General features: G+C 61.4%; 50 protein-coding genes and 4 tRNA genes (2 of these 54 only partly in view). 10 read left to right on the top strand and 44 right to left on the bottom strand.

All coding sequences use genetic code 11. The annotated features are described in order from the left end of the window. From IPI56_05815 to IPI56_05795, 5 genes are all read left to right on the top strand, one after another. On the top strand, positions 1-903 hold the 3' portion of the coding sequence (locus tag IPI56_05815) for a protein BatD (protein ID MBK7545250.1). 891 nt of this gene lie to the left of the window's left edge; only the last 903 of its 1,794 coding nucleotides appear in the window; the start codon falls outside the window, past its left edge; the stop codon is at positions 901-903. Continuing rightward, positions 900-1,646, top strand: a complete 747-nt coding sequence (locus tag IPI56_05810; GenBank protein ID MBK7545249.1) for a tetratricopeptide repeat protein — start codon at positions 900-902, stop codon at positions 1,644-1,646. The genes IPI56_05815 and IPI56_05810 overlap by 4 nt, the downstream gene beginning before the upstream one ends. Before the next feature lie 113 nt (positions 1,647-1,759). Beyond that, positions 1,760-3,787: a hypothetical protein gene (locus IPI56_05805; GenBank protein ID MBK7545248.1), complete on the top strand. Its 2,028-nt coding sequence runs from the start codon at positions 1,760-1,762 to the stop codon at positions 3,785-3,787. A gap of 2 nt (positions 3,788-3,789) precedes the next feature. Further along, positions 3,790-4,692 carry a prepilin-type N-terminal cleavage/methylation domain-containing protein gene (locus tag IPI56_05800; protein MBK7545247.1) on the top strand — a complete coding sequence of 301 codons (903 nt, stop codon included), beginning with the start codon at positions 3,790-3,792 and terminating at the stop codon, positions 4,690-4,692. Then, positions 4,689-6,065, top strand: coding sequence for a hypothetical protein (locus tag IPI56_05795; GenBank protein ID MBK7545246.1), 1,377 nt, complete (start codon positions 4,689-4,691; stop codon positions 6,063-6,065). The genes IPI56_05800 and IPI56_05795 overlap by 4 nt, the downstream gene beginning before the upstream one ends. 4 nt (positions 6,066-6,069) lie before the next feature. Here IPI56_05795 and IPI56_05790 read toward each other — a convergent pair. From IPI56_05790 to IPI56_05575, 44 genes are all read right to left on the bottom strand, one after another. After that, positions 6,070-6,143 (bottom strand) — tRNA-Met (locus IPI56_05790). Between the two features lie 22 nt (positions 6,144-6,165). Further along, positions 6,166-6,771 carry a thioredoxin family protein gene (locus tag IPI56_05785; protein MBK7545245.1) on the bottom strand — a complete coding sequence of 202 codons (606 nt, stop codon included), beginning with the start codon at positions 6,769-6,771 and terminating at the stop codon, positions 6,166-6,168. Beyond that, complete coding sequence (locus IPI56_05780) at positions 6,768-8,513, bottom strand: thioredoxin family protein (protein ID MBK7545244.1); 1,746 nt, start codon at positions 8,511-8,513, stop codon at positions 6,768-6,770. The genes IPI56_05785 and IPI56_05780 overlap by 4 nt, the downstream gene beginning before the upstream one ends. A 9-nt stretch (positions 8,514-8,522) precedes the next feature. Continuing rightward, on the bottom strand, positions 8,523-9,299 hold the full coding sequence (locus IPI56_05775) for a dienelactone hydrolase family protein (GenBank protein MBK7545243.1): 777 nt from the start codon (positions 9,297-9,299) through the stop codon (positions 8,523-8,525). 14 nt (positions 9,300-9,313) lie between these two features. After that, complete coding sequence (locus IPI56_05770; GenBank protein MBK7545242.1) at positions 9,314-10,102, bottom strand: ABC transporter permease; 789 nt, start codon at positions 10,100-10,102, stop codon at positions 9,314-9,316. Next, positions 10,099-10,905 (bottom strand): ABC transporter ATP-binding protein, encoded by an 807-nt coding sequence (locus IPI56_05765; GenBank protein ID MBK7545241.1) that lies wholly within the window; start codon positions 10,903-10,905, stop codon positions 10,099-10,101. Before IPI56_05765 ends, IPI56_05770 begins: the two co-directional genes overlap by 4 nt. Further along, on the bottom strand, positions 10,851-12,668 hold the full coding sequence (gene malQ / locus IPI56_05760) for a 4-alpha-glucanotransferase (GenBank protein ID MBK7545240.1): 1,818 nt from the start codon (positions 12,666-12,668) through the stop codon (positions 10,851-10,853). The genes IPI56_05765 and malQ overlap by 55 nt, the downstream gene beginning before the upstream one ends. Then, a complete protein-coding gene (gene hemG, locus IPI56_05755) occupies positions 12,665-15,016 on the bottom strand; it encodes a protoporphyrinogen oxidase (GenBank protein ID MBK7545239.1) in 2,352 nt (783 codons plus the stop codon). The genes malQ and hemG overlap by 4 nt, the downstream gene beginning before the upstream one ends. Beyond that, complete coding sequence (hemE, locus tag IPI56_05750) at positions 15,013-16,014, bottom strand: uroporphyrinogen decarboxylase (GenBank protein MBK7545238.1); 1,002 nt, start codon at positions 16,012-16,014, stop codon at positions 15,013-15,015. Before hemE ends, hemG begins: the two co-directional genes overlap by 4 nt. A 26-nt stretch (positions 16,015-16,040) precedes the next feature. Further along, complete coding sequence (locus tag IPI56_05745; GenBank protein MBK7545237.1) at positions 16,041-16,415, bottom strand: response regulator; 375 nt, start codon at positions 16,413-16,415, stop codon at positions 16,041-16,043. A gap of 18 nt (positions 16,416-16,433) precedes the next feature. Then, positions 16,434-16,814, bottom strand: coding sequence for a hypothetical protein (locus IPI56_05740; protein MBK7545236.1), 381 nt, complete (start codon positions 16,812-16,814; stop codon positions 16,434-16,436). A gap of 40 nt (positions 16,815-16,854) precedes the next feature. Then, the gene (cadA, locus tag IPI56_05735; GenBank protein MBK7545235.1) at positions 16,855-19,005 is read right to left on the bottom strand and encodes a cadmium-translocating P-type ATPase; all 2,151 of its coding nucleotides are present in this window, start codon (positions 19,003-19,005) and stop codon (positions 16,855-16,857) included. Then, on the bottom strand, positions 19,002-19,775 hold the full coding sequence (locus IPI56_05730) for a hypothetical protein (GenBank protein MBK7545234.1): 774 nt from the start codon (positions 19,773-19,775) through the stop codon (positions 19,002-19,004). The genes cadA and IPI56_05730 overlap by 4 nt, the downstream gene beginning before the upstream one ends. Further along, on the bottom strand, positions 19,775-20,536 hold the full coding sequence (locus IPI56_05725; protein MBK7545233.1) for an ABC transporter permease subunit: 762 nt from the start codon (positions 20,534-20,536) through the stop codon (positions 19,775-19,777). Before IPI56_05725 ends, IPI56_05730 begins: the two co-directional genes overlap by 1 nt. Continuing rightward, positions 20,533-21,285 (bottom strand): ABC transporter ATP-binding protein, encoded by a 753-nt coding sequence (locus tag IPI56_05720; GenBank protein ID MBK7545232.1) that lies wholly within the window; start codon positions 21,283-21,285, stop codon positions 20,533-20,535. The genes IPI56_05725 and IPI56_05720 overlap by 4 nt, the downstream gene beginning before the upstream one ends. A 10-nt stretch (positions 21,286-21,295) precedes the next feature. Beyond that, on the bottom strand, positions 21,296-22,882 hold the full coding sequence (locus IPI56_05715) for a phosphoglycerate dehydrogenase (GenBank protein MBK7545231.1): 1,587 nt from the start codon (positions 22,880-22,882) through the stop codon (positions 21,296-21,298). A gap of 9 nt (positions 22,883-22,891) precedes the next feature. Further along, positions 22,892-24,151 (bottom strand): ATP-dependent Clp protease ATP-binding subunit ClpX, encoded by a 1,260-nt coding sequence (gene clpX, locus IPI56_05710; protein ID MBK7545230.1) that lies wholly within the window; start codon positions 24,149-24,151, stop codon positions 22,892-22,894. A gap of 3 nt (positions 24,152-24,154) precedes the next feature. Further along, positions 24,155-24,766: an ATP-dependent Clp protease proteolytic subunit gene (locus tag IPI56_05705; GenBank protein MBK7545229.1), complete on the bottom strand. Its 612-nt coding sequence runs from the start codon at positions 24,764-24,766 to the stop codon at positions 24,155-24,157. 25 nt (positions 24,767-24,791) lie between these two features. Next, positions 24,792-26,162, bottom strand: a complete 1,371-nt coding sequence (gene tig, locus IPI56_05700) for a trigger factor (GenBank protein MBK7545228.1) — start codon at positions 26,160-26,162, stop codon at positions 24,792-24,794. A 144-nt stretch (positions 26,163-26,306) separates the two neighbouring features. Beyond that, positions 26,307-26,388: transfer RNA gene (locus IPI56_05695), tRNA-Leu, on the bottom strand. Positions 26,389-26,403: 15 nt separating this feature from the next. After that, positions 26,404-26,475, bottom strand: a tRNA-Lys gene (locus IPI56_05690). Between the two features lie 44 nt (positions 26,476-26,519). After that, positions 26,520-26,593, bottom strand: a tRNA-Arg gene (locus IPI56_05685). Positions 26,594-27,075: 482 nt separating this feature from the next. Then, positions 27,076-29,556, bottom strand: coding sequence for a DUF3536 domain-containing protein (locus IPI56_05680; GenBank protein MBK7545227.1), 2,481 nt, complete (start codon positions 29,554-29,556; stop codon positions 27,076-27,078). Beyond that, the gene (glgC, locus tag IPI56_05675) at positions 29,535-30,767 is read right to left on the bottom strand and encodes a glucose-1-phosphate adenylyltransferase (protein MBK7545226.1); all 1,233 of its coding nucleotides are present in this window, start codon (positions 30,765-30,767) and stop codon (positions 29,535-29,537) included. Before glgC ends, IPI56_05680 begins: the two co-directional genes overlap by 22 nt. After that, entirely contained in the window at positions 30,764-31,453 is a 690-nt protein-coding gene (locus tag IPI56_05670) for an RNA pseudouridine synthase (protein ID MBK7545225.1), read from the bottom strand. The genes glgC and IPI56_05670 overlap by 4 nt, the downstream gene beginning before the upstream one ends. After that, positions 31,450-32,538, bottom strand: a complete 1,089-nt coding sequence (locus IPI56_05665; protein MBK7545224.1) for a response regulator — start codon at positions 32,536-32,538, stop codon at positions 31,450-31,452. Before IPI56_05665 ends, IPI56_05670 begins: the two co-directional genes overlap by 4 nt. Further along, positions 32,535-34,466, bottom strand: coding sequence for a response regulator (locus IPI56_05660; GenBank protein MBK7545223.1), 1,932 nt, complete (start codon positions 34,464-34,466; stop codon positions 32,535-32,537). The genes IPI56_05665 and IPI56_05660 overlap by 4 nt, the downstream gene beginning before the upstream one ends. After that, entirely contained in the window at positions 34,463-36,313 is a 1,851-nt protein-coding gene (locus tag IPI56_05655) for a HAMP domain-containing protein (protein MBK7545222.1), read from the bottom strand. The genes IPI56_05660 and IPI56_05655 overlap by 4 nt, the downstream gene beginning before the upstream one ends. A 142-nt stretch (positions 36,314-36,455) precedes the next feature. Continuing rightward, positions 36,456-37,253: an ABC transporter substrate-binding protein gene (locus IPI56_05650; GenBank protein MBK7545221.1), complete on the bottom strand. Its 798-nt coding sequence runs from the start codon at positions 37,251-37,253 to the stop codon at positions 36,456-36,458. Between the two features lie 71 nt (positions 37,254-37,324). Continuing rightward, a complete protein-coding gene (locus IPI56_05645) occupies positions 37,325-37,855 on the bottom strand; it encodes a type 1 glutamine amidotransferase (GenBank protein MBK7545220.1) in 531 nt (176 codons plus the stop codon). Beyond that, entirely contained in the window at positions 37,852-39,303 is a 1,452-nt protein-coding gene (locus IPI56_05640) for a leucyl aminopeptidase (GenBank protein ID MBK7545219.1), read from the bottom strand. Before IPI56_05640 ends, IPI56_05645 begins: the two co-directional genes overlap by 4 nt. Then, positions 39,300-39,557: a sulfurtransferase TusA family protein gene (locus IPI56_05635; GenBank protein ID MBK7545218.1), complete on the bottom strand. Its 258-nt coding sequence runs from the start codon at positions 39,555-39,557 to the stop codon at positions 39,300-39,302. Before IPI56_05635 ends, IPI56_05640 begins: the two co-directional genes overlap by 4 nt. Further along, entirely contained in the window at positions 39,517-39,915 is a 399-nt protein-coding gene (locus tag IPI56_05630) for a TraR/DksA family transcriptional regulator (GenBank protein ID MBK7545217.1), read from the bottom strand. Before IPI56_05630 ends, IPI56_05635 begins: the two co-directional genes overlap by 41 nt. 20 nt (positions 39,916-39,935) lie before the next feature. Continuing rightward, positions 39,936-41,393 carry an aminotransferase class I/II-fold pyridoxal phosphate-dependent enzyme gene (locus IPI56_05625; GenBank protein ID MBK7545216.1) on the bottom strand — a complete coding sequence of 486 codons (1,458 nt, stop codon included), beginning with the start codon at positions 41,391-41,393 and terminating at the stop codon, positions 39,936-39,938. 11 nt (positions 41,394-41,404) lie between these two features. After that, on the bottom strand, positions 41,405-42,184 hold the full coding sequence (locus IPI56_05620; GenBank protein MBK7545215.1) for a hypothetical protein: 780 nt from the start codon (positions 42,182-42,184) through the stop codon (positions 41,405-41,407). A gap of 70 nt (positions 42,185-42,254) precedes the next feature. After that, on the bottom strand, positions 42,255-43,046 hold the full coding sequence (locus IPI56_05615; protein MBK7545214.1) for a hypothetical protein: 792 nt from the start codon (positions 43,044-43,046) through the stop codon (positions 42,255-42,257). Next, positions 43,043-44,071 (bottom strand): hypothetical protein, encoded by a 1,029-nt coding sequence (locus tag IPI56_05610; GenBank protein ID MBK7545213.1) that lies wholly within the window; start codon positions 44,069-44,071, stop codon positions 43,043-43,045. The genes IPI56_05615 and IPI56_05610 overlap by 4 nt, the downstream gene beginning before the upstream one ends. Then, entirely contained in the window at positions 44,068-45,183 is a 1,116-nt protein-coding gene (locus IPI56_05605; protein ID MBK7545212.1) for an energy transducer TonB, read from the bottom strand. Before IPI56_05605 ends, IPI56_05610 begins: the two co-directional genes overlap by 4 nt. Next, the gene (locus tag IPI56_05600) at positions 45,180-45,635 is read right to left on the bottom strand and encodes a biopolymer transporter ExbD (protein MBK7545211.1); all 456 of its coding nucleotides are present in this window, start codon (positions 45,633-45,635) and stop codon (positions 45,180-45,182) included. Before IPI56_05600 ends, IPI56_05605 begins: the two co-directional genes overlap by 4 nt. After that, positions 45,632-46,087 carry a biopolymer transporter ExbD gene (locus IPI56_05595; GenBank protein ID MBK7545210.1) on the bottom strand — a complete coding sequence of 152 codons (456 nt, stop codon included), beginning with the start codon at positions 46,085-46,087 and terminating at the stop codon, positions 45,632-45,634. Before IPI56_05595 ends, IPI56_05600 begins: the two co-directional genes overlap by 4 nt. Before the next feature lie 41 nt (positions 46,088-46,128). Then, on the bottom strand, positions 46,129-46,764 hold the full coding sequence (locus IPI56_05590) for a MotA/TolQ/ExbB proton channel family protein (protein MBK7545209.1): 636 nt from the start codon (positions 46,762-46,764) through the stop codon (positions 46,129-46,131). 10 nt (positions 46,765-46,774) lie between these two features. Beyond that, positions 46,775-49,813 carry a tetratricopeptide repeat protein gene (locus IPI56_05585; protein ID MBK7545208.1) on the bottom strand — a complete coding sequence of 1,013 codons (3,039 nt, stop codon included), beginning with the start codon at positions 49,811-49,813 and terminating at the stop codon, positions 46,775-46,777. Between the two features lie 85 nt (positions 49,814-49,898). Beyond that, positions 49,899-50,465 carry a glycogen-binding domain-containing protein gene (locus IPI56_05580; GenBank protein ID MBK7545207.1) on the bottom strand — a complete coding sequence of 189 codons (567 nt, stop codon included), beginning with the start codon at positions 50,463-50,465 and terminating at the stop codon, positions 49,899-49,901. Continuing rightward, positions 50,462-51,040 (bottom strand): hypothetical protein, encoded by a 579-nt coding sequence (locus IPI56_05575; GenBank protein MBK7545206.1) that lies wholly within the window; start codon positions 51,038-51,040, stop codon positions 50,462-50,464. Before IPI56_05575 ends, IPI56_05580 begins: the two co-directional genes overlap by 4 nt. Positions 51,041-51,240: 200 nt before the next feature. On the opposite strand from IPI56_05575, the gene IPI56_05570 reads away from it, so the two are divergent. The 5 genes from IPI56_05570 to IPI56_05550 form a co-directional block, all read left to right on the top strand. Continuing rightward, complete coding sequence (locus tag IPI56_05570; protein MBK7545205.1) at positions 51,241-51,396, top strand: lmo0937 family membrane protein; 156 nt, start codon at positions 51,241-51,243, stop codon at positions 51,394-51,396. A 13-nt stretch (positions 51,397-51,409) separates the two neighbouring features. Further along, on the top strand, positions 51,410-51,613 hold the full coding sequence (locus tag IPI56_05565; GenBank protein ID MBK7545204.1) for a DUF3185 family protein: 204 nt from the start codon (positions 51,410-51,412) through the stop codon (positions 51,611-51,613). Positions 51,614-51,764: 151 nt separating this feature from the next. Continuing rightward, the gene (locus tag IPI56_05560) at positions 51,765-52,436 is read left to right on the top strand and encodes a diguanylate cyclase (protein MBK7545203.1); all 672 of its coding nucleotides are present in this window, start codon (positions 51,765-51,767) and stop codon (positions 52,434-52,436) included. Between the two features lie 165 nt (positions 52,437-52,601). After that, positions 52,602-53,108: a porin family protein gene (locus tag IPI56_05555; protein ID MBK7545202.1), complete on the top strand. Its 507-nt coding sequence runs from the start codon at positions 52,602-52,604 to the stop codon at positions 53,106-53,108. Between the two features lie 283 nt (positions 53,109-53,391). Continuing rightward, positions 53,392-57,671: the beginning of a hypothetical protein gene (locus IPI56_05550; protein ID MBK7545201.1), read on the top strand. Its footprint extends 4,384 nt past the window's final position; 4,280 of the gene's 8,664 nt are visible here — the first part of the coding sequence; its start codon is at positions 53,392-53,394; its stop codon lies beyond the right edge, outside the window.

Genomic DNA, 57,671 nt, shown 5'->3' with positions numbered 1-57,671 from the left:
TCCGCCCGGCTGGATAAAGCGACGGCGGCGCTCCACGAACCGGTGGCCTTGACCGTGACGGTGGAGGGCGACGGCAACGTGAAAGCCCTTTCGCAACCGGCGTTGCCGAATTTGGACGGGTTTAAAAAATACGAGACCCTTTCCAGTCTCAACATCGACAATTCGGGGGGCCGCGTGCGCGGGTCAAAAATCTTCACCACGGTGCTTAAACCCGACGTGTCCGGCGATTTGTCGGTCCCGCCCGTGTCTTTCAATTACTATGAACCCGGCTCCGGCTACAAAACCGTCCAGTCGACCGTTTTGAAATTGTCCGTGCGACAGGCGGCGGAGGATCCCACGGCGACCGGAAGTCCCCCCGCGGGCGCCGGCGAAACGCCCACGGGCATCAAACAATTTGCCCAGGACATCCGCTACATCCAGCCGAGCGCGGATCTCTCGGCCGCGCAAAAACCCCTTCGGAAACGGAATTGGTTTTGTGGACTCCTGTGGGCTCCCGGAACGATTTTCGTCTTCGTTTTTCTCGTCGACTTTCTGCGTCGCCGCCTGGACCCGGACATCCTTTCGGGAAGCCCCGCCCGGCGCGCGCGGCGGGCCCTGACGCGGGCCGTCCAAACACCGGCCGACCCGGCTCGGCGGTTCGAGGCCCTGCACCGGATTTATCTGGAATATTTGGGGCGACGGTTACGGGTCCCGGCCGCCGGGTTGACCAGCGAAGCGGTGGGCGCGGGGTTGGCGCGTTTCGCTGTTTCTTCCGGAACGGGCCAACGGGCCGCGGGGATGTGGGAACGGTTCGACCGCGCCCGGTACGCCCCCGGGGCATTAACCATCGATGACGCGGCGCGGGCGGCGTCGGAGCTGCGCGTCTTGATCGGCGAATTGGAGAAGGGGTTCAACAAAAAATGAAGCGATGTCTGTTCGCCCTGTTGTGCGCGACGGCCCCGGTTCTTGGGGCCGCCGAAGCCGCCGAAGACCTGCGCCGGGCGGACGCCGCCTACGCCGTCGGCGATTTCGAGGCGGCCCGGGCGGGCTACGCGTCCCTCATTGACGCGGGACGGGGGGGCGCCGATCTGCGCTACAACCTGGGGAACGCCCTTTACCGTCTGGGGCAAATCGGACCGGCGCGCCTCTGGTACGAGCGGGCCCTCCTTTTGTCCCCCCGCCACGAGGACGCGCGGCACAACCGCGACCTCATCCGCCGACAAATCGGGGAAAGCGCCCCCCCGGGGGATTTCGTTTTGACTTTGGTCAATGTTTTGTGGACGGGAACAGCCGTTTTCGGTTTAGGCTTTTTCGGGCTTTTGTTGGCGGGACTCTTTCGGTCCGGCGAACTCGTCTGGTGGGGGCGTTGGGTCACGGGGGTTTTGTACGCCATTGCCCTTGCCGCCTCCCTGGCGGCGGATCGCCAGGCCGCCCAGCCCGTGGGTGTGGTCGTGGCCCAGCGTGTCGAGGCCCGCGCCGGCCCCAGCGCCCAGGAACAGGTGGGGTTTTTGCTTCCCGAAGGACAGAAGGTCGCCCTCTTTGAAACCATCAATGGTTGGACCCAGGTCGGCCTTGCCGACAAATCCCTCAAGGGGTGGGTGCCTGTCCAAACGGTCTCCTCCATCCGACAGAGACCGCACCGGCACAAACCGGGACCCATTGAATAGATAAAACGTTGGAGGTCATGGGTTCTAAAAAAATTCCCGGGCAATAAAAAAGATATTCTCTCTCCTTGACGACCCCGCGTGGAGGGGATAGGCTTATCTCAGGAGGAACCCCTATGAAAAAAACCCAGCGCGGAATTGTTTTCCCCCTTAAGAAAAAATATTCCGGTGATTCCGCTGGGTTGTCGTTGGTCGAGATCGTCATCTCCGTGGCGGTCCTTTTGATGTTGGTCGTGGCCGCCAGCCGCCTTGTTCAGCGGAACGCCCTCATGATCGATAAATCCCGTCAGAACACCGCCGCGTCAGCGATTTTTCAAATGATGGAAAATCGAATCAAAGGCATGCCGTTTCACGACGTTTTTTCGTTCGATTCCAGCAACAAGATCGCCACAGGCGGAATGCCCCAAATGTTCATGCCTTGGGCGATGAACACCTCCTCCCCGACGCTAAACTTCATGGAAGAGGAAATCCGCAAACGGGGATTTGACCGTTACCGAATCGACTCTCTCTATATGCGGCGGGACTCCTCCGACATGGCCAACAACAACCGGATTCTGGAAGATTCGGTGGAGTGGCGGGACACCAACGCCGACCGTTGCGACGACCTCGATCCCAGCCTTTGCTTCCGTTTTTGCAACGCCGACTTGGATTACTTTGACATGTGCAACGTCGGGGGAAAGGTTTTTCCCGAGGTGCCCGACACGGGGTTAAAGAAGCTCACCGTTCGCTTGTATCGAAAAAATGTGGAGGTCGCGTCCCATGGGTTTTTCCTGATCGAGGGGGGTCTTTCCGGAGAGGAAATGCAGTTGACCGAATCCCCCCTGAAGCTGGAAATATTGAGGCCTTTTCACTCCAAAACTTATTACTTTTTTCCGGCGACTTCGACTTTGATCCCGTACCTTGAACTCACCACCCAAAGGAATTATCCGGCGGGCTACTACGGGTACGGTCCCGCCGCGGCGGGGACACACGCCCTTCGTCTCGACAACCTGCCGGTCAACGTGTCCGTTGACAAGTCGATCCCGACGCCGGCCGGCCTGCTGTGCCCGGGCGCCCCGACCTCTCACCTGAACGCCATCGGGACGACCGAACCGGGCGCGCGCGTGGATTTTTATTTTCGAGCGGATGGCGGGCCCATGCCTTCCAACCTTACCGTTCCCGACAGCAGCCAATACGCGGATTCGGCGGGAAATGTAAATGTTCAAGCCGAATTGGGAGGCATTTCACAAAAGTTAATGACCCAAGGGCGGCCCCAATTTTGGGCCCGGGCTTTTAACCGGGGATTCTATTCCCCCTTTGTCTATCGGACGGTCTGCGTTGACGCTACGCCTCCCAAAATCACGGATTATTGGCCCCAGGGGGTCCACACGGCGGGCGGTTATTCCCCTTTTATTTACATGTCTTCCGAGGACCCCTGGTTCCACGGCAGTTGCGCCAACGGCGTGAGCTCGTATCTCATGGCGGCGATTATTACCGACGGTGTGGGGCGCTCCACGGCCACCTGGGACGGCCGACCCATCAGCTACCGGCTCAGTGCCCCCAGCCGTTGGAATTCGGTTCCTTTCCCGCGCCGTTACTTTCAATATTTGTGGAACGTGAGCGATCGTTACTTGCCTCCGCAGTTGGCCCCGGACACCTACACGATGGCCTACGAAACCGGCGACACGGCCATGTACAAGACTTCGACCTCCTGGACCTTCACCCTGCCGGCCAGCATTTCGGCCGACGTGACCCCCTCCACCATCACCGCCCCGTCCGCCTTCACCGCCGGCGACCCGGCCAATTTGGCCTATTATTACTCCCACCATCTCACCACGACAGCCGTGGCCCTGGGCGGCGTGTTGCAATTCGGGCGGATTCGATTTGAGGATCCGGAAAGCGGCATCAAAATGAACACGGTCCGGCTGGACTGTTGCGACGACACCCTTACGCTCTGCCACAACATTTACCAATACTTATCCGATGGGAGCTTCGGGCAGCGATTCTCTTATTCGTCCAATTATGTCCAATTGAACATCTATCCGTCACACACTTTTTCCATGCCCACGCACATCGCCAACACCCACCGGAGAATTCGTGTGTCGGCCGACAATTGGGCGGGGGTCCCGACCGTATTGGACGACTGGTACATTCAAGTCAACTGACCATGGATATCGCGCCTTGCCCGATTTCACGCCGCGCCGCCCGGGCCAACGCGGAGCGACGTCAAAAAGGGTTGACGCTTTTGGAACTCCTGCTCGCGATGCTTTTGTTATCGGTCGTGGTCTTGGCCTTCAGTCGGTTTTTCCGCGTGGTGTTTCAGGCCTCGATTCAAAGCGAGGTCCGCCTGAAGGGCCAAACCGCGGTCCGGACCTTGCTGAATGTCATGGAGATGGATTTTTTCGATATGAACGAGGTGGTCGTCGCCTCGACCACCCGAATCGATTTCTATATGGACAGCCACCGCGCTCCCTGGTATTCCCCCACCGCGGACTCGGACGGGGATGGTTTTAACAACCTATCGGATCCGGACGATGACGCCGACGCTCTCGACCCCAGAGCCCCCATCACCCGTTTGCGGGATCTGGCTGTGTCCATCTCCAGTGTCGGGTGGCGCCAGGGATTTGATTTGGAAGACGACGACGAAAACCAAGACGGCCGGCGGGACGTGCTCTGCCGCTACGAATACACGCCTCCCTCCGTCTCGACCGCCTCCGGGGTGTTGTGGCGCACTTTTTGTTACGACGGGGTTTGTGAGCCTTCAACGGTGATTTTGGACCGTGGCCTGCGTGAATTATCTTTTGATTTCACCGGGACGCGGAACGCTTTGGAATTGCCCGCCAACGCCGACAGCAACGTCAACGGTTTGATCGATCGGGACGATTTTGATCGGCTGGACGGCACGGTGGAAGCCTCGCCGGCGCCGCTGAATCAATTTATGGAAACGCGATGGATCACGGGTGTCCGTGTCCATTTGGTCACCAACCCCAGCGACACGATTTCGTCGCCCACAACCATAGACACCGAAATCTCCCCCCCGTTGTTGGGCATTAAGAGGAAATACCCATGAGACGAGCCCGCCGCCCCGCTGTGTCCGGGTTGGGCATGACCCTCGTGTTTATGTTGCTTTTGATTTTGTTCCCCGTCCTGCTCATCATTCAACGCAACGCCGCGCGCGAAAGCCGTTACGCCGTTCGGGACAAAAACATAAAAACCGCCCGGGAATACGCGGGAGTGATGATGACCGACATGATGCGAACGTTCGCTGCGGATTACAACCGGGATATTTTTGACCCGAAGTATATGGGCCGCATCCAATTGAGTTGGGCAAACCAAGGGGAAGCGGACGCGACCTGGACACCCAACAGGATGGACAAATGGGTGTTGGTCAATTCAAGGGGGCGATTCGTCCGCAGTCCCAATCTTAAAAAATGGGCCGACAAAGGGGTCACGGCGGTCTTTCACTTTCGCTCGGATTTGACCCGCTTCGAGCACATGTGGGACGCGCCGGACGGGGCCCCAGCGGCTTACAACTATTGGGGGTCGGTGGATGGGCAATTTACGACAGTCGATGGAAGTATGTGGGTGAACGGGGATCTGGACACGAACGGAGGCGCGGGGCCCGTGACATTCCAGAACGGTGTTTTGGTGGTCGAAGGGGATTTCAACGCGGCCGGAGCGATCCTGGGCCCCAATCTCGCTGTTTTTTGCCGCAATTACACGCCGGCGGGTGGCACCATTCTTCCCGTAACAATTAACAGCTACCCCCCCTCCCAGCCCAGTGGCGCGGCCGTGGCCACCCCATTAAACAACCCTTTCGTGCCGACCATCGACATTACGAACCCCGGCATGGGAGCGCGGTTGGACTATTTCGACAGCCGACAGAGCACCTACATCGTGACCAGCGGGGGTTTCGTTCTGGATTTTGAATTTATTCCTCCGGCGACATTGCGCGTAACGAGCGCCGGCGTGCCGATGGATTGGACTGTCCCGACCACCGCGACTATCGTGGTCAGAGGGGCCGATCTCACCGTTCATGGCCTCGTCGACAAACAAGTCACTATCGTCGCTCGTCAGGATTCCGGATTGGGTGGGAATGTGACCATTATGGATGATTTGGTTTATCAAAACGGGACCAACAGCGCTTCGTCGACCCAAAATCTGTGCGTGCTGGCCGAATCGGATCTGAATTTTGATGTAACGGCCGTGGGGGCGAATCAGCGCGTCAATGGATTTTTTTACACGAAGACGGGCAGCATCCGGGTTTTCGACAGTGCGAGGCTTGGGCTTACGATAGACGGGAGTTTGTTCGGACGCGTGGTCGAATGGCCGGTTTTATTGCCCTTTGCTCTTACCGTGAACGCGGACCCCAACCTGTTGTTATACCCACCGCCCTACTTGCCCATGCGTCCCTACATCTCGACATGGGATTACGTCCCATAAATTCTAGCGGGGGAGAGGATCGAACTCTCGACCTCACGCTTATGAAGCGTGCGCTCTAACCAGCTGAGCTACCCCGCCGGTATCTTTTTATTATATCAATTTACTTATATTTGACGGAACAGCCGTAGGGTTTGGTTTCGGCGTTTTCGATGGTTTTGCCCGAAAGGCCTTGGTTTAAGGCTTCACGAACATAGTTGGTCGACGAAGGAATGTCGGCGGAATCCGCCGAAGCAGTATCATCGATGGCGCCTTGATAGACCAAAACGCCCTTTGGGTCAATGATGAACATATGGGGGGTTGTTTTGGCCCCGTAGAGGCGCCCCACGTCACCGTTCGGGTCCAAGAGGACCGCCGTCGCTCGGCTCCCTTTGCTTTTGACAGTGTCGCGCCATTCCCCGGGTGTCATGTGTCCTTGTTTCCCCTTCGCGGAAGAACACACCGACAGCCAACGCACCCCGCGCGCCGAAAATTCCTTCTGCAAGGCTTGCATGTTCCCCCCCTCGTAATGTTTACGAACGAAGGGGCATCCGTGGTTAATCCATTCCAAAACGACCCATTGGCCTTTGTGTTCCGAGAGAGTGCGTTTCTTCCCGTCCACATCGGTCAATTGAAAATCCGGGGCCGGTTGGCTCGTTTTCACTTCCGCGCAAAGAGGCGCGGCCAGCAACGAAATAAAAAACAAATGGATCAATGGGTGCCGTTTCATTTCATTTCTCCTTTAATGGCTTTGGTAACGTCGTTGGGTTTTATTAGAGCGGGCAGCAAGATCGGTTCTTTCCCCACGGGATAGAAAACGTAAAGGGGAACCCCGCTCCGGCCATGCCGTTCCAGGGCCGCGGTGATCACCGGATCGCGGTTGGTCCAATCGGCTTTCAAAGGCACGACGTTGCTTTCTTTAAATGCGGATTGAACGGACCGGGTGCTCAAGGTGGTTTTTTCGTTCACTTGGCAGGTGAGGCACCAGGCGGCGGTAAAGTCCACGAAAACCGGCCGGCCCTCCGCGCGCGCTTGCGCAAGGCGATCCTCGCTGTAGGTTTCCCATTGAATTTCATGGCGCGTGGAACGAGGGAGGGCGGTGGTGACACCGAGGACAGCCAACGCAAGGGCCAACCCCGTCCATTTTCTTTTCCCCCCTTCGGTCCGAGCGTTGGACCGCAGGGGTCCATAAAGCCAGGCGGCCAAGCCCAACACCCAGAGACCGACGAGCGCGCGCGAGAGGACGTTCACCCCCCCCTGGAGGCCCAACACCCAGAGCAACCACAGGCAGGTTCCAAAAAACAAAAACGCCATAAATTGTTTCAAGGTGATCATCCAGGGACCGGGTCTCGGCACCCAACGAAGCGCCGACGGGAAATGGGCCAACAACAGGTAAGGCAGGGCCAGGCCGACGGCCAAGGCGGTGAAAATCCCCAGGGATTGAAGCGCCGGTTGAGTGATGGCGTATCCGATGGCGGGTCCCATGAGAGGGGCCGTGCAAGGGGTCGCCACGGCCACGGCCAGCGCTCCGCTGAAGAAGGCGGACAGCGCCCCCGTTTTTCCACTGAAGGTGGCCAAACCGATCATGGAAGTTCCCACTTCAAAAACGCCCAACAGGCTTAACCCCAAAATAAAAAAGAGAAGAATCAACAGTAGGACGAAGACCGGGGACTGCAATTGGAAGCCCCAGCCCAAGGGTTGGCCGGCCGCTCTCAGGGCGAGCAGAGCCCCCGCCAACAACCAAAAGGACGCGACCACGCCGGCGGTGTAAAGCCAAGCGTTTTTCCGTCCAGCGGCACCGGTGTCTTTAAGGAATCCGAGCACTTTGATCGATAGAACGGGAAGGACGCAGGGCATCAGGTTGAGCAGCAATCCTCCCAAAAAGGCGAAGAAGAGCGCCAATGCGCCGGAAATCGCGGCCGGTTTGTGGGCAAAGGCATAGGGGTCTTCATCGGGCGAGGGAAGCTTTGAACGCGCCGCGGCGAAAAACCGGGCGGATTCCGGGGCCGGGGGCGTCGGCGACCCCGTGACGGGCCGTGTGACGCTTAATTCGGCTTTTCCCGGAACACAGATTTCTTTGCACTCCAGCCAATCGACCCGGGCGGATAGGACGACGGAATTCTCCTTGATCCGATCCGGCGCCGTGATCGGGACGAGGAGGACGGCCTCCCCGTGGTAGCCGTAATCCGTGAGCGGCGGGATCCGTATGATCTCCGGCCGGGGCCATTGGATCTCCCCGGCGGTGAACCCCGGCGGCAGTTGCCAGCGGATCCGCGTGGCCATGCCGGAGTCGCCGGGATCTTTCCAATAAGTGTGCCAACCCGGGTCCATCTCCAGCCGCACGGCGGCCCACACCGTTTGTCCGGGGGCCACGGTCGGCGTTTCAATATGAAGGGAAGCCCGCGTGTGCCCCGCCCCGGGGACGGCCCCCAGGGGCGAACCCAAGGCAAAAAAGAGAAGCGCCCAACGCATCATGAGAGGTTAAGGACGAAAGATTTCCCGCAGGAAATCCAGCAAGGCGCGGTGGGAACGTTTGTCCGCGGCGGCGTTGTAGGCCATTCCGGTGGAAGGGTTGTTGCCCGCGGTCGGCACCGTGAAGCTGTGGACGGCCCCGCCGTAAGAAATCAATTGCCAGTCAACGTCGGCTTCCGTCATTTCTTTCTGAAAGGCGGGAATGTCTCCGGCGGTCCAGGCGTCCCCGGCCCCGTGCAACACCAACACCTTGGCTTTCACGCCCCCCTGGGCCGCGGGCGACGGCGTGGCCAGGTTTCCATGAAAACTGGCCACGCCCCGCAAGTCCGTGCCGGCTCGGGCCAATTCCAACACCGTCGTGCCCCCGAAGCAATAGCCGATGGCCGCCATGCGCGCGGGATCGACCAACGGTGTCTTTTTGAGCGTTTCCAGTCCGGCGAGGGCCCGGCGGCGCATCAGATCACGGTCTTTGAAATAAACCCCCGACAACCGGGCCGCCTCCTCGTGGTCCTTGGCGTATACGCCTTTGCCGTACATATCGATGGCGAAAACCACGTACCCCTGCATGCCCAACTGGCGCGCGCGCTCCTTGGCGTAGTCGCCCAGGCCCTTCCATTCGTGCACAAGAACGATCCCGGGCCGCGCGCGAAGGGACCCGCCGTCGTAGGCCAAATACCCGCGCAACACCGTGTCGCCGTCGTGGTATTCGACGTCCTTTGTTTTCAAGGCCGCCCACGATGACACTGTTGAAAAAAGAACCAAAGCCAACGCCAGGTGTTTCTTCATAATTCCTCCGTTTATTAACCCGCCATACGAACCAACTGGCCGTTGGTTCGCCCCCGCTCCAGCATGCGCACACAGAACCAGGTGAACAAAATTGTGAAAACGATGTTGAGCCCCAAGGCGATGAAAAAAGAACGCCAATCGTACACGCCGGTTTCGATCAGTCCCCTCATGGATTCCATGACGTGGGTGCTCGGCAACAGGAGCACAAGGGGCTTCAACCAACCCGGGTAAACGCTCAGAGGATAGAAGATGGCCGAAAAGGGTTGAATCAAAAAGGGGATGGCCCAAATCAGGGCTTCGGCGGCGTGCCCCCAACGCAGGAGCAGCCCCGTCGTGAAAAGCCCCACGCCGTAGCCGAACAACAAGAGGTTGAAGCTCATGGGGGCCAGATAAAAACCCAGGGCCCCGACGTTAAACGCGTAAAAGAGCGTGGCCAGCGCGAGCAAGAGACCGACAATGATGCCGGTTTTGATGATTCCATAAATGTAAGCCCCCAACACCCACTCCAAATGCCTCAGCGGCGAGATGAGGAGGTTGACCACGTTGCGGGTCCACAATTCTTCCATGAACGCCAAGCTAAGGGATTGTTGCGATCGGTAGAGGATGTCCCAAAAAACCAATGCGTTAATGAGGGTGATGGTCATGCGCCCACCCATTCCCAGATCCAATTTGACCAAGTACAACGAAAAGAATCCCCAAACGAACAGCTCCATGACCGGCCAAAAAAACAGGTCCAAGAGGCGGGCCGGGCTTTTTATATGGATCAAAACGTAACGCCGCACCACGGTCCGGATGCGTTTCATGAAGCCGCCCCCGCGTCCATGACGTCGCCCGTCCGCGCCAAATGGATGAACACTTTTTCGAGGGATTCCTGGCGGAACCGCTGTTGGATTTCAAGGGGGGTGCCCTCCGCCATGGCGCGACCGCGGTGGATGAAGAGCACGCGATCGCAGAGCGCCTCGACCTCGGCCATGTTGTGCGATGTGTAGACGATGGTCAACCCCTTGTCGCGGCGGAGTTCAATCAGCTGCCGCCGGACGAGGTCCGCGATGTCCGGGTCGAGGCTGGCCGTGGGTTCGTCCAAAAACAGCAGTTCGGGGTCGTTCAGCAGCGCCTTGCAGAGGTTCAAGCGCGTTTGTTCCCCGGACGACAGGGAACCGGTTTTGCTTTTGGCGTGGTTGGAGAGGCGGAATTGTTCGAGCAAAGACCGTATTTTCTCCGCCGGGTTCTTCACGTCGTAGAGACGGGCGTAGATGTCCAGATTTTGACGGGCACTGAGGTTGAAGGGCATTTGGACATAGGCCGAACAGAAATTGACCCGCGGGGCGAGCCGAACCCGATCGCGCGCCGGAGAGAGCCCCAACACCGACACCTCGCCGGAAGTGGGGCTCAAGACGCCGAGCAAGATATGTATGGCGGTGGTTTTTCCGGCGCCGTTGGGGCCCAGCAGGCCGTAGATCTCCCCCCGACGCACGTAAAAATCGACACCGTCCAGGGCGACGACATTTTTGTAGCCCTTGCGCAGGCCCGCGACGCGGACGACGGGTTCGCTCACGCGCGCCCCGTCCGTCGGTTCAGTTCCAAAATGCCCCGGTTGCCCGGCCATTTGACGAGTTCCTCCAGGGACAGCGGCGACACAAAGCTCCAGTTGTGGGCGCCGATGGAGCCCGGCAGGTTGATGCGGTCCGAACCGAGGTCTTTGGGTATCACCCCGGCGGTCGCCAGCCAATCCTGGAACAACTGAACACTGAATATGGATGCCGACTCGTTGGCTTTTTCCAGCACGCGTTGCACGAACCGCGGTGTGGGTTTGGGGTACACCCGGCCCGAAAGCCCGAGGAAACGCCAATAAGCTTCCCGTTCAAAGCGGGTCGACCGGAAAAGATCCAAGAAATCGCCGGCGCGCTCGGCCGGAATGCCGAGGTTCCACAAAAAAACCTCTTCGGTATCGATCTCCGCCCGCCAGCGGCGACGGCCGTTAACGGCGGGTTCGAACAATTTGGCGGCGACGGTCTCGTAGTCCAATCGGCGGGCGGCGCACTTCAGTTGAAAAAAGTAATCGTCCACGGTCGCGGCCTCCTGTTTCCACCAGGCGGCGACGGGCGTCATGTCGTGGGTCGAGGCCACGGCCACGGCGTTGGGGCGGTATTTATCCGTCGATAAAAAATCGTTCGTTTTTCCCCAATCCCGGGCCCAGCGCATCACTTCCAAGCCCGGGATGGAAAGTTCGGCCAGCACCTTGTAGGAGCAGGGCGGGACCACGCCCAAGTCCTCGCCGCAGGGCAGCATGCGCGTGGCCCCCAACATGGTGGTCAACAACCGCCGCCCGTGCTCTTCCCAAAGGGATTCGTCCGGCGGGTCAAAAAGCCCATCGAGGCCCTGCCGTTCGGGCGGCGAACTCAAGGGGATCGTGAAAACGCGGAACACGCCGATGACGTGGTCCACGCGGAAGAAATCGTAAAAGTTCTCGGCGTAACGAAGTTTCTGGACGATGTAATCGTAACCGGCGGCCGCCAGGGCGGGCCAATTGTAAGGGGGCATGCCCCAGCGTTGTCCCCCCGCAAAATAAAGATCCGGCGGGGCGCCGGAGGAAAGGTCCAATTTGAAATAACCCGGGTGCGACCACACGTCGGCGGAATCGCGCGCGACCAGGAAAGGCATGTCGCCCATGAAGAGCACGCCCTTTCGTCGGGCGTGTCGTTTGGCGTTGTCGAACTGCTCGAACAATTGCCATTGAACCCATTCGTGGAAGCGCACCGTGTCTCTTTCTTCCTCGGCGAGTCGTTCCAAAACCTCCGGGGTCCGCTGGCGGTAGGGCAGGGGCCATTCTTCCCAGGTGGCCCCTTGGAACCGCGTCTTCAAGACTTTGTAAAGGGCGTCGTCCCGCAACCAATAGGCGTTGGCCTCCTGATAGCGGGCGAATCGCGGCGTTTCCGGCACGACGCGGGCTTGATACATTTTCCAGAGGAGGGCCATCTTGGCGCTCTTGATGGCGTAATTGACCCGCCCGCCCGTGGGGAACGAACGGGCCAGGTCGCGGAGTTCGTTCGCGAATTTCGTTACGTCGACGCCGTCCAGTTTGCGAAGGGACAAGTACATGGGATCCAAGGCGAAGGAACTTTTGGCGCTGTAGGGGGCGAAATCGTAACCGACGTCGTTGAGCGGCAACAGTTGCGCGATCGTCAACCCGACCTGGGCGCACCAATCCACGAGGGCGTTGAGATCGTGCAGGTCGCCGATGCCGATGCTGTCGTCGGAAAACAAAGAGAACAGAGGAACGCACACCCCGGCCCGGCGACGAACGCCGACTTTTTCCCAATGGGCCTTGGCCGGCCCGTTCAAAAACGCGCTGTAGTCGTGCTGGCTCACGCGAAGACCTCCTCCGGGACAGCGCCCGCGGAACGATAAAGACGCCGAGCGGCTTCTTCCCCTCCGGCGATGCAATCGGGCAAACCGATGCCGCGGTAGCCGTTGCCGCAAACGGCGACCCCCGGAAGTCCCTCCACCCGTCGGAATATTTCCGCCACGCGCTCCTCGTGCCCGAGCGTGTAATGGGGCATGGCGCCGGGGTAACGGCGCAACTCCATCCACATCGCCTCTTCCATGCCCAGGAAATCGCCCAGATCGCGCCGAACGGCGGCCAGCAACCGGTCGTCGGTTTCCGCCAAGGCGGGCCCCCCCACAAACGCGCGCAAAAGGGCCGTGTCCTCGGGGGCGCGCCCTTCGAATTTGACGGAACTGAAGGTGCACCCCGTCACGACGCGCTTTTCGTTGGCCGGGACAACGAAGCCGAACCCGTTCAAGGGATGGCGCAGTCGATCACGGCGAACGGCCACGTTCACCGTCGCCACCGCGCCGTAGGGGATCTCGGACAAAAGCGCCCCCAAGCGGGCGTCCCAGGGCCGCAACAGAGTACCGGCCAAGGGCGCCGCGCAGGCCAGGATCACGCCATCGGCCGGGTGGGTCTCCCCGATTTGATCGGTCGCCGTCCAACCGGTGGGGGTTTTGTCCAACCGGGTGACGCGGCGTCCCCCTTGATAAACGTCGGGGCCCAAAACCCCCGCGAGCCGGTCTACCAAAGAGCCCACACCGTCCCGAAAGGTCGCAAAAAGCCCGTAACGGGGCCCGCTCGTTCCGGCGGGAACGGCCGCGGCCCGCCGACGGGCGGCCAGCAAGGAACGAATCACCCCGCCGCGCGCCTCCATATCCAAAAACCGGGGAAACGTGGCCCGCAAGCTCAATTCCTCGGGGTCGGCGGAATAAATGCCCGCCACCATGGGCTGGGCCAATTGATCCAACACTTCCCGGCCGAATCGACGTCGAACGAACGAAGCGAGGGTCTCATCCCCCCCGCCCCGTCGCGGCGGCAAAAAGAACTCCAGAGCGGCGCGGGCTTTCCCGGGCCATGACAAAAGCCGTGTACGAAACAGCGGCCCCAATTTGGTGGGGGCCAAGAGATAGAACCCCTCCGGCGTCGGGTGCAGCCGTCCCCCCCGGGCCACAAAGCTTTGTTGGAAGCGCCGGTTCGTGCCGATGACCGCGCCCTCCATTCCCAAACGGCGGGCCAGCGCCAAGGCGGCCGGTTTTTCGGTGATAAAACTGTCCGGCCCGCCTTCCCATAAAACGCCCTCCCGACGGCCGGTGTCGATCACCCCCCCGGGGCGTTGGCCGGCGTCCAGGACGCGGACATCGACGGATTCTCCCCGTCGGGCCGCCAATTCCCGCGCGTGGTGGGCGGCGGCGAGCCCGGCGATGCCCCCGCCGATCACCAAAATCCGTCGGGTGCTCCCGGCGCGCGGCCCCGGGGCCGCCGGGGCCGCGGGATCCCGGTTCAAAATCAAGTCAGCCAGGAGATCGACAAAGAGGGGGTGCGTGCCGACGGTTTTGGCGCGGTGAAACGTCCAGCCGGCCGCCTCGGCGGCCTCCCGCGCTTTGACGTCCAAATCAAACAGGACCTCGACGTGGTCCATCAGGAACCCAACGGGAATGATTAGGACGTTCTTCGTCCCGGCGGCGGGCGGGCGGCGTAAGAACTCCGCCACATCGGGTTCCAGCCAGGGGTCCTCGGGTCGGCCGCTCCGGCTTTGGAACACCAAAGTCCAGTCGCGTTGCCCCAGCCGATCCGCGACCCGCTCCGCGACGGAGCGGATTTGGCCCGCGTAGCCGGAAGCGCGGTCCCACCCCACCGGAATGCTGTGGGCCGTGAACACCCATTTCGCCGGCCCGGAGAAGCCCGCGGCCGCCTCCCGAACGCGGTCGGTCATCGCCGCGACAAAGCGCTCCTCATTCCACCAGGGGCGCACCCAACGGAGGCGCGGTCCACCCTCCGCGTGGTGGGCCTCCGCCGTGGATTTGAGGTAGTAGTGGAAGCTGGGAATGGACCGGTAGGCCGCCAGGGCCACGGCCGTGACGTCCGTCACGCCGTCGGCATTCAGTTCGCGAAAGGCCTTTCGAAGGTCGGGCTCCCAGTTGCGCATGCCCACCCGCAACGGGCGGGAATCCCCTTTGTCCAGCAAGCGGGTTTTTAAGGCCGCGGTCAAATCGCCCACCAGGGCGTTGTACGGCGATCGTCCGCCGATGCGTTCGTATTGCCGGGCGACTTCCTCGACCCGGTGGGGAGGGACGGGCCGCCCGCGCAAGACATTTGCCAAAAAGGGTCGGATGTCCTCCGCCCGTTCCGGACCGCCGAACCCGACCAACAAAACCGCTCGCTTCATCCCAATTCCTTGACGCATTCCACAAGATGCACGACGTTTTCAAAGGGCGTCTGGGGCAACAAACCATGCCCCAAATTGAAAACGAACCCGCTCCGCCCCCGGTTTTCCTTTAGGATGCGGCGCACTTCACCGCGAATGTGGGGATGGGGAGCCATCAAAAGGGCGGGGTCCAAATTGCCCATGACGGGCGTGTCGCCCAACCGTCGACGGGCTTCGGACAGGCTCACCCGCCAATCGAGGCCGATCACGTCGCCGCCCGCTTGTTTCAGCAGTTCCAGCAAGGTCGCTGTCTGGGTGCCAAAGTGAATGGACGGCAACCCCTTGGGCAAAGCGCGAAACACCGCTCGGGAATGGGGGAGGACGAAGGTTTTGTAATCCGAAGGGCCGAGGGCTCCCACCCAACTGTCGAAGAGCTGGACCGCCTGGGCCCCGGCCTTCGCCTGTTCGATCAAAAGTTCGGCGACGACGCGCGCGAGTTTTTCGAGGAGGCGGTGCCAGGCCTTGGGTTCGTGGGTCATAAAGCTCTTGGTCAAGGCAAAATCCCGCGATCCGCCGCCCTCAATCAAATAGGCGGCCAGGGTGAACGGCGCGCCGGCGAATCCCAACAAAGGGATGTCGGTCGGCAAAGCCAAACGGGTTTGACGCACCGCCTCCATCACGTAACCCAAGGCGTCCGGCACATCCACCTCTTTGAGGCGATCCACGTCCTTGGCCGAACGCACCGGTGGTCGCAGGGCGGGGCCTTCGCCCTTTTCGTAGCTCAAAAAGAGACCAAGGGGTTCGGCCGGCAGGAGCAAATCGGAAAAAAGGATGGCGGCGTCGGCGTCGATGTCTTGGACCGCCCGCGCCGTGACCTGGGCGACCAAGGCGGGATTTTTGCAAAGTTCCAGCATGGACACGCGCCGGCGCAACGCCCGGTAGCTGGGTTGGTAACGGCCGGCCTGGCGCATGAGCCAAACGGGCACGCGTTCCACCCGCCGCCCGCGCAGGGCGCGCATCAATAGTGTGTCATCGAACCGGGTGGTCACAACACCCCCAAGTGCTTTTCAAACGTCGTCCGCAATATTTGCGTTGTGACGGGTTTTTGGAGAATGTCTTTGGCGCCGCGGGCGCGCGCCTCCGCCTCGTGGGATTTGGCGTCCGCCGACATGAAAAAGGACGGGATGCCGGCCGTGGACGGGTTGGCGGAAAGTTGCGCGAGCACGTCAAGGCCGGACATGTCCGGCAATCGGTAGTCGACGGTGATCGCCGCCGGCCGGGCGTCCGCGGCTTTTTTAAGCCCCGTCGCGCCGTCGAAGGCGGTCAACGGCGCCAGTCCCAGCTCTTCGCAATACTCGACCATCAAGTCCGACAAAACCGGATCGTCTTCAATGATCAGCAGGGTTTTGGGCTCCCCCATAAAAGCTCCTTGTGAAAATCAATCGAACCCGAGCCAAACGGTCCGCAGGGCGGTGTGGCCCACCAACAACAACCCCGCCAACCAAACCAACGAAAACAAGGGCCGCGCCCGTCGATGGAGGCGGACCCGCCAAATCGACAACACGAGGAAAACCCCCGCGGCCCACACCCAAAAGAAACGCCTTTCGTCCCCGGCGCTCGCCGTCGCGAAGCCGCCCAGAGCCGGGACCCGCGCGGCGACGATCGCCAGGGCCAGCGAGCCGCCCCAAAGGAACCCCCGAGGCCACCGATCGAGCCGGGCGTCGCGTTTGACAGCGAAAAACCCCAGCGTGTCGGACAGCCACCCCAAAGCCAAAAGGCCGAAGGCGACCAAGACCACGGCGGTGAAGCTCAACGGCATGTTGGGGCCCGGAAGTTCATCGACGACAATTATGGCAATTTCAGAGGCTTCGGCGGGCGTTCAGACGCAGGGCGTTGACCACCACTGTCAGAGAGCTGACACTCATGGCCGCCCCCGCGATCCAAGGGGAAAGGCGCCACCCCCACAGGGGATAAAAAACGCCGGCGGCGATCAGGACACCCACCGCGTTGTAACCAAAGGCAAAGAACAGGTTCTGACGGATGTTGCGCAGGGTGTCCCGGGCCAACCGCAGGGCGCGTCCGATTCCGGCCAAATCCCCGCCCAACACGACGATATCGGCGGTTTGAAGGGCGACATCGGCTCCGGTCCCGAGGGCCAATCCGGCGTCGGCCTCCGCCAGGGCCGGCGCGTCGTTGACACCGTCGCCGGCCATGGCGACGCGCCGGCCGGCGGCCCGCCATTCGCGAACCACATCCCGTTTTTCCTCGGGAAGCAATCCCCCCCGCCATCGGGCGATCCCGAGGCCCTCGGCCAGGGACCGCGCGTTCTCCGAACGATCCCCGGTCAAAAGGGCGAGCTCCACCCCCGCGCGGCGTAAATTCGAAAGGAGCGAGGGGGCCTCCGACCGTACCGGGTCCTCAAACAAGAAAAGCGCTTCGGGACGATCCGCGGCGCGCAACTCCACCGCCAGGCCCGTGATCAAGGTCGACGGACGTCCCAGGAAATAAGCCCGGCCGTCGATCTCGCCGTGAACCCCCGCGCCGGCCACCGCGTGCGCGCCCTCCACGTCCGCGGCCCGGACCCCCTCTTCGAGGGCCGACCCCACCAACGCCATCGACAAAGGATGCACGCTGGCCCGGGCCAAACCGGCCGCGCGGGCCAGGGCGTCGGCGCGCGTCACGCCGGGAACCGGTCGAACTTCGATTAAACGGGGTTTGCCCTGGGTCAGGGTGCCGGTTTTGTCGAAGGCCAACAAATCCACGCTCGCCAGTTTTTGAAGGGCTTCCGGGTTGCGGACCAACACCCCCTCCCGCGCGCCGCGGCCCAGGGCCACCGTGAGGGACATGGGGGTGGCCAGGCCCAGGGCGCAGGGGCAGGCCACCACCAGAACCGACACGGCGTTGGTGACGGCGAAAGCCCACCGTGGTTCGGGCCCCCAAACCAGTCCGCCCAAGAGCGCCGCCAACGCGACCAGGACAACAGCCGGAACAAAAAAAGCGGATACCCGGTCGACCAGATTTTGAACGGGCGCGCGCCCCCGCTGGGCTTCTTCGACCGTGCGCACGATGTGCGCCAACGTGGTGGCCGCGCCCGCCCGTTCCACACGGAACAAGAAACTCCCAGGGCCGTTGACCCCGCCGCCCACCAGGGGGTCCCCCGGTTTTTTCTCCACGGGAACGGGCTCCCCGGTCAAAAACGATTCGTCCACGGCGGTGTGCCCTTCCGTCAGCCGCCCGTCCGCCGGAATCCGCTCGCCCGCGCGCACGCGCACTAGATCGCCCGGACGAAGGGCGTCGGTCGGCACCTCTTCTTCGACGCCGTCGCCGCGAACCCGCCGGGCGGTGCGGGGCGACAGCGCCATCAAGGATCGAATCGCATCGCCTGTCCTCCGCCGCGCGCGGCCCTCGAGGCTTTGCCCCAAAAGGACCAGCGAGGTGATCACGGCGGCGGATTCAAAATACACCGCGTGTCCGCCGGTCACCAACGTCCACAAACTAAAAAGATAGGCCGTGAGATTCCCCAGCGATATCAACGTGAACATGTTCGCCCGGGGAAGCCCCGCGACGCCCCGTTTAAAGAAAGTCCCGCCCGCGCCGAAAACCACGGGCGCGGCGAGCGCCGCTTGCACCCACCCGGACACCGCCCCCCCGTGGCGCATGCCCAAAACAAAAACCGGGACCGTCCCCACAAGGGACACCCAGAACAGCCGGACCATGCGGCGCTCGTCCTCCGAGGGGCCCGCCGGGGCGGGCCCCGTGTGTTCCAGGGCCATGCCGCATTGGGGGCAAACCCCGGGGGTGTTTTGTTGGATTTCGGGGTCCATGGGGCAGTAATAGAGGCCGGGGAGCAAAGCGGACGGGGCGGTGGGGTTGAGAAAAGATTCCGGATCGGCCGCGAAACGTTCGCGACAGCGGGGGTTGCAAAATCCGTAAAGGACGTCGTGGTGCCGGTGGGTCCCGCCCCGCGGCGCGGCGGTATCGACCGCCATTCCGCAGATCGGGTCTTTCATGGAAGCGAGAAGCCCATTTCCCTTAATTTCAGTTGGGCGAGTTCAATGTAATCCGGGTCGCGCCCCGTTTCGATGATGTTCAAATACACGCGCGCGGCGTTTCGATATTCTTTTCTTTGCCGATAAATATTTCCAAGGATGTTCTTGAGGAGGGAAGGGCAATCTTCGTATTTCATGGCCTCCTCCAAAAGCGGAATCGCGCGCGCGCCGTCCCTTTCTTTTCGAAACCCGATGGCGCCGATGTAGAGCCGGTACCGCCAAAACGTCGGGTCCCCGCGAACCCCCGCGGCCAAAACCTCCAGGGCTTGGGCGTCGCGTTCCAGGTTGAAGGCCAAGGCCCCGCCGGTGAAAAGAAACACGTAATGGAAGAAGGGATCCAATTGCCCGGCCCGCAGGGCGTACAAATGGAGGTAAGGGAAGGCCCCCGGATTGTCCTCGGATTGGAAATGCCCGTGGTGGTCGTGCCCATCGTCGGCTGTGTGACCGGGGGGCAAGGCGGCCGGACGCCCCCAGCGGGGCCGGTCCAAGGGATGTCGCGGGTCTTGGTTGCTGGAGGTTCCGTAATATTGAAGCAGTTGAATCAAGGCGAGGTCGGCGCCCAACCGCCGAACACCCCCGGCGACAAAAGACGTGTCCTGGAGCGCGAACCGCGCCAAGGGGGGCGCGCCGTAGGGAGGCAGACCCAGTTTTTGTTCCGGGGCAACGACCGTCGCCAGCCCCAAAAACACCGCCGCCAAGAGGCCCCCTGTCCAAAGGCCCCCCGCCCGCATCAAAATTCCTTTCGGGAGAAAAAACCCGACGCCAGGGCCAGACAGGCCGCCGTGTAAAGGCCGGCGTAGAGCCCGACCCGGAGGATCGGCCAAGGGGCCGACAAGGACACTTCGAGGGCGTCGCGCAAATTCAGGATGTTGAGGTTCGGAATCAACGCGCGCAGGACCGCCGCAGCGGTCACGGCGCCGCCCCCGGCTTTTTCGGCCATAAACTTTAACTCCGAACCGAAATGCCCCAACACCCAAAACAAGAGCGAGAACACCGTCGCCGTCGGAGCCGAGCTGAAGGCCAACGAGCACAATATAGATAAAGCGGTCATCACCATGATCTTGAGCGCCATCAGGGGCAGGGCGATGAACACCTGGGGGTCGGTCTCCCACCCCTTCAGGTACAGCAGGAGGAAATGCAAAACCGCCATGGCCGCCACCGTCGCCCAAACGGCCGCCACCAGGCCCACGAACCGGCCGATCAAATAAAACGGTCGCGGCAGTGGCCGGGTGAGGATTAAATAAATTGTTTTCGTCTCCATTTCCTCCAAAACCAGGGTGACGGCGCCAAGCAAAGCGGCCACCAACCCGAACATTTCGGAAGTGGCCAATCCCAAATCCAGAATCACCCTCAATTCCTGATCGGCGGCCAAGGCGCCCAACAACACCGAAGCGCCCAACAGGAGGCACGCGAACAGCGCGACCACCAAATACAGGCGGTTTCGGATTTGTTGCAAAAACGTGTAGCGGGCGATGGTCCAGAGTGTGTTCACGAGCGCCGCCCTTCGGGGTCCACCGTGCGGACAAAAATGTCCTCCAGGGGGTCCCCCCCGGTCCATTCGGCCCGGTTGACCACGCGGACCAATTGCCCCTTCACCAAAACGCCCACGCGGTGGCAGAGTTTCTCGACTTCGGAAATGCTGTGGGAGGAAAAAAGGACGGTTTTCCCCGCGTCGTTGAGGTTTTGGATGATCACCCGCATTTCGCGCAGGCCCAAGGGGTCCAACCCGGTCACGGGCTCGTCAAAAACCAACAAACGGGGGTTGTGGAGCATGGCCTGGGCCAATCCGATGCGTTGAAGCATGCCCTTCGAGTATTCGCGCATGGGCCGCCGCGCGGCGGCCGTCATGCGGACCTCCTCCAAAACGGCGTCCACCCGCCGACGCAAGGAATCGGAGGAGAGGCCGGAGAGGCTCCCGTAGAAGGACAACACTTCGTGACCGGTCAGATGGCGGTAAAAATAGGGGATTTCCGGGAGGTAACCGAGGGTCTCTTTCGCCGCCCGGGATCCGGCGGGTTTTCCGAACAGACGCGCCTCCCCCGACGTTGGGAACAGCAACCCCAGGAGCAATTTGAGCGTGGTGGTTTTGCCCGATCCGTTCAATCCCAAGAGGCCGAAGACTTCCCCGGGGGCCACCGTGAACGTGATGTCTTTGACCCCGGGGATGAGGGTGGTTTTCCCAAGATGGGACCGTTTGTAAACCTTGGTGATTGAATTCAGCGATACCGCGGCGTCGCTCATCGGGGACAGTTTATAAATTCACCATTTTGATGGAAAGAACGGCGGCGTGGGATTTGACCTTCGCCAACACGGCCGCCGGCACATCGCTGTCCACGCTCCACAGGGACACCGCGGTTCCGCCGGGCCGGTTGCGGGCGATGTCCATGCCGGCGATGTTCACCCCCGCTTCCGCCAACACCGTGCCCGTGTGGCCCACCACGCCGGGGCGATCCTCGTTGCACAGCACCATCAAATGCCCCTGGGGGTTGACATCCACGGGCAAGCCGTCGATGCGGACGAACCGCAAATCCCCTCGGCCGTACACCGTTCCCGCGAGTTGGTGCTGGGTTTTGTCGGTGGCGGCCTCCATTTCCAGGAGGGACGCGTAATCCCGCGCCTCGGTCGCCACTTGCTCTTGAATCTGAAGGCCGCGCTTTTGGGCCAAGGCCAAGGCGTTCACCGGGGTGGCCGCTTCCCCCAAACCGGTCAAGAAACCCGCCACCGCCGTGGCGGTGTAAAGGGCCGGATTGACCCGCCCCAGTTCGCCGGAATAGGCCACGGTGATCCGCTGCGGTGTCCCCTCGGACATCTGCGCCAAAAAAAGGCCTTGTTTGTACGCCAGCCCGACGAAGGCCAACAACTGCGCTTGCCCCGCCACGTCCAGGGGCGGCAAATTGACCGCCTGTCGCGCGAAACCATTGACGAAAAACTCCACCATGCCCTGGGCCAATTCGGCGGCCACTTTCACTTGCGCTTCTTCCGTGGAGGCGCCGAGGTGGGGCGTCAGGATGATCTCGGGGCGTTTGAGGAGCGGAGAGGCGGGGTCGAGGGGTTCTTTCTCAAACACGTCGAGCGCGGCGCCCTTGACGTGCCCTTTTTCAACGAAAGCGAGCAGGGCTTTTTCGTCCACAATCCCCCCCCGGGCGCAATTGATGACGCGCACGCCTTTTTTCGTTTTGGCGAGGGTTTTCTCGTTGATCAATCCCTTGGTCTGCTCCGAAAGCGGCACGTGAAGGGTGATGAAATCCGCCTCGGCCAAAAGCTTGTCGAGCGGGACGAACTCCACCCCGGCGCGGCGGCACCAGCTTTCATCCCCCATGGGGTCGAAGGCCACGACGCGCATTTGCAAGCCCATGCCCCGGGTGGCCACTTCGCGGCCGATGCGCCCGAGGCCGACCACGCCCAAGGTTTTTCCGGTGATTTCCTGTCCGACGAACTTCGCGCGTTCCCATTTGCCGGCGTGGGTGGAGGCGTCGGCTTGGGGCGTGTTGCGCGCCAGGGCGAACAGGAGCGCCAGGCTCTGCTCCGCGGCGGAAATCGTGTTGCCGCCGGGGACGTTGGCCACCACGATGCCCTGGCGGGAGGCCGCGGCCAAGTCGATGTTGTCGACGCCGGTGCCGGCGCGGCCGATGAAACGAAGCTTGGGCGCCGCGGCGATGACGTCGGCGGTCACTTTGGTTTCCGAGCGAACCAGCAAGGCCTCCGCGCCCGCGATTTCCTTCAACAAATCGGGGCCTTTAAGGCCGGTCTTGTAGACAACGTGAAAACGCGCGTCTTGGCGCAGAGGGGCCAACCCTTCTTCGGAAACGGGATCGCTCACAAGAACTTGAATCGGCATGGGGAACTCCTAGGCGGTTTTGGAAACGTCCGCGAACACGCGGCGGGGCGGGCGGGTCCCGTTGACAGCGTCGGCGTCGATGACGACTTGACGCAGCCCCGTTTGCTCGGGCAATTCGTACATGGTGTCCAACAAAAGGCTTTCCAGAATCGAGCGCAACCCCCGCGCTCCCGATCCGCGCACCAGGGCCCGTTGGGCGATGGCCGCCAGGGCGTCGGGCTCAAAGTGGAGCTCCACCCCTTCCAGGGAAAACATTTTTTGGTACTGCTTCACGAGGGCGTTCCGGGGGCGGGTCAAAACATCCACCAAGGCCTTTTGGTCCAGGCTGTCGAGCGTGGTCAAAACCGGCAGTCGCCCCACCAGTTCGGGGATGAGACCGTATTGAATCAAGTCTTCGGGTTGCACCCGGCGCAAAATGTCGCCGATGTCCAGGCGCTTTTTGGGTTTGGGGTCGACCCCGAACCCCACGCCGAACTCCCCCAACCGACGCTCGATCACTTCGTGCAGCCCCTCGAAGGCGCCGCCGCAAATAAAGAGGATGTTGGTGGTGTCGACCCGGATGTATTCCTGCTGGGGGTGCTTGCGGCCCCCCTGGGGCGGGACAGCGGCGACGGTGCCTTCCAGGATTTTCAGAAGGGCTTGTTGCACGCCTTCCCCCGAAACGTCGCGGGTGATCGACGGGGAATCGGTTTTGCGTGACGTCTTGTCGATTTCATCGACATAGACGATGCCCCGTTCGGCGCGTTTCACATCGTAGTTGGCGTTTTGGAGGAGCCGAAGGATGATGTTCTCCACGTCCTCCCCCACGTAACCGGCCTCGGTCAGGGTGGTCGCGTCGGCGATGGCGAAGGGGACGTGCAAAAGGCGCGCGAGGGTTTGCGCCATCAAGGTCTTCCCGGTCCCCGTGGGTCCGATGAAAAGCACGTTGGATTTCTGGAGTTCCACTTCCCCCTGGCTGTTCTTGCCCCCCAGGTCGATGCGGCGGTAGTGGTTGTAAACGGCCACGGAGAGGATGCGCTTGGCCGTTTCCTGCCCGATGACGTAGTCGTCCAGCACGGCCTTGATTTCCGATGGTTTCGGCAGGGTCCGCTGGGTTCGGCGCTCTTCTTCCTCGGTCAGCCGATTGAGCAACGCGTTCGAGTTGCGGACGCAATCCTCACAAATATAGACGCCCTGCCCGCCGATCAGGCGCAGGCCTTCCCGCCGGCTTTTGGAACAGAATACGCATTGCAGCGCTTCCCTTCCTTCTTTTTCGCCGGGACCGGCCATGGGTTATTTCGCGCGGGGGACGAACACTTCGTCGATCAACCCGTAGGCCTTCGCGTCGTTGGCGGACATGTAAAAGTTGCGTTCGCAGTCCGCGCGGACCTTTTCGATGGGCTGTTCGCAGTGCTTGGCCAAGATCTCGGTCAAACGCACCTTCGTGTTTTCCAATTCCTTGGCTTCGATGCCGATGTCCGTCACTTGACCCGAAATTCCCTCGCCGTAAATCAGCGGCTGGTGAATCATGATGCGCGAGTTGGGCAGGGCGTATCGTTTTCCCTTGCGGCCCGCGCCCAGAAGGAGGGCGCCGAACGACATCGCCATGCCCAGGCAGATCGTCGTGATCGGGGCTTTGATGTACTGCATCGTGTCGTACACCGCCAACCCCGCCGTGACCATGCCGCCCGGGGAATTGATGTACAGGTTGATCTCCCGCTCCGGGTCCTCGGCTTCGAGATAAAGCAGTTGGGCGATGATGACGTTGGCCGAGTCGGTGTCGATGGCCCCGCCGTAGCCGCCGATGAAAATGATGCGGTCCTTCAGCAGGCGGGAGTAAATGTCGTACCCCACGGCCGCGCCCTGGTTCCAGCGCTCAATGATGGTCGGGATGATCGAAGGCATGTTGTCTCCTTTGGGTCAGCCGCGGTTAAGCGGCGGGTTCCGTGACTTTCGCGTTCTGGATCAAGAAATCAAACAGGCGTTCCTCGCGCAGTTGGGCGCGCAGGGTGTCTCGACGCCCGTCCATCCATTTTTCGGCGTCGGACCGTCGTTCCGGCGCGATCGAATCGACGATTTTCCGCACCTGTACTTCCACGTCCGAATCGCTGACCGTCAATTTCTCCTCTTCGATGATTTTCCCGAGGATGTAGGAAAGCCGCACCTGGCGTTCCGCCTCGGGGCGATTGCGCTCGAGCATCTTGTCCTGGTTGGTTTTCCATTCCTCCTCCGAAGCGCCCTGCTCTCGAAGGAAATGCTTGAGCTGTTCGGTCAAATGCTTGGTCCGCTCCTCCACTTGCGAGGCGGGCACGGGGAAGAGGTTGCGTTGCAAAAGGCCGTCGATCAGCTGTTTTTCCAGGTCCTGCCGCTGGGCCCGCGTTTGCGTGGCCTCGAGGTCCTTGCGGATTTTGGTTTTCAATTCGTCCAAGGAGGCCGCCCCCACATCCTTGGCGAAATCGTCGTCCAAAGGCGGGATGGATTTTTCCTTGATGGCGGTAACGGTCACTTTGAATTGCACGGTTTTTCCCGCCAGGGTTTTTTGCGGGTGGTTCTCCGGAAACTCCACGGGGATCTCCCGGGTCTCCCCGTCCTTCGCGCCGATCAGCCCCTCCGAGAACCCTTTGACGTTCTGGGCCGCGGACATTTCGATCAACTGATCCTTGGCCTTTCCGTTGGCCACGGGGACGCCGTTCAAAAAGCTGTCGTAATCGACCACCGCGAAATGATGGCCGGCGACCGCCGCGTCCTTCGATAAAACGAGTTTGGCGTGCGCGTCGCGCAAATCGCCCAGGCGCTTTTCGAGATCGGCCTCGGTGACGGCCAGGGGTTTCTTTTGAATCGGAAGCCCCTTGTAATCCTTCACCGAAACCTCGGGGACGCATTCCAAAGACACTTCGAATTTGAGGGCTTTGCCCGGCTGGCCGTCGATTTTGTTCACCGAAGGCACCGAAATCAACGGGAGTTTTTCTCCCTCGACGGCTTCGTGGACCGTTTCACGAAGCAAGCGGTCCACGGCGTCTTCCCACGCGGCCTCCGGGAAATTCTTCTTGACGACCTCGAGGGGCACCTTGCCCGCCCGGAACCCCGGCATTTTGACCTTGGCGCGCACCCGCGCAAAGGATTCTTCCAGCGCCGCCTCCACGCGGTCGGCCGGCACCTCCACCGACAATTCGGCGGTGCACCCCTTGCGGTCCTTGACTTTGACCTTCAAATCCCCGAGGGGCTTTTCTTTAAGGGCGGTTCGCTCCGCGCCGTTTTTCGCGTTTGTTTCGTTCTTTCCTTTTTTCTTCCAACCGAACATAGTTAAACTCCCACGAATGAAGTGCGAGGAGAGGGACTTCTCTTCCTCCGTCGCTTTGCTCCTCCTCCAGAGCCCGCCGCCCTCACTTTTTCCGCCATTCATGGCGGCGTTCGGGTCGGCTTCAAGCCCCGGACATTAAAAATATGCGAGGAGAGGGACTTGAACCCACACGCCTTTCGGCATACGGTCCTAAGCCGTACGCGTCTGCCAATTCCGCCATCCTCGCTAATTTATTAAAACCTGGGCCAGGAGAGACTCGAACTCTCAGCCTCGCGCTTAAGAGGCGCTTGCTCCACCGTTGAGCTACTGGCCCGAATCGCGCTCAGTACAAAAATCCCGCGCATTAATGAAAAAAACCGCGCCCGGCAGGACTTGAACCTGCAGCCCTCTGCTCCGAAGGCAGATGCTCTATCCAATTGAGCTACGGGCGCAAAGAAAGGTACATCCGGTTTCCGGGCTAACGCCCTCCAACCATTTCCTCGGCTCCGATGTCCCGGTCATGGTTTCCGGGCTAACGCCCTCCAACCATTTCCTCGGCTCCGATGTCCCGGTCATGGTTTCCGGGCTAACGCCCTCCAACCATTTCCTCGGCTCCGATGTCCCGGTCATGGTTTCCGGGCTAACGCCCTCCAACCATTTCCTCGGCTCCGATGTCCCGGTCATGGTTTCCGGGCTAACGCCCTCCAACCATTTCCTCGGCTCCGATGTCCCGGTCATGGTTTCCGGCTAACGCCCTCCAACCCTCGGCTCCGATGTCCCGGTCATGGTTTCCGGGCTAACGCCCTCCAACCATTTCCTCGGCTCCCACGCCTCGGTCACAATTGAGCTGCGGGCGCAAAGGATGGGCCCGGAATATAAAAACCCCCGGCTGTTAAGGTCGGGGGTTTTGCCCGTTTCTTCATTATACAAAAAACTAATCGATCGTCATCCGCAAACGAGCCGCCAGCCTTTCAAAGGAGCGGTTTTCGGTGGTCGAGGGATTCTCGCGCACCCATTCCCTCAGACGAGCTTTCCAAAGGGAGAGAAAATTGTTTTCCACTTCCCACAAATAAACCGGGAGTTCCAATCGGTCCGCCAAAGCCAGCAAGTTGAGGGATTTTTCCGCCCGGTCGCTTCCGGGCTGTGTCATCAGAGCCCCGATATGGCTTTCCAGGCGCTTTTGAACCAACCAGGCGGCGTGGGCCCAATTCAATTGTATGCCGAACCGCTTGGCCTCGTCGTAGACGCTCACCAAGCCCGCTGTTTCCCCCTCGTCTTTTTCGTGGAGGACCATGGCCCGGTGCATGTCTCGACCCAGAACGGCTTCCAACGCCAGCCGAAAGGCGTGGGGCATGGGAAACGCCGATTTCAAGAGATAATTCATCAATTTTTTGTTTTCATCCACCAACAGGCGTGAGATGCCCTCAAAGCGCCCCAATATATCCTCGATAACCGCCCCCAGGATTCGCCGGCGATCCTCCAACAGGAGGTCCTGCAGATCGTACACGTTGGCGTCGTAATGTTCGGAGAACAAGTGGAGGACTTCGGTCAGAGTGCCGGAGGCGTAGCGGTCCCAAATCTGATTTTGGGCGGCGCGCCAGGTCGTCGGATCCGGGGAAGACTTTAAAACGCAATGAAAATCGTGCCCCCCCAAATGCAGCACCGCGTAGGCGGCGTCCAGAGTCTCCCGCGTGATTCGGGACTCGACGCGAATGCGGCCCAGCGAGAGGGCGGTGCCCGCCGTCCGCTCGGTCCGTTGCTCAAGGAATTCAAAATCAAAGCAGTACACCCGACCCCGGGTTTCCTCAGCGCGCCAAAGGGTTTTCATGGCCTGGTGGGCCGCCACCCGCAGAGGACCGGCCTGAACGGGCTTAACGAAACGTTCGTACACCACGGCGCCGTTGGCCATCTCGGGGATATTGCTTTTCGCCGTCGCCAAGGTGTCGAGAAACGCCTTTTCCAATCCCAGGCCTTCCGGGTACGCGGCCGCCAGTTCCAGAGCCCGCGCCGCGGAAGTCAAAACGGTGGTGCTTTCCAATCCAGAAATTTCATCGAAAAACCACGCGCAGCTCGTAAACATAAGAAGGCGTTGACGTTCCATCTCCAACAACCGAAGAGCGTCCCGCCGCTCTTCCTCCGTCAACCCCGGGCGCGCCTGAGAGTCAAAAAACTCCGCGACCCCGTTCAAACGATGGTTCCACGTCAGGGCGACGGCGGCGTTCCGCGCCGCCCAAGGGTCTTGAAAGTAGCGGGCGCCGTGTTTTTCAAAGACCCGGTCAATGCCTTCCGCGGCCGCATTTAGAGCGTTCCGCAGGGGGGCCCGCCACGCCTGGGTCCAGCCCGCGTGGTGCCCCAGGCGACAGCCGCAATCGGACCGCCACCGTTCCACCCCGTGAGCGCAACTCCAAGACGAATTTTCGTGGATTTCCACTTCCCAATGCGGCGGCGCAACTTCAAGGAATTGTCCGTAATTCGTCAAAACCGCCGACCGGGAGTTTTCGATGCGTTGCAGGGCGAAGGCCAGCGCCATGTCCCCGAACCGGTGGTGATGACCGTAGGATTCCCCGTCGGTGGCGATGTGCATGAGTTGCGCCCCGTCCCGTTGCGGGGAGAAGCCGGACAAGAGACGGTCCGCAAAAACGTCGCCGTTGTTCAAGAGACCCTCGAAAGCCACCGCGTGGGAAATGGGAGAGTCGTAAAAGAAAAGAGCGATGCTCGCCCCCTTGGGCGACCGCCACAAATAAGGCCGGCTGGGGTCGATGCGCCCCCCCGTCACGTCGTGCCAATCCCCCGCGGGGGCGCCCTCCTTGTCCGCGGCGCGCCGCAGCGGGCGCACGCGCCGCGCTTGGGTGGGCGATAAAATCGTGAACTTGATCCCCCGCGCGGCGAGCGTTTCGAGAGTCGCGGAATCCACAGCGGTTTCGGACAGCCAAAGGCCTTCGGCTTTTCGTCCGAAACGGTGTTCAAAATCCGCCAAGCCCCAGGCCACCTGCGTTTCCTTGTCCCGCTGGGACGCGAGGGGCATAATGATGTGGTTGTAAACCTGGGCAAGGGCGTTCCCGTGTCCCCCGCGGGCGCGGACGCTCGCCCGATCCCCTTCCAAAAGGCGGGCGTAAACCTCCGGCGCCCCGCGTTCCATCCACGAAAGCAGGGTCGGACCGAAGTTGAAACTGATTTTCCGGTAATTGTCGACGATGTCGGTGATGCGCCCCCGTACGTCCAAAACGCGCGACGCGGCGTTGGGGGCGTAGCATTCCCGGGTGATGCGCTGGTTCCAATCGTGGTACGGGTGGGCGGAGTCCTGAACTTCGATGTCCTCCAGCCAGGGGTTCTCGCGGGGGGGCTGGTAAAAATGGCCGTGAACGCACAGGTAGCGCATGGAGGACGCCTGGCTTATCGTTTCAAGTGGGCCCATTTGCTGCGGCCCCGCCCCACGACCACGATCCCGGATTTGTCGACATGGAATCCCGACGTCTGGTCCTGTTCCGGGTTTTGGCCGATGAAGGTGTTGTCGGGGAATTGGTTAAACCGGTCGGCCACCACTTTACGAAAGCGGCAGTCCCGCCCCACGTGGCAGAAATCCATCAGGACGCTGTCCTCGATCACCGCCCCGGGCTCGATCACCACGCCCCGGCCGATGATGGAGTGCCGAACGAAGGCCCCGTTGATCACCACGCCTTCGCTCAAAATACTGTCTTCCACCTGGCGCCCCAGGATCCGCGACGGCGGCCCGTTGTAGCGCCCGGCCATGATCGGCCAATCGTCGTTGTTCAAATCGAACCGCGGCTTTTCCCCCAACAAGTCCATGTGCGCCGACCAATAAGCTTCGATGTTCCCCACGTCGCGCCAGTACCCCGGCTCTTCGTACTCTTTTTGACCCGGCAGGGGCGCCGTTCGGAAATTGTAGGCGAACACGCGACAGCGTTCCAGGATGCCCGGAAGGATCGACTTGCCGAAATCGTGGGCGGAATCCTTTTTGATGTCCTCGGTCAAAACCTCCTCGAGGACGTCCCGGTTGAAAATATAATTACCCATGGACGAGTACGCCCGGTCGGGGTCCCCGGGCATCGCCCGCGGGTTTTTCGGCTTTTCGTCGAACTCGGTCACGCGCCCGGATTTGGTCACATTGAGAATGCCGAACGACTTGGCTTCGTCCAACGGGACCGGAAGGGCCGAAATCGTGACGTGCGCTTGTTTTTCAACGTGATAGGCCAGCATCTGGCTGATGTCCATGCGGTAAATGTGGTCGGCCCCGAACACCGCCACGTAATCGGGGTCGAAGTCGCGGATGAGGTTGAGATTTTGCGTGACGGCGTCGGCGGTTCCGCGGTACCACATTTCCCCCATGCGCATTTGGGGCGGCACCACGGTGATGAAGTGGTCGGGGGTCAAGCCGCGGTTGGACCAGGAAATCCGCAAATAATCGATCAGGGATTGCGACAGGTACTGCACCAAGACATAGACGGAGAAAATGCCGGAATTCACGAAGTTGCTGAGGACGAAATCCACGATCCGGTATTTGCCGCCGAAGGGCACCGCCGGTTTCCCGCGTTCGGTGGTCAACGGCACAAGCCGCTCGCCTTTGCCTCCCGCCATGATGATTCCGAGAATTTTGGAACGGATCATAGACCGGTCCCCCTTTCGGCCTCACGATACACTATTTGTTCCGCGCCGACAACGCGGATCCAATCGCGCAGGGCCCTGGGCCACGGGGCTTCCACCGCCGGAGGGAAGGCGGGTTCCCCCGGCAACGACAACCGCCAGGCGTGCAACATCAGGCGGGGCGCGCCCCCGATGGGCCGCGGCGCGGGACCGTAAAGGGGGTCGCCGTCCACGGGCGCCCCGGCGAATGCCATATGCGCCCGGATTTGGTGCCGTCGACCGGTCACGGGCGTCACGGTCAAAACCCGCGCGCCGTTGCCGGCGCTCAAAACCGCGTACCGCGTTTCCGAAGGTTTGCCCCGGGGGTCCACGCCCATCCGTCCGGACCCGAACTCCCGCAGGGGTTGAACCACCGCGCCGACCAAGGGCAATTCCCCCCGAACGATCGCCAGGTAGGATTTCTGAACCCGCCGGTTTACAAAAGCCGCGTTCCAACGTCGATGGGCGGCGGGGTTTTTGGCGAAAACCAAGACCCCGCTGGTGTCCCGGTCCAAACGGTGCACCACCCACACGCGTCCCCGCAACGCGGACCACTCGTCCCGTAAACAGGCGGGCGCGCGGGGGTCCCGGGACGGGATCACGTCCCGTCCCGCGGGTTTGTCGATCACGAGGAGGTCCTCGTTTTCCAGGAGAACGGCGCCGGGAGTCAAGAGGCGAGGGATTGTACGGGGTCGCGCGGCCCCACCACCGATCCCAGGGCGATGGGGTCCGTGAATCCGGCGAACACGGAGGCGGGCAAGGTTTCAATGAAAAAATCGTTTTGAACAAGCCGCGCCGTTTCGGGGCCCACCAAAATGTCCCCGGGTCGCGCGGCCTTTTCCATTCGCGCGGCCAGATTGACGGGCGATCCGATCACGCTGTATTCCGTCCGGTCCTTGGCGCCCAGGCAACCGGCCACGACTTCGCCGGTGTTGATGGCGAACCCCAATTGCAAATCGGCCTCCGGGGAAAGGAAATGCAACAGGGTTCGCGCCTTGTGGGCCGCCCAAACGGCGTCGAGGGCGTGCCGGGGGTTGGGCTGGGGCGCGCCGAAAACGGCCATCAAACCGTCCCCCAAAAACTTGTTGACCACCCCGCCGTTTTCCTGCACGGCGCCCACCAGAAGTTCAAAGTACTGGTTCAAGGTGCCGACCGCCTCTTCCGGGGACACCTTGGCCGCGTACGGTGTGAAACCCCGCACGTCGACGAACATCACCGTCACCACCCGGCGGTCCCCCCGCGTGCGAAAATCGTCGGGGTGCTCGGTCACGAACTTGACCACCTCCGGCGTCGTGAATTGGCCGAGGAGATCGCGGACTTTTTGCATCCGGGACAGTTCGTTGTAAGCGCGGCTCAACTCTTCTTTTAAAGCGCGCTCCCGCTCCAATTCCTTGGAAAGCCGCCGCCGTTGGGCGCAACGATCCACCGCCAACCGCAGCGTGTCGGGCGAAAAGGGTTTCACCAAATAATCGTACGCGCCCGCCCGCACGGCGTGAATGGCCGTGGACATATCGGGGAAAGCGGTCATGATCACCACGTCGGCCGCGGTCGATCGCCGAACCTCCTGGGTGACCTGAACCCCGTTGAGACCCCCGGGCATGTCCAAATCCGTCACGACGATCTCGAAGCCCTCGGGCAAGCGGGTCAGCGCCGCCTCGCCGGAATCGACCGTGGACACCTCGTAACCGGCTTCAGCCAACACGCGCGCGGCGAAATCCCGCGCCGACCTGTCGTCGTCCACCACCAAAACTTTCATGCCCCCTCCGGGCGCGGGCCGCCGTCGAGGATGGTCCGCGCCTTTTGAAGCAAATCCCGGGGGCGAAACGGCTTGGGCAAAAAGGTCGCCCCGGCGTCTTTCAAAACACTCGTGCGGGCGTCCTCTCCCATGTAGCCGGAGATATAGACCACTTTCACCCCCGGCCGTTTTTCCGTTAATATTTTGGCCAGATCCGGACCGCTCAGACCGTGCATCACGACATCGGTGATCAACAAATCCACGGCGAAATTGGGGTCTTCGGTCAGCCGGAGGGCCTCCTCGCCGTTGGCGGCCTCGGTCACGCGGTACCCCCCCTGGCGAAGAACGCGGGCCGCCATGACCCGAACCGCCCGATCGTCCTCGGCCAAAAGAACGCGCTCGTTCCCGCGGAAAAACGCGTCGTCGCTTTGCAGAGCGGTCGCCGCGGGGGCCGGCGCGTCGTCCACGCGCGGGAAATACAGACGAAACGCGGTTCCCTGCCCCGGGATGGTGGTGAGACGAATGTGCGCCCCCGCCTGTTGCAAGATGCCGTAGACGGTGGACAACCCCAGGCCCGTGCCCCGTCGCTTGTCCTTGGTGGTGAAAAACGGCTCGAACAGGTGTTCGGCCACCGCGGGGTCCATGCCGCAGCCGGTGTCGGTGACCGTGAGCAGGGCGTAATCGCCGGCGGGGGCCTCGGCCTCGGGCCCCAAGGACACGTTGGCCGTTTCCAAAATCAGGGTTCCGCCCTGGGGCATGGCTTCCCGGGCGTTGACGCTTAAATTCATAATCACTTGCTCGATTTGGCCCACATCCGCCCGGGTCCGGTGCAGTTCCGGAGCCAAGACCGTTTTGAGGGCAATGTCTTCCCCGATCAGCCGGCGCAGCATTTTCTCCACCCGGCCCACCACCGTGTTCACGTCCATCACCGTCGGTTGGGTGATTTGCCGTCGGGAAAAAGCGAGCAATTGTTGGGTCAGGGCCGCCGCCCGGGCGGCGGTGTCCTTGATTTCCTCCACGTCCGCGCGTCGCGGGTCGCCTTCCTCCAAAGCCCGTAGAAGCAAATCCGAATAACCGTTGATGGCGGTCAGCAAATTGTTGAAATCGTGGGCCACGCCGCCGGCCAACCGCCCCACCGCGTCCATTTTTTGGGCCTGGCGCACCTGGTCCTCCAACTGGCGCCGGTCTTCGATGTCCCGCGCCACGACCACCGCCTGGATCTTGTCGCCCTTTTCATCCACCGCCCAACTGACCACCGATTCGTATTGCCGCCAACGTCCGTCTTGGGTCTTGTAGCGGAACGGCACGGCGTGCCCGTTCCCGGTGGCGGGCAAGTTGCGGAACACCTCGCGCGCCGTGACGGTGTCATCGGGATGAATCAACGCGAAGGCCTTTAACCCGACCAACGCGGCGGGATCGTACCCCAGACTTTGGCGGAATGACGGGCTGACGTAGGTGAATTGCCCCTGGGCGTCCAAAATGTAAATCAAATCCCGGGTGTGTTCGGCGATAGTCCGATATTGCCGTTCCTGCTCCCGCAGGGTTCCCTCGGTTTGAGCGATCTGTTGTTCCGCGGCCCGGTTTTTCAGGGCGTTGAGGACGGCGGACGGCAAACGTTTGAGGGTCGATTTCATGATGTAATCGTCGGCACCGCGTTTCATGCACTCCACGGCGATTTCCTCCGACTGCGCGCCGGTCACCAGGATAAACGGCACCGCGCTTTCGTACCGTCTCAGGATGCCGATGGCCTCCAAAGCGTCAAACTCGGGCAAGGAGAAATCGGACAGGACGATGTCGGGTTTAAAGGACCGCAAAGCTTTCAAAAAATCTTCCCGCGTCGTCACGTTTTGGGATTCGAACAGGATCTTGGCGTTCTTCAATTCGTGCTCGATAAGCTCCCGATCTTCGGGCCGGTCCTCCACCATCAAGACGCGGGTCGGTGCGCTCACAGGGGCCCCACCGGCAACGTGACGGTGAACGTCGCCCCTTCCTGGGGTTGGCTCTCGGCCACGATCGTTCCCCCGTGCTTGACCACCACCCGTTGAGCGATCGCCAATCCCACGCCGGTTCCTTCAAATTCCTGGGCGGAATGGAGGCGTTGGAAAGGTTGGAAGAGACGCCGCTGGTGGTTCGAGTCAAAGCCGACGCCGTTGTCCCGCACCACGTAACGGGTCGTCCCGTCCACTTTTTCCCCCGCGATTCGCACAAGGGGGTTGACGGTCTGGCGCGTGAATTTGAGGGCGTTCGTGAGCAAGTTGTAAAACACCTGCCGCAACATGCCGGCGTCGCCCCAGGCGGCCGGCAGCGGGCCGATGTCCCAAGTGACCGTGCGATCGGGTTGCATCGTGGTGAACTCCAGTTTCAAATCCCGAATCAGTTCGTCCATGTCGATGGAACCGGGCATCACGCTTTGCCGCCCCAATTTCGAGTAAACCATCAAATCATCGATCAAAACCGCCATGTGTTTGGTGTTTTTGACCACGACCCCGAGCAAGCGTCGCCCCTCGGGTGTCAAACCCGCGGCGTGTTCGTTTAAAAGGATTTGCGAAAATCCGTCAATGGCCCGGAGCGGCGCCCGCAAATCGTGCGACACCGAGTACCCGAAAGTTTCCAATTCTTTGTTGGTTTCTTCCAATTCCCGGGTCCGCTCCTTCACTTGCTCCTCCAAACTTCCGCGGGCGGCGGCGAGGGAGCGCTCCCGCTCCCCGATGTTCTCGGCCATGACATCGATGGCCCGCGCCAAGCGCCCCAACTCTCCCGGCTCGTCCCGAATGCCCGTGCGGGCCGTCATGTCCCCCCGACTCACCCGCTCCGTGGCCACGATCAGGTTGCCGACGTGGCGGGTGAGGAACAAATGCCCGGCGACAGACACGAAAAAACCGGCGAACATCAACGCCGAGACCATCGACAGGACGCCCCCGATCATTTGCCGGTGCTGGGGCCGATGGAGCACCTCCAAAGAAACGTCGTAAACAACCGACAAGCCGGGGTTCGGCCACAACCGCAGTAAACTTCGGCCAAACAAATGTACGCCGTCTTCCACGACCAATTTCGGCTCCTGGTTGTTTTCAAACAAGCGCAATGTTTTTTCCGGCCAGGGGGGCGTTGTGCCCGGGACCAGGACGGGATCGGTGGACGCCAGAAGGCGCCCCTGCCGGTCCAATAAAATCAACCGCCCCCCCGCGAGCCGGGCGAAGGATTTTGTGTCGAAACCCAAGCCGCGCAAATCCAGGGAAGCAAAAATCAGCCGGGACGCTCGGCCCCCGGAACCGACGACGGGATAAACGCAATGAATCACCGACCGTCCCGTGAGAGTGTCGTTTTGGAAGTCCCCCACCGCGAACCCGTTGCTGAAAAGGGCCCTTTGGTGCTCGATCGGCACCCCCCGGCCCAGGCGATCCAACCGAGCCACCGCGCTGGCCAAAAGCGCGCCCTTGGCGTCGGTCAACCCCACGTTGACAAAACGCGGATGAAGGGGTTGCAACGAACGCAAAAGCTTTTCCGCTTCGACCCGCCCCCCCCGGCGCAACCCATCGATTTGCGCGTAGGTCATTAAAACTTGGCGGGTGGTGTCCAAGATTTTTTCGTATTCGGCGGCGGCCATTTCGGCCGCAATCAAGGAGAGGCCGCGGGCCTCTTCTAAATCCGTTTTTTCACGCCGGAAGTGCTCGTTGACGATCAGCCCCACCGCCGGTCCGATGGACAGGAAAAAGATAAACAACAGGCGCCCGCGCAAGCCCACGCGGAAAAGCCAGGGCCGAAGACGACTGTCGATGGCCAAAAAGAGGTGGGCCATCCGTTTGAACAGGGAAGGGCGGACGTTCGAACGACCGGGCGGGTGTTGGAACGAAGGGGCGGGAAGAGGTGACGGGGTGTCCATGGCCACGCTTATCTATACCCCCGGATCGGGGGGCTGTCAAGTTGGGAAATCGCCGAAGTTAAGGACGGAAAACTTTAAACACGGGGGCCTTTTTGATCAACCCCCGGCGGGCGGCGAGACGGTAGAGCGTCCGCAGGGCCCGCACGCCTTCCGCGCCCATGTCCAGGGTGTCCCGGTTGACGTACATTTTCACAAATTTCGCCCCCACGTCGGCCCCGATGCCGCGACCAAATTTCAGCGCGTAACGCACGGCCTCTTTTTGGTTTTTGTACGCGTGGCGGATGCTGGCGTGCAACAACCGGGCCAACCCACGGGCGACGGCGGGACCCAAATCCTTTCGGACCACATCCAAACCCAGGGGAATGGGCAACCCCGTTTCACGGTGCCACCAGCGGCCCAAATCGAGGACCAGTTCGGTGCCGTGGCGGGCGTAGGTCAGTTGCCCTTCGTGGATGATCAACCCCGCGTCCACCCGCCCGCGCCGCACGTCGTCCAATATTTTGTCGAAGGGGCGGTCCACGGCCGTGAAGCCCGGTCGCGCCAAACGCAAAAGGAGGAGGGCGGTGGTTTGGGGCCCCGGGGTGGCGATCCGCAGACCGCTCCAATCGTCACCGGCCAGTCGCGCCCGGTTTTTGGGCAGGCAAACGACCCGGGGGCCGTATTTTCGCCCCACCGAGGCGCCCACCGACAACGCCCAATAACGGTCCGCCACGTCGGGAAACGCCGCGGCCGAGATCGCCGTGACGTGGTGTTTTCCCCGCGCGGCGTCCCGGTTGAGGGATTGGATGTCCTTCAAAACGTGCTTCACCCGCCACCCCTCGGGCAAGACGCCGCCCTTGACCAACCCGTAAAACATGAACGCGTCGTCGGGGTCGGGGCTGTGGGCGATGGACAGGGGCCGCCGGGCCGAAAACGCCGCGGGCGGGTTCACGGGCGCCGTCCCCGGCCCAAGGCGTCGATGAAAGCCCGCGTGAACGCCGGGAGGTCGTCCGGGGTTCTCGACGTGATCAAATTCCCGTCCACCACGACCGCCTCATCCACCCAGGCGGCGCCCGCGTTTTCCACGTCGGCGCGAATCGCGGAAAAAGACGTCGCTTTTTTCCCCTTCAAAACCCCCGCCGAGGCCAACACCCACCCCGCGTGGCAGATGGCCGCCAAGGGTTTTCCCGCCTGGGCGATGTCGCGGACCAACCGCAAAACCGGCGCGTACCGCCGGAGGAAATCCGGAGCCCATCCGCCGGGCACGATCAATCCGTCCAACTCCGCGGCGCTCACCTCCTCCATCAGCCGATCGGCCGTGGCGGGGTACCCGTATTTTCCTTTGGTCGCCCGCTCCACCGTCCCGATCAACAGCACCTCCGCCCCCTCCTCGCGCAACCGGAGGGCGGGGTACCACACTTCCAGGTCCTGGTAATCTTTTTCGATCAAAATCCCGATTTTCTTCCCTTGGAGACTCACGCTTTTCCCCCGGCCGTGACGTAATTCAAAAAGGTGCGGACGAGGGCCCCGGTCGCGCCCGCCGGCGACAGGGCCGAGCCGACGCCGTTCCAGCCGATGCCCGCCATGTCCAGGTGCGCCCAGGGTTTTTTTCCCGCGAACTCTTTTAAAAACAAACCCCCGATGATCGTGCCGGCCTCCCCGGGGTTTCCGATGTTTTTCACATCGGCGACGTGGCTTTTGATGTGGTCGCGGTAGGATTTTTCCAAGGGCAGGCGCCACACTTTTTCACCCGCGGCGCGCGCCGCGTCGGTCAACCCCTGGGCCAAGGCGTCGTCGTCCGTCATCAGGGCGGCGTAGGCCTTGCCCAGCGCCACCGTGGCCGCGCCGGTCAAGGTGGCCACGTCGATCACCCGGTCCACCGGCAACCGCGCGGCGTAGGACAACGCGTCGGCCAAAATGACCCGTCCCTCGGCGTCGGTGTTCAGTACCTCGATGGTTTTCCCGTTCATCGCCCGCACCACGTCTCCGGGCTTGTAGGCGGCCGGTCCCGGCATGTTTTCCGTCAGGGGCGCCACGCCGTGGACCTCCACGTCGGGCCGCAGCCTTTTCAAGGCCCAAAACACCGCCATCACGATGGCCGCGCCGGCCATGTCGTACTTCATGGTCATCATGCCGTCGGCGGGCTTGAGCGACAACCCGCCGGAATCGAACGTCACGCCTTTCCCGACGAGGGCGATCCGGGAGCGCGCGCGGGCGGGCTTGTAATGCAAATGCACCATCACCGGGGGGTGGGCGCTGCCGCGCCCCACGCCCAACAGGCCCCCCGCGCCCATCCGCTCCAGGGCGGCCTTTTGGAAAATTCTCGTTCGCACCCCGCCGCCGCTTAAAGCGGCCGCCCGACGGGCCAAAACCGCGGGGGTCTTCAAACTGGCCGGGGTGTTGATCAAGTCCCGGGCGAAATCCACGGCGCCCACGACGGTTTCGGCCCGCCGCAGAGCCGCGGTCCGGGCCGCTGTCGCGGGCAGGCGGAAGACCACCGCGCGCGTCCGGGCCTCTTCGTTCCCCCCGCTTTGGTGCCGAAGGAACCGGTAGGCCGCCAAGCGCGCGCCTTCGACGAACTCCCCCACATGGCCGGGCTCGGTCCATTCCGCCGGCCAGGCGACCGCCACGCGGGGCCACCGGGCCTCGCGCCAACGCTGGCAAAGGGCCGCGCCCGCGGACCGGCGCGCCGTGCCGTCCACGGAATCGGGGTCGCCCACGCCGATCCACAGGGTCGTTTCGCCCCCCCGCACACAAAGGATTTCCCCGGCTTTCCCGCGAAACCCGTCCTCCCGCGCCAACGCGAGGGATTTCGCGCCGCCGTCGGTCGTGGCCGCGAGGGCCTGGGGACCGTCCGCGCCCGCCGCGGCGAAACGCGCCACGGGCCCGTCGATCGGTTTGCCGTCGAATCGAAAGGTGATTTTCATTTTTTTTGAATTTCGAAGCGGGTAACGCCGCCCCGTTCCTCCGTGCGGATCAAGGTGTGGTTAAACTCCCGGCACCAGGCGGGAAACTCCCGGGCGGTGACCGGGTCGTCGGAACGCAACACCAACCGCCCGCGGGCGGGCAGTCGCTCCAACGCCAAGGCGGCCCGCAGCGTCGGGAGCGGGCACTTCAAGCCCCGCGCGTCGATTGTTTTTTTAGCGCCGCGGAAAGTCAAACCGCGCCTGGCATTGGACACAGTAGCGCGCGTGCGGGATGGCTTTGAGGCGAAGGGCGGGAATTTTCTTCCGGCAGGCTTCGCACAGACCGTAGACGCCGGTGTTGATTTTGCGGATCGCCGCTTCCACGGCGTCCAGGGTGTTCCGCTCGTTGTCGGACAATTCGAACAGGAGTTCGCGCTCGGAGGACTGCGTCGCGGCGTCGGCCTCATCGCCCACTTCCGCCAGGGGCATCTCGCCGGGCTGGTTTCCTTTCACAACGCGCAAAATATCTTCCCGCATGGCGAGCAGCCGTTTTTCGTAGGCCTGCGTGCCGGGTTGTTTTTTCCTTCGAATCGGGGCCGGGGCGGCCGGTTTTTTCTTTTTTTTCGTGGCCATAAAGTCTCCTTAAAATAAATCTAAACGGCGGCGGCGACGATTTTGATGGTCCGCAATTCGTCGCCTTCCTGGCCCACCACGCGGATGTCTTTTCGGGCCAAATCCGCGAGGTAGTCTACAATTTCTTGAGTGATTCTTTCGCCGGGAATCAACACCGGGATGCCCGGGGGGTAGGGGGTCAGGGTCTGGGCCGAAATCTGCCCGACCGCCTTGTTGAGGGGCACCCGCTTTCCCTTGTGCGACAAAAACACGTCCCGGGGGTTCATCACCATTTCCGTCGTCAATTCGGGAATCTGCAGGACCCAGTTGCGCGAAGAACCGCGGTGCTTTTGGTCGATGTCCGCCAGGGCGTCCACCAACCGCTCGACGTCGGACTTGTCGGTCCCGATGCCCATGATCGCGATCAAATTGAAGAGGTCCGCCGCGTCCACCTGCACGCGGTACTTCTCGGCCAGCAAATCCTCCACCTCCAACCCCGACAAACCCGTGCGCGTCACGTTGACCGTCAATTTCGTTTGGTCAAGGTCGTAGCCCAGCGCCTGGATTTCCTTGCGTCCGAAGATCGACATGTTCTTCAACTGATTGATGCGACGCCGGGCGAATTCCGCGTGGCGAAGCACCCGGTCGAAGAGCCGGTGCCCTTCCAACACGGCCTGCCGCCGCGCGACGTCCAGGCTCGCCAGAATCAGGTAATTCGGGCTTGTGGTTTGCAGGAGGGACACCACTTTCCGCACCCGCGAGACGTCCACCAAGTCCGATTGAACGTGCAACACCGACCCCTGGGACAAGGCGGAAAGGATTTTGTGCGTGGACTGGACGCACATGTCCGCGCCGGCCTCCACGGCCGACACGGGCAATTCCTTGTGGAATTTGAGGTGCGGTCCGTGCGCCTCGTCCACCAGCAATATTTTGCCCCGCGACCGGCAAATCTCGGCGATTTTTACCAAATCGGCCGTGACCCCGTTGTAGGTCGGGCTCGTGACGAAAACGGCCTTGGCTTCGGGGAAGAGCCGCAGGGCTTCTTCGATTTGCTCCGGGCTGGAATCCAGCAGGATGTCGAGGTGCTGGTCGACTTTCGGCTGGATCCAGATGGGCCAAACGCCGGACAGGGTCACCCCCGCCATGGTGGATTTGTGGGCGTTGCGCGAAATGATCACCGAATCGCCCGGCCGGCAGGCGCTCATGAGCATGATCATGTTTCCGACGGAGGAACCGTTCACGAGGAAAAACGAATGCTCGACCCCGTAGGCCTGGGCCATCAACTGTTGGGCTTTTTTGATCGGCCCGACCGGGTCGTGCAGCGAATCGACCTCGGGGAAAACGGTCAGGTCCATGCGGTAAAGGTTCCGTCCGGTGAAGGACCGAAGGCGGCGATCCACGCCCCGCCCGTTCTTGTGACCGGGCGTGTGGAAGCTCACCACGTTGTTTTTCGCGTGGTTGAGGACGGTCTCGAACAGGGGGGCGCGATCGTGCCGCATGAGACTGTGTTTTAGAAGCGCAACCCCAATTGGAACCCGAGGTCGAAGGCGTCGTCGGTCAAGCCCAGAAGCAGGGTCCCCTGCAGGCGGATCGGGCTGTCGGCCGGGCGCCAGACGGCGCCGGGGGCCAAGTAGGCTTCCTTGGCCGCGTCGGCGCTCTTAAAACCGTTGATTTCATCCCGGGCGTGGTCGAACAGCCGGAGGTCGCCGGTCAACAGCCATTCGTCGCTCAAAACGTATTCCGCCCCCGCGACGAAGCGCAGGGTGTTCCCCCACCGGGTGTCGCTGCCTTTGGTGTAAACGGTGTAGCCGGCCTGCAGATACCCCCGCACCGCCTCAATCGGGAAGCTCAAACCCCCGCCGCCGAAAACCCCAAACCCGCCGGCGCCCAGGCCCTTGTCGTCGTCGCCGGTCGGAAGCGTCAGGCCGGCCTCCAAGGAACCTTTCCAGGACGCGGGCAAAAAGCCCTTGTCCAGGGACCGTTTGGCGCCCAATTTCAAATCCGCCAAACCGGATTCGCTGGCGCCCTGCGCGTCGTAGGATAAATAAGAAACCCCGCCGCCCAACTCCCAATTCCCCCGCACCGGGGTCGTGAGGGTGTAGGCGAATTCCGTCGCGTCGACCCCTTGCGCGTCGTTGCCGATGAAGACGTTCAGAGCGTGGCTCAGGGCGCGGTCCGGCACCCCGGCGTCATAACCCGGCGACCACGGTTCCAAATGATTGATGCGGGCGTGGGCGGCGGAGAACGCCAACAAAGCCACACCGGTCAGAACAAACGCGCGCGTGCGCATGAGAAGCCTCCAGGGATGATGATTTCCCCCGCGTTCCGATGCGGGGAAGGGAATTGGATCAAAAATACGGTTAATCGTCCAGATCGTCGGCGGTGTAAGTCGCGGAGGCGGAGGGCGTGGGGGCGAGTCCGGCCCGCACGAAGAAGGTGAACACGGTCGCGCACCGTCGGGAGGGCAGGTCCAGCATGTTGTGCCGCACCACCGGGGTCATGGTGTCCACGGCGCGCAACAGGATCTGGTTCGCCCCCTTGGCCCGAAGCTCCTGGGCCGCGGCGGTCAAGTAGGGAAGGGCGTCGGGCGAGAGGATGTCTTTGAAGGGCAAAAAGAGGCGGTTCATGTAGAGCAGGACGTCGGTCCGATTGCCCTCTTTCTCAACGCGCACGGGGCTGTCCCCCAAAATCCGTCGTTGGTAATCCTCGGCCAATTGCTCCCGTTGGATGATCATGTTTTTCCCCGGCGTGGGCGCGTCCTGGGACCCGTCGGTGGGCATTCGACGTTTGGGCCGCGTGGGCTTGCGGCGGACGGGCGCCACGCGGGTGCGTTGCGAAGGGGCGGCCCATGCGGGGACGGGCTGGCCCGGTTCGATGGTCGCCGTCGACGTGCGCGCCGATTTGGCCGCGGCGCGGATGCGCCGCCCGGCCTCCTGTTCGACGATTTTTTCCGTGCACCGGTCGATGTATTCCTTGGCTTCCAAATTCGAGGGGTCGGTGTTGCGCGCCTTGATGAAAACCCGCAGGGCTTTGCCGTATTCCTGCTTTTTGAACAACCGCTCCCCGTCGCTCATCAAGGATTCCATGTCCGCCGCGGAGGCGCCCAGGGCGGCCAACAAAACCAGCGTCCCGATCCAAGGTCGTCGCATCACGGCCGCGCCTCCGGCGGACCGGCCATACGGAACGTGGTGACATCCCCCCGGTCCGTGGTGTCCGCGATATCAAACACAAAAGCGCCGGCCTCCAACACCAAAGCGTCCATCATAAATTTCTGCAGGACTTTTAACCGGCGGACGGCCAAACTTTCCCCGTCGCGGGAAATGGAAATGACGATGTTGTAGGGTTTTGCCGTTCGGGTGCGCAACAAACCCAGCAGGGATTTCATCAACGGCAAACCGTCCCGCGCCAACTCCTCGGAGGCCGTGAGGAACAGGCGTTCGTTGCGAAACTCCACGAACGTGTCCCCGTCCTGATCGTAGCGGATCACGTCGAATTGCACCGGGTCGCCGAAAAAGCGCTGGGATCGCCCATCGGCCAAATCCACAAACAATTCCGAGGTGTAGGCCAACCCCACTTTGATGACGCAGCGTTTTTCCACGAACCCGTCCCAAATCATCAGGTCCCGGGCGCCCTGGCGCGATTCCTGCGCGTAAACCGTTTGGGCGTTTTGGTCCTTCACGGTGAACCGGTAGCCCAGGATCTCCAACCCCGGCGGCACTTCCATTTGGATGAAGGGCGCCCGCGGCAACCGCACGGATCCCGTGGCGAGTCCCTGCCGGGAATTCAACACCGCCAAATTCAAAATCTCGTTCGCGGGCAGATGTTCCACAAAACCGGTGAGCACGCGGTCGGTCTGTCCCGGGCGGGCAAAACCGACCACATCTTTAAAAGGAAGATTCACGGGGGGCGGGACCACCGCCACGGGGATTTGGTCTTCGGCCTCGCCTTTCACTTTTAGCTTGATGGCGTCCCCCTCCGAGGCCGTCTGTTCGGTGTTCCCCAGGGACGGCAGGGACGTCTGCGGCGCTTTGCCGGAGGAGATATCCCGGTCCTCCTCTTTTTTCTCGAGGCGCGGGGCCGTCTTGGAAATTTTACTTTTCTTGGCTTCGGCGGCGGTCCCGGGCGCGCCGAGTGAAGCGCCCGCCAGGAACACCGCGATCCATAGATTCGTTTTCATTTGAGCGAGAACTTCATGGTGATCAAACTGACCTGTTCCTCATTGGTCTCCCCCGGGAGCTTATCGAACACCCATGTCGACAGGGCTTCCATGGCCAACCGGTCCAACTCCTTGTACCCGGTCGTCTTGTCCACGACGATGTTGTCCTTCACTTTTCCGTTGGGCAACACGGTGAATTTTAAAATAACGGTGGCTTCCACGCCCTCTTTGCGCGCCCATTCGGGGAATTCCGGGGGTTCGCTGAACTTGATTTTCCGGTTGGCCAGGGGCCCCACGATGGGGAACATGGACTTGCTCACCGTCGTGCCGGCGCCGGTGCGGGCCCTGACTTCAATCACCGGCAAGGAGCTGGGGTCCACTTCCACCGTGGCCGGCACCCGCGTGGCCACGCCCGATTTGGAGTTCACCAACCCGCCGCCGCCCCCCACGGCCCCGGGGCCGACAATCCCGCCGCCGACCCCCCCGATTTTGGGAACGATCGCCATCGGCCCCGTCAATCCGCCTTCGGCGGTCCCGCGCTGGGAAACCGGGACAGCCAAACCCGTCCCCGCGCGCCCCCCCACCAGGGTGGGGCCCGTTCCGTTCCCGATGCCGCCCAGGGATCCGGTGGCGGCCGTGAATTCTTTTCCCACCAGGGGCCCCTTTCCGCCGGCGCCGGGACGAACGCCCAAGCCGCCCGCGCCCCCCGCTCCCGACAAACCGCCCACGGTGGAAGGAACCGCCGTTAAATCCGGGGCGACCGGCGCCGCCCCCGCGGCGGGCAGGCGAATGCCTTTGAGATCCGGCGTCTTGGGCAACACCGGCGACGGCAGGGGCAACGCGGGCCGGTTTTTGAGGAGGTCCGAAAGATTGAGCTTGTTGATCCGGGTCGCTTCCAGCGTTTCGGGCGGCCGCAGCATCGCACGGGTATCAAACGGCACCCGCCGCATGATGTCTTGAATGTTTTCGATCCGGACGTAGTTTTCCGACGGATCCCCGCGTTCCGGCGGGGCTTTCATCTTCATGAAGAACAAGGGCGTGTGCAGCAGGAACGCCACCAACAGCAACACCCCGTCCCAGGAGGGGCTGGACGGACGTCCGTAAACCAAATCCCAATGGCGCGCGGCGGTCACGACCCCTCCCCCGGTGCGCTCAATTCGTCCTTGAGCGGATGGGTGGCCAAGGCGATGTCCTCAAACCCGACTTCTTTCAACAAAGCGATGATTTCCGTCAACAGACCGTAGGAGGTGTCCTTGTCGGTCCGCAACACCACGATGGGTTCCACCCGCTGTTCCCGGGTGGCCACTTCCTTCAAATAGGGGCCCAAGAGTTCTTTGTTCTCCAGGCGTTTGTCGTTCACGGCGATGTTTCCCGCCGTGTCCAGGGAAACGGTGATGGTCGCCCGTTCCGAGGAGTCCTCGAAGAGGGCCTGGGGCAGGTTGACCTCCAGCGGCGGTGCGTCAAGCATGGGGGAGACGATCATCAACACCACCAACAAAACGAGGCACAGGTCGATCACGGGCACGATGTTCACGCCCGCGATGGCCCCGTCCGATGTGATGCGTCGCCGCACGTCCCCGCTCATTTCCTAAACGCCTCCGCCGTGTTCTTCACGAGCGCCACGCTTTTGGCCCCGGCCAACTTGGCCCCGTCCAATATTTCCACAATGGAACCCACCGTGATGCCGTCCGTCGCGGCCACGATCACCGGTCGATCGGCGGTCCGCTGGAGTTGCGATTCAATGGCCCGCAACAAAGCGGCGACGTCGGCGAAAACCACGTAATTCAACCGCAGGCCCTTCTCCGATATTTCCACCAGAAGCGGCGACGGGGGCGCTTTCTCATCGGGAGAAGGCGCCATGAAGCCCTCGGTGGCCCGTTCTTCCACGCGCGGGGCCTGGACCCGGATCATGGATTGCGTGATCATCGGCGACAGGACCATCAAAACGATCAGCAACACCAACGTCAGGTCCGCCAAGGGGACCACGTTGATTTTTTCCGTTTCTTCCAGTTCGCCTTCTTGGTTCGGATCGTGCATGGTTTCTCCCTAATTCGAAGACACCGTTCCCCTGGAAAAGTTCAAACGTCCCGCCCGATCGTGACGATCAAAGCGATTTCCTGTCCGAAGATATTCAGGCTGTTGAGCACGTGCTTCAAGCGGAAATTAAAATAGTTGTAAATCAGAGCGGCGCTCACGGCCACAAAGATACCCGCGGCCGTCGCCACGAGGGCTTCGGAAATGCCCGCCGCCACAACCCCGGGCCCCCCGGTTCCGGACAACGCCAGGTCGCGAAACGCGGTCATGACACCGAGCACCGTCCCCAACAAGCCCAGGAGGGGCGAAATGAAGCTCAACGTGCCGAACAACCCCAACCGCCGGCCCAGCATGGATTGGGTGCGCTGAAAATACAACGTCAAGACGTGGTCCATTTCGGCGCGGTTTCGGGAGTGGGCCGCCGTGAGCACGGCCTCGAGAGCGTCGGCGATCAGCCCCTCCCCTTTGGCGGCGACGGCCTCGGCGTCCTTGAATTTTCCTTCGACGATGAACGATTTGATCCGTTTGAACAGGAGGGGATCGACGCCGGCCATCTTGTGGTAAAACATCAACCGCTCGATCAAAACGGCGACCATGACCACCGACATGATCAACAGCACCGGCATCACGTAACTGATTTTCATGATTTCCAAAAATCCCAATTCGTGGGTGGGGTTCATTCGTGTCTCCTTATTGGGTGCCCTTCAAAGCGTTTTTGATCGCCCGGATTTGTTGCCGGGCCAAAGTGCGGCTCACATCGTCGGCGGCGTTGGCCGCCACGTCCTCATAGGCCCCGAGGGCGCGCTGGGCGTCGTTCGCGGCCACGTGCATATCGGCCAGCGCCAACACGCCGGCCACCCGGTACGGATCGCTTTTCTTGGCCAAGTCGCGCAAGGCTTCGTAGGACCGTCTTTCCCCCACGGGTTCGTTGAGGGTTTTGTGCAGCCGCCCCAACTGGTAAAGGGCCTGGGGGTATTCCGGCCGGCTTTTCGGAACCCGGCGATAGGCCTCAAGCGCGCGTGTTTCTTGTCCGGCCTTTTCCAAAAATTGACCCAACTGAATGTAGGCCATGCCCACGTCGTCAGCGTCCGGGTAGAGCGAGGCGTAATTCAAATAGGCCTGGGTGGTCTTGTTCGGATCCCCCGTGCGGGCGTAGGAAATGGCGGCGTTCAAGGTCGCGCTCTTGGCCAATTCGTGGTTCGGGTAATTCTTGCTGAACGCCTCAAATATTTCGGCGCTCTTGTCGTGCTCGTTCAAGTTAAAGTGGCTGACCGCGAGGTGGAATTGGGCCAAGGGTTTTTGGGGGTCATCCGGGTAGCTGCTCAAAAAACTGCCGTAGGCCGGAATGGCGTCCGCCCAGTTTTCCTGCAAAAAGACGGATTCGGCCCGAAAAAACGACGCTTGGGGGGCCACCGTGGCCGAGGGAAATTCGTAAAGCAATTTCTGAAAACTCTCGCGGGCTTTGGCGTAGTCTTTGTTGTTGTAGGCCTTGGCGCCCTCTTCCCAGTAAATATCGGCCAGCACCGGGCTCTTCGCCTGCCCGGCGGTCAATTTCGAAATCTCGTCCGGGCTCATCCCCGACTTGTAATAGGCGTAGGACAACAATTGGTCCACCTGGGTGATCTCCGGGTCCTTGGCGTAACGGGTTTTGTAGTCCAAATAGGCCTCGATGGCTTTAGGGTAGTCCCCGGCGTTGAAGTGGGACTGGCCGATTTGGAGGAAGGCGCGCTGGGCGAAAGGGGATTGGGGGTAATTCTGAATGAGCTTTTCATAGCCACCGATGGCCACGGCGTATTGGGCCATTTCAAAACGGGTTCTCGCCGCGCGGAACGACGCCTCGGGGGCGCGCTTGTCCGTGGCGAACTGCTGGGCCAGTTTTTCCCAAACGGCCACGGCGTCGTTGTAGTATTCGCCGCGATGCAAGGCCACCGCCTCCTGAAACAGCGCGAAGGTCGCCTCGGGGTGTTTGGGTTCGATGGTCAACAGCAGACGGTAATAGGTCACCGCGTCCTCGTATTTCCGCGCGTTGAAGGACGTGTTGGCCAGGTCCAACGCCAGGCGGGCCATGAGGGTTTTGTCGCCGATGGCCTGCGCGTTTTGGTAGGCCCGCAAAAGGATGGGCAGGGCGTCCTGGTGGCTCTTTCCCAACGAAAGGGCCAAGGCCTGGTTGCGCAGGGCTTCCGCCACCCAGGGGTGTTTGGGCGGAGCGATTTTCACGAAATCCTGGAAATAGCGCTGCGCGTTCCCTCCGTCGTTCAATTTCATGTAAGCGTGGGCCATCCAGAACATGGCTTCCGGGAACCGCCGCTGCATTTCCGGTGAAATTTGGTTCCACAACGAATTGACCTGGGTGGTGATGGATTTGAATTCGCCCAACCGAAAGAAGTTCATCGCGGCCATTTCCGCCGATTTGGCGGCGTAGGGCGTTTTGCCGAAATTCTCCACCACCAATTGGAAGTTGGCGAAGGACTCGGGCCCCTTTTTCAATTCCTGGAAGGCGTAAGCCTGCAGGAGCAGGGTGCGGGGGGTGAGTTCGGGGTCGTCGATCGACGTCAAGAATTCGTTGGCCAGCCTCACCACCCGTTCGTGCTCGCCGAGCGCGGCGCGGGCCCAAATCAAGCGGTAGGTGTTTTCGGGCGGCCGCTTTTTCTCCGGGGTGGATTCCAAGTAAGAGACGAGCTTTTGAATTTTCCCCTGCGACGCCAGCGCTTCCGTGAGCAAATAAGTGACGTTGGCCAAAAGGGCGGGTTCCAGTTTTTCACCGTTCAGGCGCCAGAGTTTATCTTCGGCCTCGGGGTATCGCCGCATCCGCACGTCGCAACACGCCATGCGGAACAGCGCCAAATTGTCCCACTCGCGGGAATAATGGGCGCGTTCCACATCGGCGAAGGTTTGGGCGGCCAACAGGTAATCCCCCTGCTGATAAAACGTTTCCCCCTGCTCAAAGTGCGCCCGCTCGGCCCAGGTGGTCTTGGGATGCTCTTGCCCAATCCGCCGGAACATGCCCCCGGCCTGGGGCACCTTTCCTTTTTCACGGTAACAGATCCCGGCAAAATAAAGGCAGGCGGGGTCCTTGTCGTTGCGCAGGAAATACTCCAACGCCTCGTCGTAACGGCGCGACTCCCACAGGATCAGGCCCAGCGGCAACATAAACCGCGGGTGCCGTCCATAAGCCGGATAAAAAGCGGTCAATTCTTTGAAGCGGGTGTTCGCCTTTTCCAATTGGCCCGCCGCCAAATGGGCCACCGCCAGGCCGATCATAGCCTCCGGGGCCAGTATTTTTTCCCCGGTGTCGAGAACCGCCGTGTAATCCTGAATGGCTTGGGAGAATTGGCCGAGCCGCATGCGGGCGACGGCCATCCGCATTAAAACCGAGGCTTTGAAATAGGGGTCGTGTTGAGGTATTTCCGATACAAACTTCAGCAATTTGGCCGCATCGCCGTATTGCTTTTGTTCCATGAGGAGGTCGGCGACGGTGTACTGCGAATACAACCCCTCCAAACCCGGTGACACCTTGCGAATGAAATCCAGGTAGGAATGGATGGATTTGATGGGGTCGGCGGCTTCGAACCGGAATTGGTAAGTCCGCAACGGTTCGACGTTGGATTTTTTCGTGTTGGTGGCCGCGGCCCGGGCAAGGCCACCGGGAAACGCCACCAAGACCGCCAGCGCGCCGCGCGTGATGGTCCGGGTGATTGTCGTCCGCTTGTTGTTCCTATTTTTGAGCATCGCGTCTGGTTTTCCCGCTAAAATTGAGTATAAGCCCCCATCGGTCTTTATGCAACACTTTTGCACCGACAAAAAACCCTTCAAATCACGGTTGGGAAGAGGTGGAGGGAGGGGGCAGGGACAAAAGGGATCGGCCTTGCGTGTCCGTTCGGGGTTGATTCGGGTCTCGGACGGTCTTTCCGTCCACCAAATAATTGTAGGAGTAATCCCCCGGTGGAATCGGCAAGGAGAGGAACCACCCCCCCTTGGCGTTGCGGCGAAATTGTTGGGGCGTCCAATTGTTGAAGTCGCCAACGATCTGAACTTGATTGGCTGTGCGACTGTAGTAGGTGAACCGGGTGGTTTTCGTGCCGTTCATCGCTTTCGATTCGCCCGCGGGAAGGGCGGCCACCGCCGGGGTCGAAACCGCCACAACGGTCGGCGTGGACAACTCGACGGCCGCCGGCGCCGTGGAAAGGACCACGGAGGACGTCTCGGTTGACGTCACCACCGGTTCAAGTTCGGGAGTCGGCGGGGCTTCGATGGGCGGTGGCGGAGGAGGCGGGGGCGCCGGCTTTTGAAGTTCAAGATACCGCTGCCAAATCAAATACCCAACGGCCCCCAAAAAGGCCAAATCCAGAACCAAGAAAAAACCGGCTGTTTTTTTGTTCATTGGGGAGGCGGCGTCGGGCCTTCGGAAAGATGCTCGAGCATGCGTTGCAATTCGACCACCTTTCCTTTCAACGATTGGTATTCTTGGGAAAAACCGTCGGGCAATCCCCCCCCGGTCTTGGCGGCTTCACCGGCCTTCTGGCCCAATTCCTCCGCTTTCTTTTCCAGGGCGATGAGCCGCTTGATGATCGGGTCCAAATAAAGGGGTTCGCGCTTCAAATCGGATTCGATGGTGGAAATGCGCCGCACGAGGGCTTCGTACAAATGGAAATCCACCACCGGCGCGGCGTGAGCCATGGCGGGGGCGGCCGCTGCGGGAAGGGCTTTCACCCCCGAGGTGGGTTTGACCGCCTTTTTCTTGCCGGCGGACTCCCCCCCCCACATCATCGGGGCATCCACGGGCGCTTCCATCGCCGCGGCCGCCGGAGAACCTTCCGTGGTCAAGGCGGGGTTTTCTTTCTCACCCAATAAAACCAGCAACCGCAACAAAACCATCAACCCCACGACAAACCCGATGGACAATATCGCAAAGCGCATATCGGCCATCAACTCGAGGAATAGGCTGACGAATTCCATAGCGGTATTTCAATTTAAAGGATATATGCGCCGTTGTCAATCTCAAATTGTTCCCGGTTGGGCGTCGCCGAACGCCCTCGGGCGGCTGACCCATGGGCGTTAGGAGGATCCGGTTGGATGGGGTGTTACCTCCCCGCCCGGTTCTGTGTCCCACCCATTGCAGGGAAGCTTTGGGTAAACCTTTTGGATAGGAGGATGTCATGCTTGAAACAATTGCGGTCATTTTGTTGGTTCTGTGGCTTCTCGGCCTGGTGAGTTCTTATACGGTCGGTGGGTTCATTCACGTATTGCTCGTCCTGGCCATCATCATCATCCTGGTCCGCCTCATTAAAGGAAAGCGCCCATTGGGTCGATAAAAAGGGAGGTCCTATGAACAAGGCTGTTCCTATCGTACTTCTGGTTGTTGGAGTGACCCTGATTGTTTTTGGGGTTAATGCATCAAACTCCTTCGGTTCGGACGTGTCGCGTTTAATCACCGGTGAACCCACCGACAAGGCCCTTTGGCTGCTGGTCGGGGGTGGGGTGGCGAGCCTCGTGGGTTTGTTTGGGGTATTTACCAGATCGAAGAGTTGAACCAATGGGCCTCGGTCCCCCCTCCCTGCCTAAACAAACCAAAAGGGTCTGGCGGCCCCATGCCGGGCGGTATGCGTTTTTCGGCGCCTTGGTGGGGTTTGGTATCGTCGCGGGTTTAATGACCTTCCGTTTCGCCGGGTCCCGAGGGAAGATGCCATACAAGACCATCACCATCGTGATCGGGTTTCTCCTTTTTGGAGGAGAAATCGGCCGGAGGATCGGGCGAATGCAGGGGCGAATGGAGAGACTGGAGAAAACATCCCGCGGCCTCAAGTCCCTCTGTCAAACAGACACCCTCACCGGCGTTCTCTCCCGCATGGCCCTCCTGGAGCAGTTGGAGGTTGAAATCAGGCGGGCACGGCGGTACGGGAGTTCCATGGCTTGCTTGTTTATTGATGTGGATGATTTTAAGCGGCAAAACGACCAGCACGGGCACTTATTCGGGGACCGATCTCTCGTGGCGATCGCCCGGACGATGGCGCGAAACATCCGGGAGACGGACGTCCTGGGACGGTACGGAGGAGATGAGTTCCTCATCCTTCTCCCTCAAACCGGTCTTACGCAAGCCTATCAGATGGCGGAGCGAGTCCGCAACGGCGTGTCCAGCCTGGATTTGGGCGAGGGAACCCAGGGCGATCTTACGGTGAGCGTCGGGGTCTATGTTTCGGGTCGCGGGGAAAAGACGGGATCCGATTGTTTGCAATGGGCGGACGAGTCCCTTCGCCAAAGCAAACACAACGGCAAGAACCGAACGGTGGTTTTTGAACATCCCGAGTATGCCGAAGCGGGCCACGACCTCGCGGTGGGGATCCCCCCCGCTTGAGTCGAAGAAACACTTCATATACAGACAGTTTGTTACCTCCTCCGCAAAAAGTGTGTCTCATCCATTGCCGCGTTGAGCGGGAAGGGAGGACCGCCGGCGGGTTTCGATTGGATGAATTTATCACCCAACAAAAGGAGTTTCACAAAGAACACGGATTTTTCAAAGATGAAAGGCCTCGTGGTTGCCGCCACGCTTGCCTTAAGAATGCCGGTTCTGGCGAGGGCAGAAGTCGCCGAGGGGGTTGGGGACGCGACGTTTTCCATCGGGCCGCGCGCCTCTTATTACAACCCGCAAGGCGGCGACAATGGAAATTGGCATGGCGGAGCCCAAGCTCGGTTCCATTTCACTCCCGTCCTCGCTGCGGAGGGTTCTATCGATTACCGTAAAAGTGATTTCGGCGAGGGATCCACGATTCAAGGATTCCCCATTCAGGCGAGTTTAATGGCCGACCTGACCCCGCACTCCCGCCTGAGTCCCTTTTTGCTGGGTGGGGGCGGTTGGTATTACACACGTGTGCGCGGCGCGACGGTCACGACCAACACGGAAAATCAGTTCGGCCTGCACGCCGGAGGAGGGCTGGAGGTGTTGTTAACCAAGTCCTTGTCCGTGGATGGGAGCGATCGCTATATCCGGCTGGAGGACAGGGTCATTCATGAGACCAACGTGGTGTAAAAATCATACCCGGGAAACGCGTCCATGATTGCCGTGGCGTTGAATTTCTTGTTTGAGAAGGCTCCCAAGCAAGACCTGTTTGATTTAATTATCCCCACCCCGGGATAGGGAACCCGGGCAAAAGGCTCTCGGTCTCGAACCAGGAGCGTTTTGTCCTATGTCCAGGAAGCGGCCCGGGGGGTCATCGCGCCGCGAGGCGGGTCCAGATAATTTCGGGGCTGAGGTTAATCCATAAATCGTCCCCCTATTACGTAATATGGATTCATGAAAACCAGGGAGAACAATGCCGCCGGCCATCGTTGAACATTTTTTCAGTATTTTGCAACGGTATTTTATAAACGAACGGGAGGAATTGCCGCCCATTCGGGCGGAGCTGTGCAGCATCGAACGGCTTGAACAGCACGCTGAAAAACTCGCCGCCGATTGGCCGATCTCCCGTAAAAAGCGTTGGCGCCGGCCCCTGCTCCGGCGAGTAAAAATTAACGGGGAGGTGCTGCTCTCGGTCTATCGTTCGATTGCGCGAACTTTTTTAACGGATCGGACCGCCGTGCCCGCCGTGGAATGGCTGGTGGACAACTTTTACATCGTTCAAGAACAACTCCGCGAAATCCGTGAAGACCTCCCCCCCGGTTATTACCGGGAGTTGCCGACGCTGGTCCACGGGCCTTTCGCCGGTTTTCCGCGCATCTACGCCTTGGCCTGGACGTTCGTGTCGAACACGGACAGCCGCCTGGATCCCGAGTGGTTGCGCCGTTTCCTCAAAGCCTACCAGAGAAAAGCCCCGTTGGACATTGGAGAGATTTGGGCGTTCTCCATCAGTTTGCGCATCGTCCTTATCGAAAATTTGCGTCGATTGGCGGAACGCATGGTGGAAGGGCGGATCGACCGCCTGCGCGCCGACGACGTGGCGGACCGGTTGCTCGGTTTGCGAAAAAACAAGAGCGTCGACTCGGACGCCTGGTTGCGCCGCTTTGAGCGCCAGAGGCTTTCCCGGGCCTTTAAAGTGCAATTGCTCCACCGACTTCGCGATCAGAACACGACCTTAGCCCCCGTTTGGTCTTGGCTGGAAAACCGACTGGCCCAACAGGGGTCGACCCCCGAGAAGGTCATTGCCGACGAACACCAGGACCAAACGGCGATGAACGCCACGGTGCGGAACATCATCACCAGCATGCGCTTGCTGGCCACCATGGATTGGGCCCAATTCTTTGAGGACGTTTCCGTTGTAGAGCAATTGCTTCGTGCCGAGACAGGGTTCGGAAGTATGGATTTTGCCACCCGGGACCTCTACCGACACGCCATCGAAGAGCTTTCCCGGGGCAGTGCGGTTTCGGAAGTGGAGACCACCCGGCTCGTCGTGCAAGCGGCCCTTGAGTCGAGGAAAACCCCGCGAGGGATCAGTGCGGCAGAGAGGGAGCGACGCAGTGACCCCGGCTACTTTCTCTTGTCCACGGGTCGAGCGTCGTTCGAGGCCCGCATCGGGTTTCGCGTTCCCTTTCGAAGTTGGGCGGCACGGCGGGTCATGGTTTTCGCCACCCCGGCTTATTTGGGGGCCATCGCCTGCGGGACCATTTTTCTCCTGGCGGTGCCCGTTTGGCTGAGCCTTTCTCGCGGGGAGAACTTCGGGCTGGTGGTCTTCCTCGGGTTGCTGGCGCATTTCCCGGCCTCCGACCTCGCGATCGCATTCGCCAACCGGGGAGTCGCGGACCTCCTCACCCCGAGACCCCTCCCCAAACTTGATTACTCAGAGGGGATTCCAAAGGAATCAGCGACGATCTTGGTCGTTCCCACGCTGCTGACGTGCCTGCCCGGGGTGGAAGAGCAGGTGACCCGGCTCGAAGTGCATTTCCTTGGCAATTCCGGCGGATTCATCCAGTTCGGCCTGGCGACGGATTTCATGGATGCGGACCACGAATCGCTGCCCGAAGATGAAGCGCTTTTAGCCGCCGCGCGAGAGGGGATCGAGCGATTGAACCGGCTTCATGGGCCTTCCCCGGAGGGGCTTGTCCGATTTCACCTCTTCCACCGGCGCCGGGTTTGGAACGCCTCCGAAGGGGTTTGGATGGGCTGGGAGCGCAAACGCGGAAAGCTTCACGAGCTGAACGGCCTCCTGCGGGGGACACGCGGCACCACGTTCGTCACCGAAAAGGAGAACCTCGCGGGACTTCTTCCCGGCATCCGATATGTGATCACGCTGGATGCGGATACGCGCATGGTGCGGGGCACCGCCTTTCGGCTGGCGGGCGCAATGGCCCATCCTTTAAACCGGGCGCATCTCGATCCCGCCCTCCGACGCGTGACCTCGGGGTATGGGGTGATGCAACCCCGCATTACCCCGGTCTTGCCCTCCGTGGGGCCCGGCTCGATGTTTCAACACATCCACTCCAGCCGCGCCGGGATTGATCCCTATGCTTTCGCGGTGTCGGACGTTTATCAGGACCTCTTTAAGGAGGGGTCCTACACAGGCAAGGGCATTTACGATGTGGACGCGTTCACGGGAGCGTTGCACGACCGGGTCCCGGAAAATGCGCTTTTAAGCCACGACCTTTTTGAAGGTCTTTATGCCCGCACCGCTCTTTTAACGGACGTCGAATTCTTTGATGAATCTCCCCCGGATTACCTCGTTTCCGCGGCTCGTTCCCATCGCTGGATCCGAGGCGACTGGCAGCTTCTCCCCCATCTCTTTCGCGCGAGGCTTCCTTTGATCGGGGGGTGGAAGATGCTGGACAACCTGCGCCGATCGCTCGTGGCGCCGGCGTCCCTCCTGCTCTTGGTCTGCGGGGGAGGGTCCACGGTCCCCTGGGTGTGGGTGGGATTCCTCGCGGCGGCGACGGGAGCCGCTTTGTTTTTGCCCGCCCTCCTCCGGTTGTTCTCCCTCCCCCCGCGAGCGTCCCTGCGACACCATTTGCGTGAATTGGCCGGCGAGTTCTTGGAAACGTTGAACCGATTCGTCCTCTGGTTCCTGTTCCTCCCGCAAGAGGCCTGGGTCGCGGGGGACGCCATCCTGCGTGTTCTTTACCGAATGACGGCCAGTCGTCAACACCTTCTGGAATGGATCAGCTCCGCCCAAACCAAGCCGAACACCCGCTTAGCGCTTTATTGGCAGCGGATGGCCGGGCCCTCCCTGGTGGCCATGGCCGCCAGCTTCGCCGTGCTCGTGGCCGGCCCCGGGGTGAGTTGGGAATTGCTTTGGGTGTCGCTTTGGATCTTGGCGCCCGTGGTCGCTTTCCTAATTAGCCGGCCCGCCATATTGCCCAGCCAACGTCCCCTGACGGACGAAGACCGGTGGCTCTTCCGTCGAATCGCCCGAAAGACCTGGCGGTTCTTTGAAACGTTCGTCACGGCGGACACCCACCATTTGCCGCCGGATAATTTTCAGGAAACGCCGCGGCCGGTCGTGGCCACACGGACCTCTCCCACCAATATCGGCCTCTACCTCCTGTCCACGGTGGCCGCCCGTGATTTTGGTTGGGTCGGCCTGTTGGACACGCTGGATCGCCTCAAAGCCACCGTGGGAACTGTCCGATCCCTGGCGCGCCACCGCGGCCACCTTTTCAATTGGTATGACACCAAAGACCTCCACCCCCTTCCGCCGCACTACGTCTCCACCGTCGACAGCGGCAACCTGGCGGGCCATTTATGGGCGCTTGCCAATGCCTGCCGGGAAATGATGGCCGAACCGATTTTTCGAGCGGAGAGCCTGCAAGGATTGAAAGACACCCTTTCCCAGGTGGAGGAGGCGGCCCGGACCCTCTCGGCCGACCGTCGCACGGGGACGGTGACGGGCGCCCATTGGAAATCGGCACTCTCCTTGATGGCGTCGGGGCTGGGAACGGTTCCGGAAACGCCCCAACAATGGCGCGCGTTCCTTGTGGAGCTGCGAGAAAAGGCGGAAACGCTGCTGGACACCGCGCGGACATTGGAGGGCGGAAAGGTCGACGCGTCCCGGCCGGAGGTGGTGGAGTGGTGTGAATTGCTCCTCCGCCAAGTGAACAGCCACGCCCGGGACGCCGAGGAGCTCCTGGCGCCCGCGGATGTCCCGCTTTCCACCCGATTGAGCGACATCCCCCCCCTTTGTCTGGCGTTGGAAGAAAGCCACGCGCTCCCCGCTTCGGCGCGAGGACTCCTGGAGGCGGTTCGGCACTCCTCCGCGGTCGCGGAGAGCGGCCTGCGCGCCGTGATGGAATTTGCCGAAGACACGATTGCCGGGATGGATTTTCGGTTCCTTTTCGACCCGTCCAAGAAAATGTTTTCAATTGGATACCTCCCGGCGGAAGGAAAACTTGATCCAAGTTTATACGACCTCCTGGCGTCCGAGGCGCGCTTGGCCAGCTTCGTGGCCATCGCGAAAGGCGACGTGCCGGGAACCCACTGGTTTCGGCTGGCGCGCGGGTTTGCCCCGGTGGACGGCGGCTTGGCGCTCCTCTCCTGGTCCGGCTCGATGTTTGAATATTTGATGCCCTCCTTGGTCATGCGCGAGCCCAGCGGGAGCGTGATCGGGCAGAGCAATCGCCGGGTGATTCGCCGGCAGATTCAGTACGCTCGCGAGAAGAAGGTCCCTTG

Source organism: Elusimicrobiota bacterium, assembly GCA_016706425.1.
GTDB lineage: Bacteria > Elusimicrobiota > Elusimicrobia > FEN-1173 > FEN-1173 > JADJJR01.
The sequence above is the reverse complement of the archived record's forward strand: the minus strand, read 5'-3'. Positions and strand labels throughout refer to the sequence as shown.

Bases quoted from the DNA above. Each gene is read 5' to 3' on its own strand.
- IPI56_05580 (MBK7545207.1), bottom strand. From the start codon at position 50,465: ATGAACAAAAAAACAGCCGGTTTTTTCTTGGTTCTGGATTTGGCCTTT.
- IPI56_05775 (MBK7545243.1), bottom strand. From the start codon at position 9,299: ATGAAGAAACACCTGGCGTTGGCTTTGGTTCTTTTTTCAACAGTGTCA.
- cadA (MBK7545235.1), bottom strand. From the start codon at position 19,005: ATGAAAGACCCGATCTGCGGAATGGCGGTCGATACCGCCGCGCCGCGG.
- clpX (MBK7545230.1), bottom strand. From the start codon at position 24,151: ATGGCCGGTCCCGGCGAAAAAGAAGGAAGGGAAGCGCTGCAATGCGTA.
- IPI56_05780 (MBK7545244.1), bottom strand. From the start codon at position 8,513: ATGCGTTGGGCGCTTCTCTTTTTTGCCTTGGGTTCGCCCCTGGGGGCC.
- IPI56_05655 (MBK7545222.1), bottom strand. From the start codon at position 36,313: ATGGCCCACCTCTTTTTGGCCATCGACAGTCGTCTTCGGCCCTGGCTT.
- IPI56_05600 (MBK7545211.1), bottom strand. From the start codon at position 45,635: ATGAGCGGGGACGTGCGGCGACGCATCACATCGGACGGGGCCATCGCG.
- IPI56_05560 (MBK7545203.1), top strand. From the start codon at position 51,765: ATGCCATACAAGACCATCACCATCGTGATCGGGTTTCTCCTTTTTGGA.
- IPI56_05570 (MBK7545205.1), top strand. From the start codon at position 51,241: ATGCTTGAAACAATTGCGGTCATTTTGTTGGTTCTGTGGCTTCTCGGC.
- IPI56_05665 (MBK7545224.1), bottom strand. From the start codon at position 32,538: ATGAAAGTTTTGGTGGTGGACGACGACAGGTCGGCGCGGGATTTCGCC.
- IPI56_05745 (MBK7545237.1), bottom strand. From the start codon at position 16,415: ATGGGGGAGCCCAAAACCCTGCTGATCATTGAAGACGATCCGGTTTTG.
- IPI56_05795 (MBK7545246.1), top strand. From the start codon at position 4,689: ATGAGACGAGCCCGCCGCCCCGCTGTGTCCGGGTTGGGCATGACCCTC.
- hemE (MBK7545238.1), bottom strand. From the start codon at position 16,014: ATGCGCGCCCTGCGCGGGCGGCGGGTGGAACGCGTGCCCGTTTGGCTC.
- IPI56_05805 (MBK7545248.1), top strand. From the start codon at position 1,760: ATGAAAAAAACCCAGCGCGGAATTGTTTTCCCCCTTAAGAAAAAATAT.
- IPI56_05740 (MBK7545236.1), bottom strand. From the start codon at position 16,814: ATGCCGTTGAGCTTCACCGCCGTGGTCTTGGTCGCCTTCGGCCTTTTG.
- IPI56_05640 (MBK7545219.1), bottom strand. From the start codon at position 39,303: ATGAAAATCACCTTTCGATTCGACGGCAAACCGATCGACGGGCCCGTG.
- hemG (MBK7545239.1), bottom strand. From the start codon at position 15,016: ATGAAGCGAGCGGTTTTGTTGGTCGGGTTCGGCGGTCCGGAACGGGCG.
- IPI56_05810 (MBK7545249.1), top strand. From the start codon at position 900: ATGAAGCGATGTCTGTTCGCCCTGTTGTGCGCGACGGCCCCGGTTCTT.
- IPI56_05590 (MBK7545209.1), bottom strand. From the start codon at position 46,764: ATGAACCCCACCCACGAATTGGGATTTTTGGAAATCATGAAAATCAGT.
- IPI56_05575 (MBK7545206.1), bottom strand. From the start codon at position 51,040: ATGGAATTCGTCAGCCTATTCCTCGAGTTGATGGCCGATATGCGCTTT.
- IPI56_05625 (MBK7545216.1), bottom strand. From the start codon at position 41,393: ATGCGGCACGATCGCGCCCCCCTGTTCGAGACCGTCCTCAACCACGCG.
- glgC (MBK7545226.1), bottom strand. From the start codon at position 30,767: ATGATCCGTTCCAAAATTCTCGGAATCATCATGGCGGGAGGCAAAGGC.
- IPI56_05565 (MBK7545204.1), top strand. From the start codon at position 51,410: ATGAACAAGGCTGTTCCTATCGTACTTCTGGTTGTTGGAGTGACCCTG.
- IPI56_05620 (MBK7545215.1), bottom strand. From the start codon at position 42,184: ATGCGCACGCGCGCGTTTGTTCTGACCGGTGTGGCTTTGTTGGCGTTC.
- IPI56_05555 (MBK7545202.1), top strand. From the start codon at position 52,602: ATGAAAGGCCTCGTGGTTGCCGCCACGCTTGCCTTAAGAATGCCGGTT.
- IPI56_05610 (MBK7545213.1), bottom strand. From the start codon at position 44,071: ATGAAAACGAATCTATGGATCGCGGTGTTCCTGGCGGGCGCTTCACTC.
- IPI56_05720 (MBK7545232.1), bottom strand. From the start codon at position 21,285: ATGAGCGACGCCGCGGTATCGCTGAATTCAATCACCAAGGTTTACAAA.
- IPI56_05650 (MBK7545221.1), bottom strand. From the start codon at position 37,253: ATGTTTTACGGGTTGGTCAAGGGCGGCGTCTTGCCCGAGGGGTGGCGG.
- IPI56_05765 (MBK7545241.1), bottom strand. From the start codon at position 10,905: ATGGCCGGGCAACCGGGGCATTTTGGAACTGAACCGACGGACGGGGCG.
- IPI56_05680 (MBK7545227.1), bottom strand. From the start codon at position 29,556: ATGGGCCCACTTGAAACGATAAGCCAGGCGTCCTCCATGCGCTACCTG.
- IPI56_05715 (MBK7545231.1), bottom strand. From the start codon at position 22,882: ATGCCGATTCAAGTTCTTGTGAGCGATCCCGTTTCCGAAGAAGGGTTG.
- IPI56_05585 (MBK7545208.1), bottom strand. From the start codon at position 49,813: ATGCTCAAAAATAGGAACAACAAGCGGACGACAATCACCCGGACCATC.
- IPI56_05630 (MBK7545217.1), bottom strand. From the start codon at position 39,915: ATGGCCACGAAAAAAAAGAAAAAACCGGCCGCCCCGGCCCCGATTCGA.
- IPI56_05785 (MBK7545245.1), bottom strand. From the start codon at position 6,771: ATGAAACGGCACCCATTGATCCATTTGTTTTTTATTTCGTTGCTGGCC.
- IPI56_05770 (MBK7545242.1), bottom strand. From the start codon at position 10,102: ATGAAACGCATCCGGACCGTGGTGCGGCGTTACGTTTTGATCCATATA.
- IPI56_05730 (MBK7545234.1), bottom strand. From the start codon at position 19,775: ATGCGGGCGGGGGGCCTTTGGACAGGGGGCCTCTTGGCGGCGGTGTTT.
- tig (MBK7545228.1), bottom strand. From the start codon at position 26,162: ATGTTCGGTTGGAAGAAAAAAGGAAAGAACGAAACAAACGCGAAAAAC.
- IPI56_05595 (MBK7545210.1), bottom strand. From the start codon at position 46,087: ATGCACGATCCGAACCAAGAAGGCGAACTGGAAGAAACGGAAAAAATC.
- IPI56_05800 (MBK7545247.1), top strand. From the start codon at position 3,790: ATGGATATCGCGCCTTGCCCGATTTCACGCCGCGCCGCCCGGGCCAAC.
- IPI56_05705 (MBK7545229.1), bottom strand. From the start codon at position 24,766: ATGCCTTCGATCATCCCGACCATCATTGAGCGCTGGAACCAGGGCGCG.